Raw genomic sequence first — 56,669 nt, forward strand, 5'->3', positions numbered from 1 at the left:
TCACGCTTTCGAAGGCGGGTGCGTCACCAGCCTGGCCTGCGGTGACGGTGAAGGCCAGAGGTCGTGCCCCGCCGTCCGCGGCCAGGTGCACCTTGATGCTCAGCCCACCACGGGAGCGTCCGAGCGCGTGATCGGCGGGCTCACCAGAACAAGCCGCCCCTTTTTGCGTGCCCCGGCGGCGTGCTGGTGAGCCCGGACGACCGTGGAGTCCACCGACACCGTCCAGTCGATCTCGTCGTCGGCGTCCGCCGCCGCCAGAACAGCGGCGAGGATCATCTCTCAGGTGCCGTCGACAGCCCACCTGATCAGCCGTTTGTGAGCGGTCTGGAACGGTCCGAGCTCCTCGGGCAGGTCACGCCAGGGCGAGTTGGTGCGGTACTTCCACGCGATGGCCTCCAGCGTTCGGCGATGGTCGGCCCACCGTCGTCCACGGACTGGATCGGCCGGCATCAGCGGCTCGATCCGGTCCCACATCGCATCAGTGATCACTAATCGGACAGACACATCCGATCAACTGACTTACCCACCAAAGAGACACGCTCTAGCTGCACCATGCTCAAGGCACCGCCAGGGCCGGGACGACGATCTGACGAGGAGCAGGACGTGGGAAGTCTGTTGAGGAGCGTCTCCGGAATCCGCTGGGGAGAACTGCACGACGCGACAGGCGCCGCGGCCGGCGGTATCCCACCTCTGCTGTCCCGAATCGCATATGGGGATGAGGACACGGCCCGCATCGCCATCGATGACCTGGGCGACGCCATCTGTGCGCTGGGCTTCGTCGTCGGCGAGGCGACAGCTCCCACGGTGCCGTTCCTTCTTGAACTGGTCGGGTCCCCGCACGTTGCTTGCAAGGCCGAGTTGTTAGACCTTCTGGGAAGCATCTGCCGGACCGACCAGTGGCACTCTGCCGCTGCGGCAGCGCATGACCGCAAGCACAACGCGAGCTACCGGCAGCAACCCGGCTGGGAGGCAGCCTCAAGGACAGCCGTGTACGCGGGCCGGTCCGTCATCGAGGGCGTTGCCTCCTCCATACGGTCAGAGGAAGCGACGCCTGCTCAGAAGTTGCTGCAGGAGATGGATGACACCCCGCCGTTCCCGGAGCTATGAGCGGTCATTGCGGGACAGCCCCTAGGCCGTTTCGTTTGGATCATCTGATCGTTGGTCCGGGTGTGCCGTTGACTGACGCGCAATGGGCGCGGATCGAGCCGTTGCTCCCGGACCGAACGCCGAGGCGGGGTGGCCGGTGGCGTGACCACCGAGAGGTGATCGATGCGATCGCCTTCAAGTTCCAGACCGGGACCCAGTGGGTCCACCTGCCGGAGAAGTACGGCAACTGGCGAGGTGGCTACAACCGGCTACGGATGTGGGCCGTCGACGGCACCTGGGAGCGGGTGTTCACCGCGTTGTTGGCCCAGGCCGACGCTGACGAGGACCTCAACTGGGCTGTCTCGGTGGACTCCGCCATCGTGCGCGCTCACCAGCACGCGGCCGGGGCCCCTTTTTGGAGGTCGTCGACCACCTCGGCGCCGACGGCAAGACCGGGATCATCGACGGCACCGAGATCCGGGTCCGGCGTCCGGCCGCCGGGCGCAAGGACCGGGACAAGTTCATCTCCGGCAAGAGCAAGCAGAACGCCGTCAAGACCATGGTCGTCACGGACGGCGACGGCCGCGTGCTGTTCTGCAGCCCGATCAAGCCGGGAAGCTGCGCGGACATCACCCACGCTCGCCAGTCAGGGCTGGTGAAGCTCTTGGCCGACGGCCCGGCCGTGGAGATTCTTGGCGATGCCGGCTACCAGGGCCTGGGTGCCCAGAGCGGCGGACGTGTGGTGACACCGCCGCACCGCAAGTTCAAGAAGAACCCTCCTGACTGGTACGAGGAAATGCACGAGCGGCAGCGAAAGGCACACTCCTCGCGACGCATCCGGGTCGAGCACGGCATCGCGCATTTGAAGAACTGGCGGGTGCTGGCCCGCCACCTCGGCCGCCGCGAACGCGTGAGCGACACCGTCCAAGCCATCGCCGCCCTGCTTTCCCACCAACAGAACGCCGACCTGACTCCGGCACGAACAATGTGAAACGCCAAGCCCCCGCCGAGGCCCACGACGCCTCACCACCGTGCACGAGCTCGTTAGGAGGTTTACGAGCGCCTCACCTCGACCACCGGTCACGGGGACAGTCGGTTACGACTGAGGCACCAATTCCGAAAAACGCGGCGGCAATGCTCGCCAGGCAAATCCGCTGCCCAGCGCGTAGTTGGTGGCCGCGAACAGCGTCTCGTCATGTGTGTTCTGTTTGCCGCCGCCGTGCGGCCGCATCCGACCTCAGCTGCCGCTGAACTTCAGGACAAGCTCAACTTGCTTGCGGTCCTCAGATCAACCACGTTAATTTAGACGCGAGTTGAAGCGTCGAATCGCTTCAAATCCCACTTTCATCCAACTCCTGGGACGTCAGCATGAGAGTAGCGAGAAGGATAGTCACTGCTGCAACCACGGCAGTCGCATCCATGGCGGCATTGCTCGCCTTTGGCGCACCGGCTCACGCCGCCACCACCAAGTTCTGTGGTCCACCGTACGCCTTCGCGCTGGGATGCTTCTATTCGACCGGAGACTACTTCACCGTCCAGGACATGCGCGCGGACGGGAAGCGAGCCGTCCTCGTGTGGACAACGGATTACGGGCGCAGCGGCGAATGCCACGACGCGAACGGAGCCAACAACCCTCCCACGAAGTGTGACTACGACTTGAAAGAGGGGCACACCTTGATGTTCTATACGGTGATCCGCGACGGCGCGCATGGTAAGGATGAAGGTAGGTCGGATATGATGACTGCGTGGATTTCTGGTCGATAAGACCGGATCCGGAGACCTATCGCGGCAGTGCGACTCAGCGTGAAGGGCTGGTGCGGGATTCTCGCACGGCCCTTTCGCTGAGTTGGGCCGGGCCGAAGACAGCTCGACCCAGCCATGGTTTCGGCGTAGTGACAGCTCGCTGCCACAATGCCTTGAATTGGCGACCCGTCATACGGTCGGCGATTCCATCGTTCGTGAGGTGTGGAAACAGGCTGATGTATCGTGGACGACGAACTGTGGTCGCTGATCGATCCGTTGTTCCCGGAGCCAGGGCCGAAGCAAGAGCCGGCTTCGTGGGAAACTCGCGCAACTGGGCGAAGCCACCCAGGAGCGAAATGGGTACTCCGTCATATCAACACGCGGTTTGGTCGCCTCCGTGCTGAGCGGCACTGTCCCAAACTCAGCCAGGCTCACGTGGCCAGCCGAGACGAGACGGACCCACCCTACGGCCTGATCGATGACGACCCCGGGATGACATCGGGGAGGCTGCGGTCGGCGTCGACAAGGTCCGCGTGTTCGCGGGCTCGCACCTTCCTATGCCCGGCGGAGAAGCGCCGAAGCGGCGGCAACTCGGTTGTGAGCTCTAACAGGTTGTCCGTCGGATTGTCGGTGCAGTCAATGCCGGGGGACGGCTCTCTACGAGGGGGTGGCACCGCAGCCTCTGCTCCGCCGTGGCGGCATCCTGCAGCGGGTAGGTGCATTCCTCGACGGGATCCCAGTCCGCCTACAGGCGAGGTCATCGAATGATGGGTCTCAGCCCTTGCCGTCCGTAGCGAGCACAGCCCGGGATCGCCCCGCCGGCCGAGTGCCGCTGGGCCCCGGCCGCCTGCGTCAACAGCTGCAGTGTCGGCACCAGAACGGGCGCGTGCCGGGCGGAAAGCCTCCGCGCACGGCTCACTGGCGCCGGGCGTGAGCAGCCGCGGGCTCCCGCGTTCCCGTCTCATCCTCGCCGTTTCAGGGCACGGGCCACGCGGGGGAGTTCCTCTTGCAGCAGCCGGCCGACCAGGGCACCGCCGAATACGACGACGCCTACACCGACCAGCCAGGACTGGATGACCAGGACGGTTCCGACGGGGCCGTAGGTGACGGTGTTGGACGCGATCAGGGGCGAGTAGACGAGCCGGGAGAAGACCCTGAGGCCGAGCAGCCCGACCACGGTAGCCACCGCGCCGGGCACCAGGGCGCGCCAGCGAACCCGGCCGCCCAGCAGTATGCGCTGCGACCACCAGAAGAACAGGACGGCACTCAGCGATGCGGCGAACGCGCCGGCCAGGGATTCAGGTCGCAGCGTGGTGGCGGAAGCGAAGAGGTAGCCGATGAGTACGCCGAGCCACACCACATGGCGCCACCTGGCCCACCAGCGGGCCGGGGGCAAATCCCAGACCTTTTCATAGCCGGACTGCACCGCTGCTCCGAAGGCCAGGCCGAAAGCGGCGAGGACGGCGATTCCGAACGCGGTCGTGGTCCGCAGAGCCTGACCGGGACGAATGAACAACTGTTCCACCCGTTCCCTGGAGGTCGTCGACACGCCGAGTCCTTCTCCCAGCCACTGCGCGAATCCCCGCCCGTGCTTGGGATCGGCCGAGGAAACAATGATCAGCAGCGGCACCAGCGTGAGGAACCCCAGCGCCGCGAAGCCCAGTGAACGCTGTCCCAAGCCCAGGTCGCTGCTGCGCCGCCAGCCGCGTCCGACTGGTGAACGGCTGATCACGCGGCCCAGCCTTTCGAACAGAGAGGAACGGCCTGGGGCACCCGGCATCTTCATCGGCATGCCTGTCGACTATCACGGTCGACACCGGCGGCTCGTGAGGGCGCGACGCGGTTTCCCGAACGGCTCAGGACGAGACCATGATCCCGAAAGCCCATGACGCGACGCGGGAAGGTCGGCAATTCGCAAGCGGCGATCTGCTCGGGAGTGACCGTGACCCACTCGAACTGCACCCTCGACGCCTTCGGCCTCGCCGAAAGCGATCACGTCCTCGGCAAGTGAGCTGACCATGTGCTCACCGCTCTGGTCGTGGCCGCCCAGGAGCATAATCAGGGTTTCGGCCCTCCTGCCATCACGCGGACGGCTGCGTTGGGCTTGCCGATCAGACCCGTCGAACCCGCCGCCGAGAAGCATAGGAGGCCGAACTCTGCTTCGTCGCGAACCAGTTGGGGGACCTCCACGACGCGGACGGCGAACTGCTGATCCGCAGCACGGACAGCGGCGAGCGCATCCTCTACGCCGGCGCTACCGAACTGCACCTGCCCTCGGGCGGGGGCGCGGCGTGGGCGCAGCGCACCTACGCGGCCGGTGACACGGCCGTCGCCATCCGCTCCAACGAAGGAGGCACCAACCAGCTCTTCTTCCTGGCCGGTGACCAGCACGGCACACAGTGCGTTCTTCGTCGGCGATCCACCGGCGGGTGCGCTCCAGGTCGCGGACCTGCACGCGCTCCAGGAAGCGGAGCAGTGTCAGGCGCGTTGGAGCTGGATCGGTCGCATGTTCGATTCTAGGATGGCGGGCAACCCGTACAACGACCGGCCAGGGATGTCAGGGCTGTGCCCACCACGGACGGACACGGCGGCCGCAACACTGCGCCCCGGCCGCTATCACCTCGCCATGAGCGCGGACGGGCGTCCCGTTATCCACGGCTGGTGGGACAGCCGGGCGATCGCCCGCGGTGGCTTTGTCCACGAGAGAACGGGAGTCGTTTATCGATGAGCGCGGGAGGCCACCTCAATGCCGGCCAAGTTGATGTTCACGAGTTCGGGAGGCACCCGCGGTGCCGCCCTGTTGGGCACAGCGCGGCCAGGGGCGTCTGACGGCGCCGGTGGAGGATGACAGCAGCACCCTCCACCGGTTTCGCTACGCCATGAGCTTGTGCAGGGCGAGCACCGTCGTGCCTGCGGCACCGAGCCCGGACAGCGGGCCTGCCAGGCTCAGGACCAGGGCGCCCGCCAGGACGCCGGCGAGCAGGATGATCGCCCAGCGCTGGGGCAGGGGCTGGGGGTTATGGGACTCTGCCACGTACTGTTCTCCTTGAAGAGATTTTCGAGCAGGCGGCCCCGGATGGACCCCGGGGCCGTTCGCGTCTGTGCGAACGACGTGGCCGCCGAGCCCGCGTTGAGCGGGCCTCAATCCATGGTGAGGGGCCTGGAAGAGCCTTCGTCAGGACGTGATCAACGTTTTGATCCGGGTAAAGGCTCTTCGAGAGAAGCCTTTACCCGGATCAAAACGGCGGGATCAAAACGCTAACCTTCCTTCGTGGCTGATGCACGGGAGACGAACGAGCGCAGACTGCGCCGACTGCAGCAGATGCGGAAGACCGGCTCGGTCACGCAAGCGTCTGAGGCCCTGGGAGGAATCTGGAAGGCAGGGAAGGAGCCGGATTCCATCGTCCTGCGCACCGCTTTGCTGCGGGCCGACGGGGAACGGTCGAGGCTCACCAAGCTAGTCCTTCCGCGAGGGATAGCCCTGCGCTTCTACCTGCTGGCCCTCTTCGAGGCGCAGTGCCGACTGGACCCAGGGGACCCCTGGCAGAACGTCCGCCCGCTGAAGGGTGCCGAATCGTGGTCACCTCTCGTTGCCATCGACGGTGCGTACGACACCGCATCGGGTGCGTACGACGCCGCGTTGAAGAACATGCCTCCAGAGCTCCGCGGCAGTGCGCGCGCGGAGGAGCGGTGGCGCACGAGGAAGCTTGAGGACCTGCGGCTTCGGCAAGTCAAGGGAGCCCTGAGAACTCTGGAAGAACTCGGCCATGAAGACGCGTTGGTCTCCATGCCCCGGGGCGCGCGCGGACAGCGGTTGTACGAGGACTTCTCCCTCATGGAGGAAGGCGGGCGGGGCGATAGGCCGACCCCGGACTTCTACACCGTCCCCGTCCGTAGCTGGACAGCCGCCAGGGCGATCACGCTCCCCAAGGACTTCTTCCTGAAGGGCTGGATCCAGGTGCTCAATCCTTCCGAGGTCGCCACCTGGCTCATCCTGAGATGGATGAGCCAGTGGGCGCCCAGGAAACACCGCACGTCGGGCGTCTTCCTCACCACGCGGCCCCGCATGCAGGCCTTCGGCCTGCGTGACGATGCCTGGGAGGACGGGTGTCAGCGCCTTCTCGACTTCGGTCTCATCCGGCACGCCGAACCTCCCGAGGGGCTAAAGGCTGCCCTGGACGCGATCGCCGACCCCGTCATAACGGCGCTCTTCTCCCAGCCGACTCGCGTCCGCCAGCCTTACCAGCCGCACTTTTGGCAGATGACCGACGATGGTCTCGCCAAGAACGCCGTGCAGACTCTTGACCGGGAACTCACCCATCGGCGAGAGGCACTCGCCGATGCCGCCATGAAGCGCGTGCAGCACGATCCCGAGCGCCTCGCCGGCCATGCGCGGGCCGACGAGTGAGGCGCGCATCGCACGCCACTGTCCTGAGCCCGGCCCGCTTTGCCGAGGGGGCCCCGACACCGCCGACCCGGCCGTCAGCGACTCCCGAACTCATCGACATTGATCAAGCAGCGGGGTCTCGCCGTGACTCCGGGAGACGTTGATAAACGACTCCCGTCCTCGTGTACGGAGCCTCCCGCGGCAAGTTCACCCAGCTCGTCGGTGAGCAGGGCAGGCCGGGCGTCTGCATCACCCTCACCGACGAACAGACCGGCACCTCGTTGACGACCTGGCCGGACGACGCCTGACCTCTGCCAAGCTGGGGATCATGGCTCACCGTCCGTACCCCCTGCGCGAGCGCGCCCGCCGGCAGATCGACCGCCACTTCGGCCCTGCCCCGAGCTGGTCGACACAGCGGCCGCGACCCTCTTGGTGGCCAAAGCCGTCAAACTCAGCGAACGCATCCGCGACGCTGACAAGCGCCCCCAACGACTCCACAACAAGGACGCCGGGGACGTGTACCGCATCATGACCACAGTCCCCGCCGCCGACCTCGCCGTGACCTTCACGCAGTTGTGCGACGACCCGCGCGTCGGAGGGACCGCACGCAAAGGCCTCGCCCTCCTGCACGACCTTTTCGGCGCAGCCAGAACACCCGGCACCAACCTCGCCGTTGAGGCCCTCGCCGGAGACGTTCCCGAGGCGCGCATCCGCGCCCTGGCTCCGGCATTCGTCGGCGTGCTCACCAAATAGGCGCGAACCGTCACCACGATTCCCCGCACCGTCCGGGGCGGGGAATCGTCATGCGCGGGAAGGTCATGCGCAATGTAGGCAGGTCTGCGGGTCCTGCCCGCCCGGCACGATCCGCAACAGGCTCCCTGGGGCGCCGCATGCCCGGTAGGCGGGGCCGCTGTCGGTGCGTGCGCCCCCGACCAGCTCGCCCTTGCGCAGGTAGTGGTGGACCGGCGTGCGCGTCGTGGCGACCGGACCGTCGTACGGGCCGGCCGGCGCACCGCCACGCGCTCCACGGCGCGCCAGGTCGTCGCGCACGGCCTGGCCGACGCGGCGGGCGCAGTGGTGGGGGCTGCCTCGGCGGCCGGGACGATCGGGGCAGCGAGCACTCCGGCCGTGAGAGTGGCTGTCATCGGCGGGTCATGCCTTTGGTGCAGTGTCGGCGTCACTCCTCGGTGGGCAGCCAGGTGCCGTGCAGGCCGAGGGGGACCCGGACGGGGATGCGCACGCGGGCGACCGGACCCTGAGCGGGATCCTCCGCCGGCAGGACGAGCAGCCAGCTCGTGTTGTCGGTCCGGTCAGTGGCGAATGTCAGCCAATAGCCGCGCTCGCTGCCGCGCGTGGCCGGCACCGGCGCGAAGACGGGTTCACCGACGGACAGGTCCCCGGCGTTCCAGACCTGCGCGGCGCTGCCGTTCGCACGGACGTCGTACCAGCGCAGGGCGTCGTACTCGCCGGGCAGCAGGCCGTCGACCCGGCCGCTGTCCGCAGCGACGGCGAGCCGCTGGTGGGGGGTGGTCAGAGCGCGGTCGTCGATGCGGGGCAGCTCCACCCTGGCATCGTCCAGTCGGGTGCGCTGTACGGTGCCGGCGGCCGGGTCCACGACGGCCCGCGTGAGTCCGTGGTGCCCGCTCTGCCGGGACCGTCCCTCGGGGGAGCCCGGGCCGAGGGAGAGAGCCGGCCACTGGACGTAGTCCAGGACCACGCGCCCGTCGTCGGGGTCGTCGTAGGCGTTGACCGTGTGCCACAGCCAGAACGCCTCGTCGTCGGCCCAGCGGACGGGGCCGCCGTCACGCGGGATCAGCGCGATGCGGGTGCCCCGCTCAGGGCGCCACGCAACGAACGAACCGCCGCTCATGGCCGCCTCGATGTCGAAGAACGCCGGCGCCAGCACCAGGACCACATACCGGCGGGTGAGCGCCATGTCGTGGATCATCTGCGGTTCCCCGACGCCGTCCACGGAGGTGGGGCCGCGCCGGACAGCGCCGTCCGGGCCGATCACCGACCAGGTCAGGTACGGGGGTTCGAGGCCGTAACAGAAGACGACCATCTCGCCGGTCACCGGATCGATCTTGGGGTGGGCGGTGATGCCGGCCGGCAGCCGCCCGTCGAAGGTCTCCTTGCCGAGGGTGTCGAGCTCAGGGCTCATCCGGAACGGGCAGTCGGACTCGGCGAGGGCGAGCAGGCGGCCGCCGTGCTGGACGACGTTGATGTCAGGCAGCGGCTTGAAGGTGTTCGCGAGTACGTCCCCGACCTCGTCCACCCCGGGAAGAATCATGGACTCCAGGCCACCCCACAGGGCTCGCCCGGCCTTCTCCTCGGCGATCATAGCGGGGGTGCGCACGAAGCGGTTGCGGTACCGGGCCCGCCCGGCCGACAGCCAGACCCCGTGGATCATGCCGTCACCGTCGAGCGGATACAGGTAACTGCCGATCGGAGCGAAGCGCGGATTGGGGCCGTTGCGCAGATAAACGCCGTCCAGATCGTCCGGCAGTTCCCCGGTGACCTCCAGGTCCACCACGTCGACTTCCTCGGTGACCGGGGCGAACCGTCCGGTGAGGTGCGCGATGCGTGTCGGATCGAAAGCGGCGGGCGCGGTCATGGAAACCCTCCCTGGACTAAGTACATGTATCCGACCAGTCAAATGCCGGACGTGGTCTCCTGCCACTTGGGCCCCGCCCGGGCGGCCCGTCCGGTCACCGCTCCTCGTTGACCATCCGCGTCATCGCGTCGCCGCCGGGCAGAGCGGTGAACACGCAGTCCCAGCGTGCGCCCAGCTCCCGCAGCGCACGGGCGGGCGGATTGCCGCCGGTCGCCCCGTTCAGCTCGGCCATCTCCGCGAAGAAGCCGTCCAGCGCCGGCGAGGTGATGAACAGGAACCGCACCTCGACCAGGCCCGCGTTGCAGGGCCGGTGCACCACCCCGCGCGGCACGACCGCGTACTCGCCCGCGCCCAGCGTGAGCGTCCGGTCGTCGACGTCAACGCTCAGTTCGCCCTCCAGGACGCGGAACGCCTCCTCGTGCCGCTCGTGCACATGCGGAGGCGGTCCCGGCGGCCCCAGCGGCGTGCGAGTACTCGATCACTGAGTACGCCCCGCCCGTCACCGCCCCGTCGATCTTCACTGTCATCGGGGCGCCCGTCGGACCGCGGAACTGCCGTCCCTGCCCCGCCGCGATTATCGACGGATCACTCACGCCACCTCCGCTCCCGCACGCCGTGCTCGCCTGTTCGACCATCGTCACGCCGCGCCGCGACGGCCGCACGTCCGCGCCGACTTCTTCCCGTCGCGCGGGAGGCGGTCCGCCACGTCGGTGAATCGCTCACGCAGAAAGAGCGATTCCGCTGCCGACAGCAAGCGATCCCTCCGTCACCGCAGCGGCACTCGGACCGTGAACCCTCCGTCCGGATTGGCCCGCGCCTCGGTCGTGCAATCATGCGCGCGGGCTACCGCGGCCGTGATGGACCTGATGACTGGCGAGCGGAAGATCGAGCACGTTCGCAACCTCGGCAAGCTGTCGCCGGACGCCGCAAAACGCGAAGGCGGACGAGCGGCCCAACGCCACGCGGCAGAAAACGGAAACTCGGCATCAGGCAGAGACGGGCACGCTCCGGGGTCCTTTGGCGTGTCCCGATCTTCCTTGGACAGCCCATTACATGGCGCGCCGTCAAAAATGCATCCTTAATCATTTTATCTGCCTTATGGTGCGGTAGTTCCCATCATTCAGAAGGAACGCGCAACGCGCCCGTCCAGGGCGCGGGTTGGGATGCCCATGAGTGACCTCAGTCGCAGAAACGCAGCCCGTCTCGGCCTGGGCGCCGGCCTCTCCGCCGCCGCGACGCTCACCGGATGCGGGCACGAGGAACATCACAACCGGACCCCGGCAGCACCCGGCCGCCACCCCGACCAGGCCGCAGGAGGCGGCGCCCAGGCTCTGCCCCGGCTGATCGGAGACGGCTCCACCGCGTACACCGGCCGGCAGCCCAGACAACCCGCCGCACCTGCGCCTCTCGAGGCGGGTCAGCAACCACCCCAATTCGTGGTCTTCTCCTGGGACGGTGCCGGCGAGGTCGGGACCGGCCTCTTCCCACGCTTCCTCGAACTGGCACGACAGCACGACGCGCACATGACGTTCTTCCTCTCCGGCCTGTATCTGCTTCCCGAAGAGCGAAAGCGGCTCTACAACCCGCCGAACAATCCCCAGGGCGCCTCGGACATCGGCTACCTGACCAACGCTCACCTCAAGGAAACGCTCACCTACGTCCACCAGGCATGGACCGACGGCCACGAGATCGGCACACACTTCAACGGCCACTTCTGCTCCGGCACCGGCTCCGTCGCCAACTGGACGCCCACCCAGTGGCGCAGCGAAATCGAACAGGCTCGCACATTCGTGAAGACCTGGCGCACCAACACGGGTTGGCACGCCCAACCACCGCTGCCCTTCGACTACGACAAGGAGCTCATCGGCGGCCGCACTCCCTGCCTGCTCGGCCAGGAGAACCTGCTGCCGGTCGCCCGCGAGCTCGGCTGGCGCTACGACGCCTCCTCCCCAGGCGGCGTCCAACGCTGGCCCTCGAAGAAGCACGGCGTGTGGGACCTGCCGCTGCAGGGCATCCCGTTCCCCGGACACAGCTTCGAGGTCCTGTCAATGGACTACAACATCCTCGCCAACCAGTCGCACAACTCCACCCGCGCGCCCTCCTACAACTATGCGTCCTGGCGCACGCAGGCCACCCAGGCCTACCTGGCCGGCTTCCAACGCGCCTACGAGACCAACCGCGCGCCGATGTACATCGGCAACCACTTCGAGGAATGGAACGGCGGCATCTACATGGACGCCGTCGAATCAACTCTGAAACACATCGCCGGAAAGAAGGACGTACGCCTGGTGTCGTTCCGGCAGTTCGTCGACTGGCTCGACGCCCAGAACCCCGCCATCCTCGCCAAACTCCGCGCCCTGGAAGTCGGCCAGACCCCACCCGGCGGCTGGACCACCTACCTACGGCCGACCGCCAAGATCAAAAAAAGCACGCCAGAACCCGTCTAGAGCGACGCGCCGACCACCGACCCGGACTGCGCGCCGACGACAGCCACACGCCGCAGCAGCCCGGCCGAGACCCGAACGGCCCTGGCTCGCCACGACCAAACAGTCCTGAGCCGACCGGCACGCGTGACGTGACTCTCGTGGAGCCGGGCCTGGTCGCCGAGATCACGGTCGACACCGCCCAGGAACGCGACGTATGGCGCCTCCATCCGCTTCGTCCGGCTGCGCCTGGACGAGACCGTCCTAGACGTGCCCGTGTTCGGTGAGCGCGCATGACCGGCTGCCGGGGGAGCGTGCCGCGCACTGCCCGGCGCCGTGCTGAGCTGACTAGGGACTTTCGTTTGGATCACCGTGCGGACCACAGAAAGATGCCTGCGATGTGGAGTCCGGCCAGGTAGATCGTGGCTGTCTTCTCGTAGCGGGTGGCGATGCCGCGCCACTGCTTGAGGCGGTTGATGCACCGCTCGACGGTGTTGCGGTGCTTGTAGGCCTCGCGGTCGAAGGCAGGCGGCCTGCCGCCCCGGCTGCCGCGTCGAAGGCGGTGTGCCTGCTGATCGGCCGGGACGGGAATGACCGCACGGATTCCGCGCCGGCGCAGGTGCTTGCGGATGGCACGCGAGGAGTACGCCTTGTCGGCCAGGACGACGTCCGGAGTAGTGCGAGGCCGACCACGCTGCCGGGGCACTCGCAGGCGGGCCATGACCTGCTCGAAGGCAGGCGCGTCACCGGCCTGTCCTGCGGTCAGGACGAACGCCAGGGGGAGGCAGCGGCCGTCGGCCACCAGGTGGATCTTCGTGGTCAGTCCGCCGCGGGACCGGCCGATGGCGTGATCGTCCGGTTCGCCGGCCGGGGCCCCTTTTTGCGAGCCCCGGCCGCGTGCTGGTGAGCGCGCACGATGGTGGAGTCCACCGAGACAGCCCAGTTGAGGTCCTCGTCAGCGTCGGCCTGGGCCAACAACGCGGTGAACACCCGCTCCCAGGTGCCGTCGACGGCCCACATCCGTAGCCGGTTGTAGCCACCTCGCCAGTTGCCGTACTTCTCCGGCAGGTGGACCCACTGGGTCCCGGTCTGGAACTTGAAGGCGATCGCATCGATCACCTCTCGGTGGTCACGCCACCGGCCACCCCGCCTCGGCGTTCGGTCCGGGAGCAACGGCTCGATCCGCGCCCATTGCGCGTCAGTCAACGGCACACCCGGACCAACGATCAGATGATCCAAACGAAACGGCCTAGCAGTCACGGCTGGATCGTTCCAAACACCACCCTTGCCGTCGGACCGTGTTGTGTGGGTCGAGGCGCCAGCGCGGTGGCCACCTGAGCCAAGCGATCACGGAGAATCCAGCGGCGCCTCCCCTCGCCATCAGGACGCGCCTGCTCAGCCCCCGGGCGCGTGGGCGGCTCAGTCGGTGCGAGTGGTGGAGCGGACCGTCGAGGCGAGGGCGTCGCCGATAACCTTGGAGCCGTTCGCGTTGGGGTGCAGTGGGGTGGCGACGTGGGCGGGGGTGAGGCCCTCGATATACCGGCCGACGGGTGCCGCGCACACGTCGTGGCCGATACCGAGGGAGTAGGTGTCCACGAACTTCGCGCCCTGTTGCCGCGCCGTGGTCCTGAGCGTGGCGCTGAGGTGGTCGGTGGCGCCCTGGATATAGGTCGCGTCGACGTCCCAGATGGGCTGGGTGGGGAAGCAGCCGCCGGGGCGGATGTAGTTGCCATACCCGATGACGAACACCTCGGCGTGCGGCGCTCGTTGCCGGATCTGCTGGAGGGCGGTGGCGAACTTCGGCGCCCAGGCGTCGATGCCAGCCTTTACGAGGTCGACGCCGTCCTTGATGTTCTTGGCGGCGCAGCTGGTGCCGACAGGCTTCGGCAGCAGGTTGACGCACTCCAGGGCTGCGGCGACCAGCCCGGTGTCATTGCCGCCAATGGTGATGCTGACGACGTCGGTCTCCTCGGAGAGGGCGTCGAATTGGGGCTTGGTCGCCAGGTGCTGAGAGGTGGTGAGGTGGTCGGCGGTGGCGCCGGAGCAGCTGACGTCGGTGAGTCTGGCGCCCAGCGCCTTGGCCGCTATGTGTGGATAGTCGGCCAAGGAGCGCAGGCACAGCAGGTTCGAGGGGTCGATCGGCGGTACGAGAGGGGCAGCGGCGAACGAGTCACCCAGGGCCACATACTCAAGGGGTTCGGTGCTCTCGGCAGCAACAGACGGTGTGACGAGGGTCGTCGTCAGGGCTGTTGCGGCCACGGCGGCTGCCAGCGCGGTTCGCAGGCTGAGGTTCACGTGCGGCTCCTTCAACTCATCAGGGCGCGCGAGCGCACCCGGACGGGGGGTGCGGGGGCGCGTGAGGTCAGGTCCGGGCGGAGGCGATGTAGCCCGTCACCCAGTTCGAAAACTCGCATGCCAGGTGCCACTGGTGCTCGGCGAACATCCACGGCGGCAGCGTCGCCGGGAACGCCACTGTGAGCTTTGCGCTGAATCCGCCGCCGGGGATGTCGCGAAACTGGTGACGGACCGCTCCAATCTTGGTGCCGTCGAGGGTTCGCGCCCAGCCGGAGGTCCGAACCGGGTAGAGGGGGTCCTCCTCGATCGGGACGCCGGCGGTGTCCGTGTAGTCGATGAGGAACTGGGCGGCCAGCATGGCGCCCCCGGTCACCTCAATCACTTCCTGGGCCCCGGGCCGGGAGCTGCTGATGAGGTAGTGGTCGGGGTTGGCGACGAGCATGGCGCGTTCGTCGTTCTGCTCGATCCGTCCGTTGAACCAGTCCAGGAAGCCCTGGGCGGTGCCGAGCGAGCTGTCGACCCGGGTCCGGCTGACCGACCACTCGCCCGCGGCGGCCGCGAGCACGCTCACCGGTTCCGTGATCGCGAGGTCAGGGGCCAGGTGGTCGCGGATCGCCTCCTGTCCCATACGCAGCTTCACGTCCGCCAGCTGTTCTCGGTCTCGAGCCATGTTCTCCACGCTGGGAGCGGAGTCGTCGAGGAGGTTGCTCAGTTCGGCCGAGAGCGCGATGGGCAGGCAGTGACTCAGTCGCTCGGCCGCCACATTCAGGCGGCGCGCCTCCCACTGGAGGACCGGTGTGCGGTCGAATTTTTGGCCGTTGATGTAAGTCGTGAGTTCGAGAACGGGGGTCGCTGCGCTTGCTCCGGGCAGGGCCCACGGGGTGAGCCCTGCGCCCGTCGCCAGCGCCGTCATCGTCAGGAATCTTCTCCTGGTCGGCATCCACATACCTCCTGCTGTCCATCCGCTATGGCAACTACAGTTGCTTTAGAGTGGGAGTGGGGTTCGCGGGAGTCAATAGTCTGGATGCATGTACGTGGCCGGTTACGGAGCGTGTCGGTCTCGTGGTGTGATGCTCCGGCGGGTGATGAGCTAGCGCGTCGCCTCAGTGTGGGGCGCCTGCCCGGAGCGCGTGGACGTCAGCGGACGTCGTCGCGCGGCAGCCCGTGGGCTCGCTGCGCTGCGCGCTGGGCGAACAGCGCGATGTCTGTGTCGGTGACGGCCTCGCCGGTAATCAGCAGGCGGTAGTACACGGGACTGCACGCGTCCTCTACGAGGAGGCGGGCGTCGGTGCCCCGGGGAAGCTCGCCGCGTTCGGCGGCACGCTCGACGATCGCGGCACTCCGGCGGAACCGCTCGGCCCAGAATGCCTCGCGCGCACCGCGTGTCTCTTCGTCCAGTGCGCCGCCGATCAGGACGCTGAGCACGGCCCGCGCGGCCGGGTCGTTCAGGTTACTCACGACGTCTTGGAGCAGGGCCGTCAGATCACCGAGAAGGCTTCCGGTGTCCCGGCCCACGTCCTGCTGCGCCGTGCGGGCCAGGAACAGGTCGGTAACCAGATCCACCTTGTTCGGCCAGCGGCGGTAGACGGTCGTCTTGTTCACCTGTGCGCGGGCCGCTACCTCGGTGAGGACCAGCCCTTCGTATCCCACTTCCTCCAGCAGTTCCTCGGTCGCCCGTCGTACCGCAGCGACCACCAGGGCCGCACGACCACCCGGTCGTCGGGGCCGCTTCTGGGCTTGCACCCGTACCGTCACATCCCGCCCCCTTCCGACTGGCACACGCAGTCATCGTAGGGGGAACCCTGCGGTGCCCTCGGGGCGTACGCACGCCTCGATGACCGCGGCGACCTGCTGCACAGCGGGTGTGTTGCGGTGGGCTCGCCGGCCCAGGACGAGGTCGACGACTTCGGTCTCGGCCAGGGGCACGTAGGTCACGCCGTCGAGCCGGAGGCTCTGTACCGACTCGGGCACCAGGGCCACGCCGTGTCCGGCGGCCACGAGGACGACGAGAGTGGCTGTCTCGCCGACCTCGACGAGGGAGGGCGGCTGGAAGCCGGCGCGTGCGCAGGCCGTGAGCACTCTGTCGTGCATGGCGGATCGGGGCTGTGCGGGGTGGATAACGAAGGGTTCGCCGGCCAGTGCTTTCAGGGAGACGTGTGGTTCACCGGCCAGCGGGTGGTTCGCGGGGAGGACGGCCACCAGCGGCTCGGTGCGCAGGGGGGTGACGACCACTCCCTCGGGGTGGGTGCCGGGCCGGAGGACCGCCAGGTCGTAGGCGCCGGTGAGCAGGCCGTCCACGAGCTGCGGGCTGAGGAGTTCGCCGCGCAGCTCCAGGGTGATGTGGGGCTGTTCGGCCCGTACGGTGCGGGCGATGCGCGGGAGGACGTCGTAGGTGGCGGTGCCGATGAAGCCGAGGGAGACGCGGCCCGCCCGGCCGGTGGCGAGCTCCGTCATGTGGACGCGGGCGCGTTCGACCTCGGTGATCAGGGTGCGGGCGTAACCGGTGAGGTGCCGGCCCGCCTCGGTGAGTTCGACGCGGCGGGTGGAGCGGTGGAAGAGCGGGATGCCCAGCTCGCGCTCCAGCTGTTTAATCTGCTGGGACAGCGCGGGCTGGGCGACGTGCAGACGGGCGGCTGCGCGTCCGAAGTGGCACTCCTCCGCGAGCGCGAGGAAGTAGCGGGCTTGTCGGAGCTCCATCCGACTATTTTATGCGTCTGGCTTATCAATGGAGAAGGACTGGGTCTTGGACGTAATGAACTGCCCGGTCCTACCGTGAGGAAATGACCGAGAGTTATGTGTACGCGGCGGTGAGAACGCCCTTCGGGCGGTTCTCGGGAGCCCTGTCCGGTGTGCGGCCGGACGATCTGGCCGCCATGGCGGTGAACGGCATCCTGGCCAAGGTGCCGGCCTTGGACCCGGGCGGGATCGACGACGTGGTCTGGGGTAATGCCAACGGCGCCGGTGAGGACAACCGCAATGTCGGACGGATGGCCGTACTCCTGGCGGGGCTCCCCACATCGGTGCCCGCCACGACCGTCAACCGCCTGTGCGGTTCCTCCCTGGACGCGGCGATCATCGCCTCCCGGGCCATCGAGACCGGAGACGCGGACATCGTTCTGACCGGCGGCGTGGAGTCGATGACCCGGGCCCCGTGGGTGCTGCCCAAGCCCGACCGGGCCCACCCCGCGACGGACGTGACCGCCGTCTCCACCACCCTCGGCTGGCGTCTCGTCAACAAACGGATGCCGAAGGAGTGGACCGTCTCCCTGGGGGAGGCCAACGAGCAGCTCGCCGACCGGTTCGACATCGGTCGGGAGCGGCAGGATGCATTCGCCGTACGGTCCCATGCCCTCGCCGACGAGGCGTGGACGGCCGGCTTCTACGACGACATCGTCCTGCCGGTGGTGGCGGATCGGAAGGGCACGACGCTGGAGCGGGACGAGGGCATCAGGGCCGGATCCACGGTCGACAAGCTCGCCGCGCTCAAGCCGTCGTTCCGCCTCGACGGCGCGATCACGGCGGGCAACGCCTCGCCGCTGAGTGACGGCGCGTCCGCCGTGCTCCTCGGCTCTGAGGCGGCCAGGGCCCGCGTCGGCAGCGATCCACTGGCCCGCGTCGCCGGGCGCGGGGTGTTCGCGCTCGACCCGCAGGCTTTCGGTTTCGCGCCGGTGGAGGCGGCGAACCGAGCCCTGAAGAGCGCGGGCATCACGTGGTCCGACGTCTCGGCGGTCGAGCTCAACGAGGCGTTCGCCGTGCAGGCCCTGGCCTGTGTGGACGCCTGGGGGATCGACCCGGAGATCGTCAACGCCAAGGGCGGTGCCATCGCCCTCGGCCACCCGCTGGGCGCCTCCGGTGGCCGGCTGATCGGCACCCTCGCCCACCGGCTGGAGCGGTCCGGCGGGCGGTGGGGCGTCGCCGCGATCTGTATCGGGGTCGGACAGGCGCTCGCCGTGGTCCTGGAGAACGTGACGGGAGCGAGCCGGTGACCGTCCAGCTGTGTGACACCGCGGACGAGGCGGTCGCCGGCATCGAGGACGGATCCACCGTGCTCGTCGGCGGCTTCGGTATGGCCGGCATGCCGGTCGCGCTTATCGACGCGCTCATCCGCCAGGGCGCCAAGGACCTGACCGTCGTGTCCAACAACGCGGGCAATGGCGACACCGGCCTGGCGGCGCTCCTGGCCAAGGGCCGGGTCCGCAAGGTCGTCTGTTCCTTCCCCCGGCAGACCGACTCCTACGTCTTCGACGAGCTCTACCGGGCGGGCAGGGTCGAGCTCGAGGTGGTGCCGCAGGGCAACCTCGCCGAGCGGATCCGGGCCGCCGGAGCCGGCATCGGCGCCTTCTTCTGCCCCACCGGCGCGGGGACCCTGCTCGCCGAGGGCAAGGAGACCCGGGTCATCGACGGCAGGACCTACGTCCTGGAATACCCGATCAAGGGTGACGTCGCGCTGATCGGCGCATACCGGTCCGACCGTATGGGCAACCTCGTCTACCGCAAGACCGCCCGCAATTTCGGCCCCGTCATGGCCACCGCCGCCACCACCGTGATCGCACAGGTCCGCGACCTCGTCGACACCGGCGGCATCGACCCTGAGACCGTGGTGACACCGAGCATCCATGTCGACCGCGTGGTAGAGGAGGCGAGCGCGTGAACGAGCACATCAGCGGGGCGGGTGCCGGCGGCCGACCGCTGGGCAAGCACGAGATAGCCGCCCTGATCGCCCGGGACGTTCCCCACGGCTCGTACGTCAACCTCGGCATCGGCCAGCCGACCCTCGTCGCCGATCACCTGCCCGCGGATGCCGGAGTCGTGCTGCACACCGAGAACGGCATGCTCCACATGGGCCCCGCCGCCCACGGCGATCAGGTCGACCCCGACCTCACCAACGCCGGCAAGGTCCCCGTGACCGAACGGCCGGGAGCCGCGTACTTCCACCACGCCGACTCCTTCGCCATGATGCGGGGCGGGCACCTCGACCTGTGCGTCCTGGGGGCCTTCCAGGTGTCCGCGGCCGGTGATCTCGCCAACTGGCACACCGGCGCACCGGACGCCATTCCGGCGGTCGGCGGAGCCATGGATCTGGCGATCGGGGCCAAGAAGGTCTACGTGATGATGACGCTGTTCACCAAGACCGGGGCCCCCAAGCTGGTGCCCCGGTGCACCTACCCGCTGACCGGGCTCGGCTGCGTCGACCGCGTGTACAGCGACCTTGCGGTCCTCGACATCACGCCGCAGGGCGTTATGGTCCGGGAGACCTTCGGCATCAGCGTCGACGAACTCTCGGGCCGCCTCGGCCTCCCCCTGCTGACGACGCGGGCCTGACCCCGGTCCGGAGTGCGACGACTGCCGGGCCGTGCTCGGCCCCGGCGGTCAGCCGCCGGACACGAAACCCTTCACGCCGAGGCGCCGGATCGCGTCGCCGGCGTCGAGCGGGCTCGGGGCCTTGCCGGCGGCGATCTGGGAGAGGAGGTCCGAGAGTCGTTCGCGGGTATGTTCGGCGGTGTGGGGGCCGATGACGTACCACAGGCCGCGGGCCGTTGCGCGGCCGTGGTTGACGTACAGGTGCGGGCGCGTCGAGTCGAAGCAGAACGAGTCACCGGCACCGAGTTCGTACCGGTCGAACTCCAGCGTCAGCGTCAACGATCCCTCCATCAGATAGGCGAACTCGAAGCCTCCATGCCGCATGAGGGTTCCTTCCGCCGAGCTGCTCGCGCCGGGCGGGTAGGTCACGAGGAGGGCCTCCACCATGCCGTCGTCGAAAGACGCCAGGCGTTCCCAGCGCACGCCGCTGTCCATGTTCAGGACGGGACTGTCAGCCGCCCTCTGGAGGGTGAACCCCGGGCGGCTGACACCGGTGGGTCCGGCGGCACCACTGGGGGCAACTTCGGCGGGCGTTTCCCTTACGTCGAGGCCGAGCAGGTCGTCGAGCGAGATGCCCAGTCTGCTGACGAGTACGTAGAGCGTGCTCACGGAGGGCTGGGACTTGCCGTTCTCCACCTGTGACAGAAGACTCGCCGAGACTCCTGTGTCCGCGGCGAGGGCCCGAAGGGTGATACCACGGGCCTTTCTCGCCTCGCGGAGAGCCGGCCCGATGCGTTCCTCCATGGACTGTCCCCTCCTCCCTGGAACCGGCACTCTCACCGGTTGCTGCCATTACGGAACGCTACACGCGTTCGGTGTGAGTGAACAGTCGATGGAGTCGGGGTGCCTGACGAAGGCCGAGAGAACGACATTTTCTCGTAACGACCCGTTGACACCACCCACACCGGTGTTCAGTATGGACGCACAAGTTCAGTGAGACTGAACAAGGGTATTTCTTCAGGTGCGCGAGCCGCCCCCTCGGGAGATCGGCCGTCGGCCGTTTCCAGAGCCGCAGACCTGACGCGGAGGGGACCGCCGACGACGCTTCGCCGGTGCACCAAAACTGGGAGTTGATCATGGCTGGGACGATGCGTGCTGCGGTGTACCACGGTGTGCGTGACATCCGCGTCGAGGATGTGCCGGTACCTACCCCGCGAGACGGAGAGGCCCTGATCGCGGTGCGACGCAACGGCATCTGCGGCACCGACGCCACGGAGTGGGCCAAGGGCCCGGTGATGGTTCCGCTCGCGGAACGGCACCCGGCGAGCGGCCATGTGGGACCCATGATCCCGGGCCACGAGTTCGTAGGTGAGGTGGTGGACGTCCGCGGAGACGTGACCCTGCGCGTGGGAGACGTCGTCGCCTCGGGCGCCGGCGTGTGGTGCGGCGCTTGTGACCGCTGCGCACAGGGGCGGACCAATGTCTGCCGCCGCTACTACACATTGGGGCTCAACGCCCACGGCGGTCTCGCCGAGTATGTCGCGGCCCCTGCGCACACGCTGCGCGTGGTTCCCGAGGGGGTGTCCCTCGATCACGCCGGCATGGCGCAGCCGCTGGCGGTGGGACTTCACGCCGCCCGTCGTGCGGGCGTGCATGACAGGGACCGCGTCGTGGTGATCGGCGCCGGCGCGATCGGAACGTTCGTCCTCGCCGGCCTGCAGCACCTGCACACGGCGGATGTGACGGTCATCGACCTGCCGGGCCCAAAACTGGCACGGGCGCTGACACTCGGCGCAACACGCACCCTCTCCGCCCACGACGACGTCGTCGCGATGGTGCTGGAGGCGACGGCTGGTGTGGGCGCCGATGTCGTGATCGAGGCCAGCGGAGTCCCGGGGCAGTACGAGAATGCCCTTGCGATGGTCGCCACCGGGGGGCGAATCCTGGCCGTCGGTCTGCCCAGGGAGAAACCGGCCCTGGACATGTTCACCCTGACTCTCCGCGAGATCACCATCGACTCAACGGTCGCCCACGTCTGCGACGAAGACCTGCGGCCGGCGCTAGAGATTCTCGCCACCGGACCGCTGGGAAGTCTCCTCCTCGAGGAGGTGATCCCCCTCGACAGGCTGGTGGATTCCGGCCTGGCGCGCCTGGCGAACGGATCGGTCGACGGAAAGATCCTGGTGGAGCCCACAGCGCACAGCTGATGGGCTGATACGCCTGCCCCGCCGCGGGTCTCGTGTCTCCTCCGCGCCCCGGACCGAGCGGACCAGCGGTGCCTCCTTGCCGATCAGGCCGGATGGCTTGTGGAAATCGGCGCCCTTCCGGATCGCCGCATGCAGCGATCGATGGCTCATCAACAGAAAGGCTGCACGGGATGTTTGAGTACTTCCCCGGAAACTACGTATGGAATCTGTCCCTCAATCTGGCCCTGAGTACGGGGGCCGTCGTCGACGAGGTGGACGAGGCATGTCGGCCCCTGCTCACCGCCGACTCCGAAGAAGCGTCGACGGAGCAGTTCTTCGAGTCGTGGTGCGGTGTGGCTCAGCGTCTGGCCGGCCTCGCCGATGCCGACGCGGCCGCGGGGCGCGGTTACTCGGCGGCCGCACGGTACCGACGCGCTGCGGTGTACTTCCTGACCGCCGAGCGCATGCAGAAGCACGGCTACGCCCCCCGCGCCCAGGCATACAAGTCGGGCCTGGACTGCTTCCGCAAGGCGGTCACCCTGGGCGAGGAGAACTGCGAGTTCGTCGAGGTGCCCTACAAGGACGATCAGGGTGATCGCTCGTTGCCGGGCCTGCTCGTGAAGGCGCGGACGGGCGGCAGGAGCCCCTTCATCGTCTTCTTCAACGGACTCGACTCGACCAAGGAAATGGTCTACGGGACCGGCATCGCCCAGGAGCTGGCCCGGCGCGGAGTGTCGACCCTCATCATCGACCAGCCGGGCTCCGGTGAATCCCTCCGCCTGCGGAGCATGACCGGATTCGCGGAGAGCGAGCGTTACGGCACGGCCTGTGTGGACTACCTCGAGACCCGCGCCGACTGCGACCCGGCGCGCATCGGCGTCGCAGCCTGGTCCCTCGGCGGATACTACGCACCCCGCGCGGCCGCCTTCGAGCCCCGCTTCAGCCTGTGCGTCGCCTGGGGAGCCATCTACGACTGGGCGGAACTGCAGCGCCGGCGCCTGCAGCAGGACAACACGCACGCTGCCGAGAAGTCGGTTCCGCACTTCGTCGAACACCTGCTGTGGGTGTTCGGCAAGGACTCGGCGGACGACTTTCTGAAGTTCGCTGACACGATGAGCCTGGTGGAGGTCAGCGACCGCATCCGCGTGCCGTTCCTCGTCGTTCACGGGGTGAACGATCGCCAGATCCCCGTCGACATGGCGCGCAAGCAGTACGACGCCGCCGTCAACAGCCCGCGGCGAGAGCTGAAGATCATGACCGAGATGGACGGCGGCGTCGAGCACGTCGCGGCGGACAACATTTCGCCGACCACCAGCTACATCGCGGACTGGATCGCCGACGTGTACGGGACCGTCCCGGCGCAGCGCTGATGCCCTCGGCCACCTGACGGCTTCCGAACCTCCTCGCGCTCGAGTAGCAGACGTCGCGCTGTCCGTATGCCCCTTGCGGTGAGGAAGCAGTGCCTCTCCCTACCTCCACGCTCACCCTTCCCCCCTGCAACCAACGGAGCTGCGATGACGAGCAGCCAACCGGCCCGGAGGTCCCCGAACACGCAACCTGAGCGGGATACCTGCAACATGCGCGGGTGTGCAAGAGGGCGGACATCGCTGCTCGAACCTCGACCTCGCTCCCCTCATCACCGACCGGGAGGTTCGGTGCCCGACATGCAACGCAATGGAGAAACTCCGTGCTGATCGGAATCGCAGGTCTCGGGCGGATGGGCCGCCCGATGGCCACTCATTTGGCACAGGCCGGATACACGGTCCTCGGCCATGATCCGGGCCTGGACCAGGCCCCGGAAGGCGTCGAGCTCGTGAGGTCGACGGCCGAGCTCGCCAAGACGCCGCTGACAATCAGCATGCTGCCGGACGGGGCGACGACCCGGGACCTGGTCCTGAACGGTCTGACCAACGCCGCACCGGACCACCTGCACGTGGTGATGGGGACCGTCGGACCCGAACTGGTACGGGAGTTGGCCGAAACCGCGGCGGTGCACGTCCTCGACGCCCCGGTGTCGGGGAGCGTGTCCATGGCGGAGACCGCGACGCTGACCACGATGGTCGGCGGTAGCCCGGAGCAGTTCGAGCGGGTCCGCCCCTTCCTCGCGGCGATGACTGCGGCACAGTTCCACTGCGGGCCCGTCGGCGCCGGCTCGGCGGCGAAACTCGCCGTCAACGCCGTGCTCGCCGCACTGAGCCAGGGCGTCGCCGAAGGGCTGCTCATCGCGGAGGCAGGCGGCCTCGACCTCACGTCCTTCTACGGCGTGCTGCGCAACAGCGCGGCCGGCGCGCCGTACGTCGGCTACAAGGAGGAGGCGTTCCTCTCGCCGGACACCGCGGGCGTAGCAGCCCCGGTGTCCCTGATCCGCAAGGACCTCGGCCTGGCGCTCGACCTGGCCCGGACGCGCCGGCTCAGCCTGCCTGCCTCCGAAGCTGCCTTCGCCGTCCTCGACTACGCGGTGGAGACCGGGCTCGGCCAGGAGGACATGGCCCGGGTCCTCACCGCTCTGCGGCTGCGCAACGGTTCGCGCGGCGCGTGAAAGAAAGTTAGGAAAGAGAAGATTCCGTGACTGCCGACAGCACCTCCACGACCGAGGCTGAGGCCACGATCCGCGACCTCGAAGACGCCCGCTACGCCGCAGTGATAGCGGGCGACGTCGACGCCTTCGCCGATCTCGCCCATCCAGACCTCGCGTATACCCACTCCAACGCGCAGGTGGACTCGCTCGACTCGTACCGGGACAAGCTCCGGTCGGGCTTCTACGTGTACCACCACATTGACCACCCTGTGGACCGGATCATCGTGCATGGAGACGTCGCCGTGGTCATCGGCGAGATGCACGCCGACATCACCGCGGGCGGGGTGCGCAAGACGCTGGCGAATCGGTGCATGGCCGTCTGGGTGCGCGAGAAGGGCACCTGGCTGCTCCTGGGGTACCAGCCCACCGTCCTTCCGGAGGAAGTCCGATGACCACCTTCACCTATGACGCCCTGCCCGCACGCGTGGTCTTCGGCCGCGGGATCGCGAGCACCCAGTTGCTCGCTGAGGTCGACGCGTTCGGCGCGCAGCGAATCCTGCTGATCGCCGGTGAGTCCGAGACCGCACTCGCCCGCGAGCTGTGTGTCCCGTTTGCCGACCGCGTCACGGCTACCTTCTCCGGCATCCGCCCGCACGTCCCGGTCGAGGTCGCCGAGAGCGCCCGTGAGGCGGCAGCCGATGCCGACCTGGTGCTGTGCGTGGGCGGCGGGTCGACGACGGGCATGGCCAAGGCCGTAGCGCTGACCACGGGACTGCCGATCGTGGCTGTACCCACCACCTACGCGGGATCCGAGGTCACCCCGGTGTGGGGCCTGACGCAGGGGAGCCGCAAAACCACCGGCACGGACCCGAAGGTGCTCCCGCGCACCGTTGTGTACGACCCCGACCTCACCCTGACCCTGCCGGCCGCGCTTTCGGTGGCCAGCGGCCTCAACGCCATGGCTCACTGCGTCGAGGCTTTCTGGGCACCTCGGCGCAACCCTGTGTCGAGCGCCGTCGCCGAGGACGGCATCCGCCACCTCGCGGCGGGGCTGCCGGCCGTCGCCACAGATCCGGAGGACGGCGGGGCGCGCGCCGATCTGCTGCTCGGCGCCTACCTCGCCGGATCGGCGTTCGCCGTTGCCGGGTCCGGGCTGCATCACAAGATCTGCCACGTCCTCGGCGGGGCTTTCGACCTGCCTCACGCCGAGACCCATGCGATCGTGCTGCCTTACGTCCTGGCCTTCAACGTCCCGAACGCACCCCGGGCTGCCACCCGCATCGCGGCCGCGCTCGGCAAGGACGACGCCGTCCAGGGGCTTCACGAGCTCGGCCACAAGCTCGGCATCCCCGCCGGTCTGCGCGAGCTCGGACTGGCCAGGAGCGACGTGGACGCCGTCCTCGACGACATCCTCGCGCTCGCGCCCGCCGACAATCCGAGCCCTGTCACAGCCGGGGACCTGAGAACGCTGCTGCAAGCCGCGTGGGCCGGGACGGCTCCCACCGGGGAGGACGCATGAGCACCGAGCACACAGCGGTCGCCGCGCGGGAACAGGCCGTGACCGACGAGGTTCTCGCCAGCTTCGACAAAGCGGCGGATCCGCGGCTCCGAGAGGTGATGCAGAGCCTGGTCCGGCACCTGCACGCCTTCGCGCGGGAGGTCCGGCTCAGCGAGCCGGAGTGGGAACGGGCGATCGATTTCCTTACCCGCGCGGGGCACATCACCGACGACTGTCGCCAGGAGTTCATTCTCCTGTCCGACGTCCTGGGTCTGTCCATGCTCACGGTCGCGATCAACGAGCCGAAGGCGCCCGGGGCGACGGAGGCGACCGTTTTCGGGCCGTTCTACGTCGACGACGCTCCGGAGGTCCCGCTCGGGGGTGACATCGCGCGCGGAGCGGTGGGCACACCGTGCTACGTCTCGGGTCAGGTGCGGTCAGTGGACGGCAGCCCGCTCGGCGGTGCACTGCTGCACGTCTGGGGAGCCGACGAGGACGGCTTCTACGACGTGCAGTACGGCGCCGACCACTCCGCGGGCCGCGGCTGGCTGCGGGTGGCCGCGGACGGCTCGTACCGGTTCTGGACGGTCCTGCCGACGCCGTACCCGATCCCGCATGACGGCCCCGTCGGTGATCTCCTCAAGGCCGCGGGTCGTGGGCCCATGCGCCCGGCGCACCTCCACTTCAAGGTCGTTGCGCCGGGCCGCCGGACCCTGATCACCCACATTTTCGTGGCCGGAGATCCTCACCTCGGTGACGACGCCGTGTTCGGAGTGAAGGACAGCCTTGTCGTCGAGGCCGAGCACCACGCAGCCGGCCCGGCCCCCGACGGAGCGCACCAGCAGGGGCCGTGGACGAGCATGAAGTTCGATCTTGTTCTCGTCCCCGACGAGGACCACTGATCGGCTGGGGTCTCTCGAGCCGTAACCGAAGTGTCGAGGACGCTCCGCTGCGCGTAGACGGCTGAGTCAAGCGGAGCGTCCTCAGCGTCACGATCGTGTGCCGATGGCCGGTCTGACGACCAGGCCCGAACAGAGCTCCTGTCCGCGAGCCCAGAGGGCTTCCGATCGATTGCTGCACCGCGCGCCCACCGACTTCGAGCGCGCCAGGAACGGGTGTTGCCGGGTCCCCGGCCCCCGATGCGTCCCGGCAGGGACTTCTCACTCTCACGCGACACGCAGATCAGTGCTGCCCGGATGCGCCGGCAGCCCGACCCGGAGGTGCAAGCATGCGACGTACTCGTTGGATAGTGCTCGGCGGGTGTTTCCTCGCCTATTTGTTCGATGCCCTGGAGATCGTCCTCCTGTCCCTGACGCTCCCGGAGATCCGGCAGGACATGAACCTGACCGCCACCCAGGGAGGACTCCTCGCCACCGCCACCCTGCTGGGCATCGGAGTCAGCAGCGTTCTCGGCGGTTATGTGGCGGACAACTTCGGCCGCAAGAAAGCGCTGGTCGGGTCCCTCGTCACGTTCGGCGCGTTCACGGCCGCCCTCGCCGTCGTGCCAAACTTCACCGTCTTCCTGATCCTGCGGTTCCTCGCCGGCACAGGTCTCGGCTCCGTGTGGAGCGTCGTGTCGGCCTACGTCGTCGAGACATGGCCCGTCAAGAGCCGCGGCCGCGCCGCGGCCTTCGTGATCAGTGCGTTTCCGGCAGGCGGCATCATCGCGTCTGTTCTCTCGAAGATGCTCCTGCCGGACTGGCGACTGCTGTTCCTCGTCGCCGGTGCCGCCGTGATCGTCCCCGCCGCGATCGTCCTGGTCTGGTTCCGGGAATCCGCCGACTGGGCGGAGAAGGCTGATCAGGCCACCGCGTCCGTCTGGGCGGGCGACGTACTGAGAGGACCGCTGCGCCGCACGACACTGCTCGGCACTCTGATGGCGGCGCTGGTCCTCACCGGCTACTGGGGGGCGATGACCTGGCTGCCGACCTACCTGACCACCGAGCGCGGTCTGCCGTTGGAGTCCATGACCTGGTTCGTGACGATACTGAACGTCGGCATCTTCATCGGCTACAACGTCTTCGGCCTGCTCGCGGACCGGATCGGCCGACGTGCGACCATCATCCTCACTCTCATCGGCACGGTCGCGACCCTGCCCGTCTATGCCCTCACCACCCACGACACGACCCTGCTGTGGCTCGGCCCGCTGTTCGGCGCCTTCACGGCGTTCTTCGCGGTCTTCGGCTCCTACCTCGGCGAACTGTTTCCGACCCGGGCCCGCGCCACCGGCGCGGGGTTCTGCTTCAACATCGGCCGTGGCGTATCCGCGTTCGCCCCCTTCGCGCTGGCAGGTCTTGCGGGCTCGATCGGCTTCAGCGGCGGCCTGATGGTCTGCGCCGGATTCTTCGCCCTGGGTGCCGTGGTTGCGCTGCTGCTGCCGCGCACCGGTGACCACGCGGCAGAGCCGACCCTCGAGCCCGAGGCCATGGCAACGGTCCGGCCGAGCGCCTGACCGCCTCTCCGGTACGCCGTACGGGCGGCAGGACACCGTCGCACCGTGTCAGGCCCTGCGGGACCGCCGCAGGGCCTCCGCCCTGACTCCGCCACCCCCTGCCCTATAAGGGAGCGTTTACCCAGGTTCGCCGGGCCGTTCGGAGCTATTGTGGGAGAGCCGCGTCGCCCGGCAGGAGGTGAGATGGCCACGGCCAACAGCCACCCGGCAAGTGACGTCGCGATGTCGCGAGCCGCACGGCTGCGCCTACTGGAGGCCCACGGAACCGCAGGACCAGCGCCGCTGACGCTCGCCGCTCAGCAGGCGATGGCGGGCCTGGGCGGCCTGGGCGGACTCGTCCACTTGTGCGATGTCGTTCACGGCGAGCTGCGTCTGACCGCGGCCGGCGGCCTGGGGCCGGGCCTCACCACGGCCTGGGCGACGCTACGGGGCGACGAGGAGGCGCCACCCGCCCGCGCCACTCGTTCAGGCTCAGTCGTCTGGTCCCCCGACTCCATGGGAACCGGCGCCACTGGCACGGCCTCGGTCCCCCTACTAGGCCCCGACGGACCGATCGGCGCGCTGTCGGTGCTCACAACCGGGAACGGCTCACCGGATCCGGAACAGTGGTCGTTCCTCGCTGCGGTGGCCGCCTGGGCCGCCCAACAGGCCCCGCACCCCAGTAATGCGACCGACCCGTGGTCGCGAGCGGCCGTCGGCGCCCGGGGTGGGGAGGACGCCGAGCTACGGATGGGCGAACTCACCGTGACGCTCGCTGAAGCCGTCACCTCCCTGGACGTGGTGCGGGCGGTACAGGAACATCTCCTGCCGCCTTTCGGCGCCGACGGGATGCTGGTCGAGGTCATCGACCGCAACCGTTTGCACATCCTTGGCTCTACCGGCTACTCGCAAGACTTCCTGGCCGAGATCGAGGGGGTCCCCCTCACCACCCACACCGCGGCGACTACCGTCCTGCGCACGCGGACGCCCGCATTCGCAGAGTCGCCAGCCGAATTCCTCCGGCTCTTCCCTCCACTGGACAGCCTCGTGGCCGCATCGGCCAAGCGAGCCTGGGCGGTGCTGCCCCTCATCGCCTCCGGCCGCGCCATCGGATGCTGCGTTATCTCGTTCGCCAGGGAGCGCTCTTTCAGCGACGAGCAGCGCACGCTGCTGACCGCTCTCAGCGGCCTGGTCGCACAAGCACTGGAGCGGGCCCGTCTCTACGATGCGGAACACGCCCGCGCCCAGGAACTCCAGCGCGGCCTTCTGCCCCGTGCGCTGCCCACCCTGCCCTCCATCTCGGCCGGCGTCCGCTACCTCCCCGCTGGGCAGAGCGACGAGGTGGGCGGTGACTGGTACGACATCATCCACTTGTCCAGCGACCGGGTGGCTCTGGTCGTCGGCGACGTCATGGGACACGGCGTCACCGAAGCGGTCACCATGGCCCGTCTGCGCACCGCGGTCCGCACCCTCGCCGATCTCGATATCCCGCCGGACGAGCTCTTCGCTCACCTCGGCGACCTCGTCCGCGGTCTCGGCGACGACTCGTACGCCACCTGTCTTTACGCCGAGTACGACCCCGTCACACGAATCTGTACCTTCTCATCGGCCGGGCACCCCCCGCCGATCGTCCTCCACCCCGACGGCACTATCGTGCGCCCCGAAGCGACCGTCGACCCACCACTGGGTGCCGCCGAACCGCCGTTCGCCACTCACGAACTGCATCTGCCCGACGGTAGCCTGCTCGTGCTCTGCACCGACGGCCTCGTCGAATCCGCCACAAGAGACATCGACCAGGGCCTGAACCTGCTGGAGCGGTCCGCGTCCCGCGCCGTGGCCCAGGCTCTTCCCTCCGAGGCGCGCCGGGAAGGCGAGCTCGGACCCGCTCTGGACCAGCTGTGCGACGTCGTCGTGTCGGACCTGCTGCCTGATCGTGAGCGCACCGACGACGACGCGGTCCTGCTCGTCGTCCACACCTGCGGCATCCCCGACGGTGACGTCGTCTCCTTCGCCCTTCCCGACGATCCCCGGGCCGCTGGAGATGCACGGCGGCACGTCCGGGAGCAACTGGGCCTGTGGGGGCTGACCGATCTGGAGATGACCACGGAGCTCGTGGTCAGTGAGCTGATCGGCAACGTGATCCGGCATGCGAGCGGCCCCGTCCGGCTGCGTATGCTGCGCGGAACCTCCCTGATCTGCGAGGTGTACGACAGCAGTGCCACCACCCCGCGCATCCGGCGTGCGGCCTCCACCGACGAGGGCGGACGAGGTCTGCAGCTCGTGGCGGCCGTGTCCCGGCGCTGGGGCACGCGCTTCCTGCCCGAGGGCAAGTGCATCTGGTCCGAACAGCCGCTCACCGCCTGACGGGGAGTCAGCGCCCGGCGCTGAAGGCGAATTCCACCCAGTTGGAGAATTCAATGGCCAGGTGCCGACGGTGTTCGGAGAGGATGCGCGGGAGGGTCGTACGGGGAAACTCGACGCACAGGTGGGCGTGGAAGCCTCCTGATACGTCCCGAAACTCGTGGCGCACGCCGCCGATGTGCAGGCCCTTTCCGCTGATGGCGATGCCCGCCGTCTCGGCGTCGGTGGTGGGGTCGGAGTGCGTGGTGAGCGTGGAGAGGTCGGTGTAGTCGATGAGGAAGCGGGTCGGCAGGGGGCTGCCACCGGTGGTCTCAATCACTTCCTGCCGCCCGTCGGGCAGGGCCTGGATGAGGAAGTGGTCGGGGTGCGCCGCGGTCATGGAGCGGATGTAGTCGTCCCGGGAGGTGTCCTCGAACCACTGGACGAGCCCGGCCGCGCTGCCTCCAGTCACCTGGAGCTCGCACACGGATGTGGCACGCCCGCCGCGGGAGATCCGGGCGGTGGTGTTCGCTACGACGTCGCCGACGCGAAGGTCGCGACGCAGGCGGCGTTTGATCTCGTCGGCGCCCAGGGCGAGCTTGCCGTCGGCGAACGCCGCACGCTGCCGAGCGAGGTCCCCGGACGGCACTGGGAGGCCGATCTTCGAGGCCGCCGCGGGCAGGCGTTCGGCCTCCCACGCCAGCACCTGGTCGCGGCTGAATCGGCGGCCGCCGATGATCACCTGCATGGTGGGCGATGCACTGCTCATGGTGTTGCTCCGTTCCTGTGAGGTGAGCTTCGATGGTGGTGCGTTGCCGTGCCGTTTCAGTCGTCGGCCGTCGACGACGCGGCACGGCCGGGCATCGAGGCGGCCCGGATGCCCTGACGGCTCAGCGCGAGCTCGACGGAGCGGTCGACGAGACGGTCGTCGAGCGGCCGGCCCGTGACGAGGAGCCGGAAGTACGCGGGTGCGGCGAGATCCTCGATCAGCTCGTACGGGTCGGTGTCCGGGGCGAGTTCACCGCGCTCGACAGCACGGGCCACGATCGCGGCGGCGCCGGCGAACCGCGCCTCCCAAAAGGTCTCCTTGGCCGCCACCACGTCGTCGTCGTCCGCCGCGAGTGACACGACGGTAAGGATCACCCGCCGGACCTCGGGCCGTTCGACAAGCGCGACGACCTGGCCGAGCAGTGCACGCAGGTCCCCTTCGAGCGTGCCGGTATCCGGTATCGGGTTCCCGGTCCTCGCAAGCTCGGACAACGCGTCGGCAGCCAGGTGCGCCTTGCTCGGCCAGCGGCGGTAGACAGTGGTCTCCGCGACCCGGGCCGCTGCGGCCACACGGGCAATCGTGAGGTGCTCGTAACCCTCGTGGAGCAGCACCTCCGCGGTGGCGCGGAGCACGTTCTCACGGTTGCGGGCAGTGCGCCCGCCGGGGCGGCGCTGCACGGACTTCTCGGTCATGGATTCCTTCGCGCCACGGTGAACGGCCGACGGTCGAATGCCGCCCCGGGCTTCTTAGTGCAGCACTTCTTGCATTAGAGTACGGCATGCAAGCTCACCCAGCAGCAGGGCGACAGGCACGGAACTGACTCCTCCGCGCCGCGAAGCCCTTCCCGGCGGTCCAGTTGACAGCGGCGTGGGATCCGCAATTCGGCGACGGCTCTGGTGGAGCCCATCGCCGCCGGGCCCCCTTCGCACGTCACCGCCTGTCCCGGGCCGTCAGTCGACGGCCGACGGTCCGCTCACCTCGCGTACACACCACGCCAGGGTGACTGACGCGGGCGACCTGTCCCCACCCGGTGACAGCGCCACGTACGGATCCTCGACGCGGACTGAAGCACAAGAGGCCGCACCCGCACCTCGGCGGAGTGCGCGCACAGATCCTCTGACCCGCACATGCCCCCCGTACGCGTCGCCGGCGGAGCACCGGTTCTCGCTCCCTCCCCGTGCGGCCACCCTCAACGGCCGGAGACCTCCGTGCACCCACCCTTCGTATCGACTGTCCACGGCGGCCAGCCGCCGTCACCCGCCCTGCGGCGGGCCGTCCATCGCGTCCAATGCGTATTCCTCGTCGTCAACGCGGTTCCCCTCGCGGCCGGCCTCCTCCTCTTCCCCTTCACGACGGTCGCTTCGGTGCGCGTGACCGGAGACCTCACCCTGTGCATGGTCTGGGGCATCGCGCAATGCGGCCTCTTCGCCGCCAGCGCTTGGTGGTACGAGAACCGGTCGGCGCGCGTGTGCGACCCCCTGGAGGATGCCCCGGCATCCGACGTCCCTCGGGCCGGGACAGCCTGGCCCTCCGCCGCCCGCGACAGGCAGGGGTGGTGACGTGGTGTCTCTTGGACTTCTCAGCTCGGGTGCGGTCGATTCCTTCGGCGCCTCGGTGCGACAACCGGTGATCATCTCCCTCCTCGTCTTCATCGGCTGCGCTCTGCTGTGGCTCGTCGTGCTCATCTCCGACCGGGATAGCCCGGACGAGGTCTACGTCGCGGACCGATCGCTCTCACCCGTCGTCAATGGGTTCGCGATGGCGGGCGAGTTCATCACGGCTGTCAGCCTGCTGGCGGTCCCCGGTGCCATCGCGTTGTTCGGCTACGACGGATTCGCCGCCGCCGTCGACGCGCTGCTCGGCCTGGGGGTCGCGCTCCTACTCGCCCAGAGGATCCGCAACAGCGGCTGCTACACCCTGGGCGGCCTCTTCGGGCTCCGCGCACGAGGGCCGGCTCCCCGAACGGCAGCTGCCCTGGTGACGCTGGCCATCACCCTTCCCCTGCTCCTGATCCAGCTCAGGGCTGCCGGCATCACCGTGTCTCTGGTGATCGGGGCCTCCACTGAACACGTCCAGGTCATCTGCACGATCATGATCGGGTGTCTCATAGCGTGCTTTGCCGCGGTGGCGGAGCTGAGAGGCACCACGTTCATGCAGGTCGTCAAGGTGCCCCTCACCCTGGTCACGCTGACGATGATCGCTCTGCTTGCGCTCAGGAAGTTCGGCTGGGATCCCGGAAACCTGCTCTCGGCCGCGGCGAACGCAAGCCTGGCGCCGGACGACTACCTCAGCCCGGGGATGTGGCCGTACGAGACGAGCTTCGGAGCGCTCAACGACGTGGGCGCGCACCTGGTCGTGATCCTCGGCACGGCCATGGCGCCGCACCTAATCCTGCGGATCAGCGCATCCCGGAGCGGGCGGTCGGCACGACGGTCCATGGGCATAGCCGCGGTTCTGTCCACCGCTTTCGTCGCACTCCTGCTCACGGCAGGACTCGCCTCGACGGCCGTGGTGGGCAGCAGGACGATCGGAGCGGTCGACGGCAATGGGCAGTCGGCCCTGGTGCTGCTGGCTTCGGAACTGCTTCACGACGCCTCGACGGCGCGCGTCGTGCTCGTCACCGCCATCTCGTGCGTCGCCTTCCTCGCCGTGCTCACCGCGGTGAGCAGCGTGACGTTCGCCGCCGCCGTCTCCCTGGCCCACGACGTTTTCGCCCGGTACCGGCGCCGTCGTACCGACGAGGGCGAAGTCCGCGTCCTGCGCCTGGCTGTTGTCGGCCTGTGCTTTCTCGGTCTTTCGCTGTCCGCCGCCACGTACCGGTACCAGGTGGAGTTCCTGATCACCTTCGCCATGAGCGTGGCCGCCTCATGCGTCTTCCCGGTCCTGATCTGCACCTTCTTCTGGCGCAGATTCAACCGGCGCGGGCTGCTGTGGACCGTCTACGGGGGACTACTGCTCTGCCTCGTGCTGATGTTCTTCTCGTCCAGCGTCTCCGGGAGCGCGTACGCGCTGTGGCCGGAAGAGAACTTCGACTGGTATCCGTTCCAGACTCCCGGCCTGGTCGCCGTGCCGGTCGCCTTCCTGCTCGGATGGGTCGGTAGTGTCACCTCTCCGCGGGACTCCGGAAACGTCACGGCGGGCGACCACTCCTTCCTGACGGAAAGGCAGCCCGGGCCGACTGCTGCGGCTCCCGGGCAGTAGCCGCCGTGCGCTCGCAACGCCCAGAAAGGGACGACCACATGGTCCGTTCCCCCAACACTCCGGAGGACTTTCGCACGGATGAGGAACTGCTGCACTATCGGGTCCGTTGAAACCGCGATGAAACCCTCGCGCGGATCGAGCTGGCGAGCCCCGGCACGCGCAACGCACCGGACGGCGACATGGCCCTCGGCCTCCGCGCGGAGGCCGCCCGGCTCGTTGTGGGCGCCGCCGACGGCAGCCTCCGCGTAGCCGTACTGACCGCTCAGGGGACGGTGTTCAGCGTAGGCGGTGACCTGCGCTGGTTCGCCGACACCCCCGACCCCTCGGAGCGGAGCCGAGATGGCGGCTCTCCTGCACGAGACCCTGCACACGCTCACCTGGCTTCCGCTGCCCGTTGTGAGCGTGGTGCCCGGGACCGTCGCCGGCGGAGGTCTCGGCATCGCGCTCGGCGCGGACATCGTGCTGGCCGGCAGTGCCGCCAAGCTGCGAGCACGTACACCGCGGCGGGCCTGTCCCCGAACTGCGGGGTCTCCTGGCTGCTGGGCCACCGCATCGGGCTGGCTCGGGCGCTGGACTTGGCCCTCACCACCGCGTCGTCACGGCCGCGGAACTCCGGGAGTGAGGCCTGGTCAGCCGCGTGGTGGAGCAGGAGTTCCTGACCGACGAGGCAGTGGAAGCGCGGTACATGTACTCGCGAGCAGCTCCGTGCGGGCGCTCGCCGCGACCAGACGACTGCTGCGCTAGGCCGGAGAACCGTCGACGGCCTTCGCGGTCCGTCTCGGGACGAACGCGCGGCACCCTTTGACGCCGAGGTGGTGCGGGCGCTGGGCCCGGCGGACGTGGCGGCGCTGCGGGCACTGGACGCGCGGCTCGCGGAGGAATTTCGCTGCCTCGGCCAATCTGCCCGCCCTCACTGCGCACCAGCGCGCTCGCCACAAAGCCTGCGCGAGCCCGGAGCCGGTGCGGGCTCTTCGAAGCGCCGCCGCGTTCCACGGGGGTCTGCAGCGGCTCGCGGCGACCCCGCCTGACACCACACCGCGCGCTATCGCCGGCGCCGGTTCGCTGGAGTCGGTCCGTCGGCGTCGGTTATGCCTATGTCGGGCCCCGAATCCTCAGACGTATTGCAGCCTGGTCTGCAGCCTCCTGTGTTTCCTGCGCTCCTGATTCGCCGACGCCGCTGGGGAGGTCGGACGGCCTCATCGCGGTCGCGGTGGCGGCTGCCGGGCCGTAGACCGGAAGTATGCTGCGGCCGCCGGTGGAACCGATGCTGGCGCAGGCCCGTGACACGGTGCCTGCGCCCGGCGCGCTGCCCGGCCGTCTGGTGTTCCAGCCGAAGTTCGACGGTTCTCCAGACGCTTCGTATGTGTCTCAGAAGACCTGCGAGGCAGGTCGAGGCGTACGGGTAGCTCCGAGACCGTCGTTAGAACGGTGGTACGACGTCTGGCCCGGTCGCTACGTCTGATCGGTGATTTCCTCACTGCGAACCGTAGTACAGCCGGAGGAACTCCTCCATCGCCGCGTCGACGCCGGCACGGTCACCGGTGGCGAGCAGGTCGAGCAGCAGACCGCGGACGGTGGCGAGTCCCAGCCTGGCCCGGTTCCGGGCCAGGGCAGGGTCCGCTCCCGCCGCGACCTCGGCGGTTACGAGCGGCTCCAGCCAGTCCGTCACGAGCCCTTCGAGGACCGGGGCGGCCTCGGGGCGGCCGCGCAGTGCGTGCCCGCAGATTTCGAAGAAGAGCCGCTCCTGACCGGCCAGCTGAGGGGCCGTGAGCTGCCGCCACAGCAGCCGCGCGACATCGGCGGGCGAGAGACCGGGCTCCAGGCGGAGCCGGGACAGCGCGTCGCGCTGGCGTCGCTCCGACGTCCGGACGATCTCAACGAGCAGCTGTTCCTTGGAGCCGAAGTAGTGGATCAGCATGCGGTGGCTGACGCCGATCGCCGCGCCCAGCCTGCGCAGGCTCAGGTCCGCGATGCCGTGTGCCGCGACGTGGTCGACAGCCGCCTCCACCAGTTGTGCGCGCCGATCCCCGTGCGCGCCTTGCTCGGCCTCGCCCTCGGGATGCGGGTCATCGATGGTCACCACGTCACGACTGTACCAATCGGTACATGGCGCATGTACCGTGTGGTACATGAAGTCTGTCACCGTGTCGATCGACGTACCTCAGACTCCCGAGCAGGTCTACGGCTTCCTCGACGTCATGGCGAACCACGAGCGGTTCACCGACCACTACCTGACCAACTGGCGCTACACGGGCCCCGCCAGGGGCATCGGATCGTGCGCCACGGTCACCGCCGCGCTGGGCGGCACGAAGACCGATGTCACTATCAAGGTCATCGAGGCCGTTGCGCCGCGGCGCATCGTCGAACGCAACGTCAGCGCGGCCGGTCGGCGACTGGCTCACGGCACCTACGCCATCGAACCGCTGCGAACCGGTGGGACACACATCTCGTTCACGTACACGTGGGTGCACGCCCCTCTCGCCGACCGGCTGCTGGCCCCCGTCGTGCGGACCCTGATGCGGCGCGCCAACCGCACGGTCATGCGACGCCTGTCCACCGAGTTGGCTCGCCACGCGTCCGCCGCCGAATCCTGACGGCGGTACATGCCGCCCCTTCTCCCCGGCGCAGGCCTGACATCACGGGGCCTGCCCTCGGGCACGGACCCTGCAGCGACGCGAGCGGATCGGCAGCACTGGCTGAGGCCACAACAGAGGCCGGGCACGTCGATTCCTAATGCGGTTCGTCAAGCGGCGAGAGCGGTGAAGCGTGCGCGTCAAGTCGACCCCCTTGGGGGTTACCTGAGCTCAGGTGTTCGGTCAGACTCGGCTCATGGGAGATGGCGCCCGATGGTCGCTGGACGATGCCTGGGAATGGCAGATGCAATGCGCGCGAGCCCATGATGCGTGGGTGCGTAGAACGCTCGCCTCGTGGGTGCCTCCTGTTGAGGAGGAGCTGGTGCTGGCCGCCCGGGCGACCCCGTTGTGCCAGTGGTATCCATCCACCAGTCACAACTACCTCCGGTTCTCGGACGGTCCTCCACCCTGGGCGCCCAGTGGGCGCGACGATGTGAGATATCTGCCGGGATGTATCTCCTTCGCGAAGGAGGGGGCGGTTCGCCGCGACGGCGCGGGCCCGGGGCGGACCGGCCGTCACAGCCCCCGGGGGCCCGCTGTATGGAGTTGCTCGTTCAACGACCAGGCGGCCGCCGTCTGCCGCCCTCCTCACGACTTCAAGATCAGCGGGCAGGGCCCGGCAGCGTGCGCGGCGGCGATGACGAGGCTGTAGTCCACGGTCGCGGTCGCGGCTCGCCAGCTATCCGTTGACCGCCAGGATCGCGGTGATGAGGTCGCCGCCGCTCTCTCTCAAGGCCCTGACCGCCTTCCCTCTTGACGCACCGGTCTGCCCCATGACCAATTCGATGTCCTTGGGGTCAACCCCGGTCTCGTCGACGGTGTCCTCGATGGTGTCGTCGTCAGGCTCAGGAACGTCATCGAAATCTTCTGGCATGAAGTCCTCCAAGGAGCGAAGAAGTACCGCTCAGCCCTTCCACTGCTCAGGCACCGTGAAACAGGTGCCCCACGCCGTCACGGTGGCGTTCGCCAGCCACTCTGCGTGAGAGCTTCCAGTCGGCCGCCGTGGGCCGTGGGACATCGGTACCGGCCCCGTCGTCCTCGCCCAGTTCCGGCGCGCCCAGGACGGCCACGGGATGATCTTGGTTACTGGGCGAGGTTGCTGACGCGGTTCACGTACTCGCGGCGGGCCTTGCGCTGGGCAGGGACGGCAGGGACACCGCAGGCTACGAATGATCACCCGCAGGTGTGGGGCGCTGCACTGCAGAAGGAGCCGTGTATTCGCCCTGAGGGACGCTCGCGGCCCGGGCAGATCGCCTGCCGAGCAGTGCTCAGGGCCTCGACTCGGACGACCATGTCGGTCACCTCGACCGACTCCACCAACACGTTCTCCAGCGAGGAGAACAGTGACTCTTCGAGTTGCGGCCGTGCTTTGTTCACGGGGCAGCACTGTTGACCATGCCGCATCCTGGCCGGGAGATTTTCGGGCGAACCCAACCGCCGTCACAAGAAGATCGACAGTCACACTGCGTACGCGACCACACGAAGTGGAGAACACCGCCGCGTCTCGCCGTGTGTATGACGCGATCGCTCCCACCATCGACCGGATCAAGGCCGTCAGCGGCCCGAAGTACCCCAGTTCAGATGCGACGCAGGAGGCGAGACCCCGACGAGGGCAAGCGGAACACCGATCAGGACCAACGCGGCGAGCAGCCTCCGGCCACGCCCCGGTTCCGTCCCATATGTCGTGCGCGTTGCCATACGGATCCCCACCCCTGGCTGGAAAAGGTCAAAACCTCGCCAGGGTAGAGGACCCGAGATCATCCGGCCCACCCATATCCTGGGGCGGCGACAAGGGCCACAGTTCCTGTTCCGCTGACGCTCGCGCGGGAGCCCGCCGTCGGCGGGTCACGGCTGACGGGTGAGGGAGGCCAGTGTTGTGGGGCGGACGGCGTCGGCTGCGGCAGAGCCGCGTAGCAGTGCGTTCAGGTCGTGGGGCTGCGCCGGCTCGGTGGTCGTGGCCGCCGCCGTGATGCGGTCGAGCCGGAAACCCCGTCCGGCCCGGCGCGTGCGGCACCAGGCGATGAGGTACCACCGGCCGTCGGCGGTGAGCAGCCCGGCCGGTTCCACCACACGCTCGCTGTGGCGTCCGGCCGCGTCGGCGTAGGACAGCCGCAGGACCGTGCCCGCGGTCAGAGCCTGTTCCACCGCGGTCCGGACGGCGGTGTCGGCCGGCGACGGCAGCGTGACGATCCGATCGGCGAGATGCCGAGCCGCCGTCGCGGCAGGGCCGGTCATCGAGGCCGCGATCTTCTGCGCCGCCGTGCGGGCTGCACCGGCGTACGGCGCGCGGGCGTCGGCCGCGGCGAGCGCGGCGGCCAGCGCCGCGGCCTCGTCGGCGGTGAGGTGGACCGGGGGCAGGGTCATCCGCGGGTCGATCGACCAGCCGCCGCCCCTACCGGGCGTGGTGCGTACTGGCACCCCGGACTCCATGAGCGCCTGCAGGTCGCGCTGCACCGTGCGCGCGCTCACCTCGAACCGCGCGGCGAGCGCGGAGACCGTCACCGGTCTCGGTGCTGCCGCGCGCAACTCCTCGACCAGGGCGTAGAGCCGGGCGGTGCGGTTCATACGGCTGACGCTACCGCCCCGCAGCAACCAGGAAGTCGTGCTGGCGGCGCTGTTCGCGCTCGGTGACGGTCAGCGGGAACAGGGTGAAGCCGTGCATCGCCCCAGCGACGACACCCAGCCGTACCGGAGCGCCCGCCGCCCGCCACCGCTCGGCCAGGAACAGCGAGTCGTCCAGCAGCGGGTCCTCGGTCCCGACGACGATCCGGGCGGGCGGCATACCCGTGAGGTCGGCGAACAGCGGGGAGATCTCAGGGTTCCGGCGCTGTTCCGCGGTCAGGCCCGGGGTGAAGAGCTCATAGGTCCATCGCAGCGAGTCGGTGTTGCTCAGCAGCCGCCTGGAACCGAAGGATCGCTGACTCGGCGTCATGGACAGGTCGTAGGGGCCGAACAGCAGGTGGGCTGCCCGGAAGGCGCCGGTGATGCCGTGCCGGTCGCGCAGGCGCAGCAGCGTCAGGACGCTGAGGTGGGCACCGGCCGACTCGCCGCCGATCAGCAGCCGTTCCGTGCCGAACTCGTCCGTGGCATGCCGCACCAGCCAGCGGGCGGCGGCTGCGCAGTCGTCGGGGGCGGCGGGGAAGGGGTGTTCCGGCGCGAGCCGGTAGTCCACGCTCACCACGGCCAGCCGTGCCCGCCGGGCGAGCAGCCACAGCCTCTCGTCCTGCCCGTCCGCGGACCCGAACATCCAGCCGCCGCCGTGGAAGTGCAAGTACACCCCGTCGACGTGGTCCGGGACGAAGACCCGGACCTTCACCCCGTCGTCCACGGACCGGTCCCGGCCGTACGGCAGTCTCAGCGGTGGCGTGTCACCACCGAGCCGGTTGCGCCGCAGGGCGGCCAACATCGCGGCCTCCGGTACTCCTTCGCGGGCCGGCCGGCTCGCGGCACCCGCCTCGAACTGCTCGTTGAACGCCAGTGTCTCGGTGCGGCAGTCCTCGTCCGTGATCATCATGCCGCCAGGCTCGCAGCCGCCCGCGACAACGTCCTGTCACCGTTTTCCGGAGAGCTGCGTCACACTGTGGTCGCTCCCCGGGAATTCCGGCCGCGCACCGTGCGACGCCCCCTCCCGCAGGCCGACGTCGCGCCACTCGCTGGGTGCGCCGCGTCGCTGCCGCCGCCCGGTTCGTTGCTGATCTCGCAGCCGGACGCTGACCAGTTGGTGCTGGAGGCCCGCGTGATGGCCGCACTGGCCTGGCGCCGGATTACCACTGTGCACCCGTAGGGAATCGAATACGTGGACCCGCGCACCGACCGCATCCTGATCCGCTTCGAGGCCGACCCGGTCGAGCGGCGCGACCCGGACGAGACCCAGGCCCTGGATGACCTGGCCCGGGGCGCGCTGCGGGCCGCTATGGAGGCGGCCCGGAAGAACGGCAACGGCCAGAAGACGACAAAAGAAGCCGCGGGCCGTCACGATGGTGCGGCGCGACGGGCGCGAGCCCATGGGCCTCGGAGCGACGATCGGCGCGCTGGTTACGGAGCGTTCCTGGGAAGGGCTCCCGGCCGTCGGCGCGACGCTGCGAGAGCCTCTCTGCACCTTACGATGGCCCATCCAACCCACCAACAGAGTAGGCCTGCTGACAGACGATCAAGGCTAGTGATCACTGTGCTGTCTGTCAGCCGAATCGCACCTCATCCCACTGTGCAGGCGACGACCTGCTTGATGGGGCCGGGTGTCGGGGACGAGAGCATCTTCGAGGCTGAGCACGCGGACGAGCCCGAGGTGGAGACCATCCTAGGTTTCAGGCCGACCCATGCCGTCAATGTCAGCGCCGGCTGCAAGCGCGAGATCGACCACGTGGCCACGGCCCTGCTGACCGCCGCTGTCATGGACGTCATCGGGGGCGTGGTCAAAGCCGAACTCCTGGCGCTCGGCGGCCAGGACGTCGCAGTGGCGGGCGTTGACGTTGCGCCAGCGGAGGCAACACCGTCGCCGGATTCCTCTACCTGCCCCTCGTCGCCTGGGGCCACTCCTGGGCGCCGTCACCATCGACTACCACCGTCGGCGTCGTGCAGCAGGAGCGTGACCGGGCCCGTACCGCCCGCTCCGGCCACGGTCGATGCCGCCACACTGGGCGTACGGCGCGCTGTGCACGTCCGCGTGTACGTGGCTGTGCAAATAAGCCTGTACCTCGACACGGGCTACGGTGCCCTCGTGACAAGCGTGACGAGGCGCCCTCTCCTCTTCCTGGACGTGGACGGTCCGCTCATACCGTTCGGATCGTCGTCCGATCACCCGCAGCCCCCTGCGGTCTCCTCCACAGCGTTCCCCGATCAAGGGAATCCGCTGCTGACGCGGCTCGATCCCGGGATCGGATCGCGTCTCATGGCCCTGGGCTGCGATCTCGTGTGGGCAACGACCTGGCTGGAAGAGGCCAACGAGGTGGTCTCCCCACGCATCGGACTGCCAAGGCTGCCGGTGGTGGACTGGCCGGCCCCCTGCTCAGACCAAGGACCGCGCGGCCTGCACTGGAAGACCCGCCCTCTTGTCGAGTGGGCTGGTGGCCGGCCGTTCATCTGGGTCGACGACGAGATCAACGCCATGGACCGTCTGTGGGTCGACGCTAGCCACCCTGGACCATCACTGCTTCACCGAGTCGACCCAGTCAAGGGCCTCGTGGAAGCCGACCTCTCCGTGGTCGCCGACTGGATCCGTGCCGTCACGCCAGGCTGAGCACCGCTGAACAAGTTCGTTCTCGCCCTGGTCCGGCGGGGGCTCGCCTCGTGCACCGCTCCCGCACCCGACCGCCGGTTGCCGTCGCTGTCCGCTGCCGTTGATGTCACTCGTGGATGTCAGCCGCAGCGCGGTGACCTCGCCAGTCAGGCGCCTGAGTGGCCCCAACCCTCAGCCACACGGGAAGCTGAGGACACCGAGAACGGGACCGCACCCTGAGCCTTCACAGGCGCCACCCGTCGCTCACGACAGATAAACCTGTGCTCCTACCCGGCGGCATCACTGCGGCGGAGATCCGGGCCAGGCACCTCAGGCGCTGGGGTGGGAGCCGTAGGCAGACGCTCCGATCCGAAGGTTGGCTATTGGGCTTGCTCGCCGGCGTGAGTGAAAGATCAGCAAGCCGTACACCGAGGAACCGCCCGAGGACGTGGAAGACCTCGTTGACACGCTCGCCTGACTTCGATGCCGTTCCGTCGCGTCAGCACAAGGTGCAGGTCGACCGCCTTTACCGACGAACACGGGACTGCCGGGACTCAACCTGATGGTTATGGGTCTGCGCGTGCCCAAGCATGCGCGCCCGCGAGTCGCGAGTTTGCACGGACAGTGCTGAACGAAACGACTCCCACGTTGAGTCCCGTCAGTCCCTTGCTTACTGCGCCAGCGCCGGATGACCTGCAGCTTCTCAGCAGGACCACCAGCCAGACGGAACGAGATCCGGGGTCGAGCCCGCCGCAATTCAGGGCCCGCCGGGCCGGGACACCGAGGGACCGACGGGACTGATACTTCAAAGCTCTCGGCGGGCCGGCCGCACCACCGCAGGCTCATGATGCCGCTGTCGTCGGCCCAAGTAGTGAAAGCCCGCGCCTTGCGTTCCTGCAGGCCGGCGAGGAGCTCCAAGGCAGGCTCGGCGCGCTGAAACGGCGGGCCCGGCGTGGTGGCGCCTGGGCGGTGGCCCACGCCGTGAATGCAGTGTCTGGCGCTGTTCACCAGATTCGATTCTGGCTCACCTTCCGTGGAGGGCCACGCTGAGTGACGAAGAGACTCCCTACCTGTTCGCCAGCCCCTCCCCAGACCGCGCCCTCGGCCACGGCTCGACTCGGAAGGCCCGGGCCGACAGTGACCGGGTCTAGAAGAAGCCAGCGCGACTGTGCTGTGTGAGGCCGTCGACGATCTCGCGCAGCCACGGGCTACGGACGGCCGGGAGCCGAACCAGGGTGCGCCGGAACGTTCCCGGGTCGGCCCGGAACAGGTGATGGGGGAGCGGCGCGGGTGGGTCGAAGTCGTCGCGGAGGACGCCGTCGGGTAGGCCGCCCGACCCGGGGACGGGCAGGTCCGGCTCGGGGAGGACCAGCCACAGCCACGAACGGCAACGGCACCAGGTACGCCGCTGTGCCGGCTGGAGCCCAGACCTCCCCCGTCTGCGGATGGGACGGCACGAGGAGGATGTCGGCGTCCCCGTCGGGAGCCGGCCGTCCCGGTCCGGCCAGGACCGCGCGCCGCCCCGGCGGACCCGCAGGCAGCAGGGCGTCGAGCGCATGTTGGAACACCTCCCCGACGAAGCCGTCCGGGACAGTCACCGGCTAGCCCTCCGAGGCCACGAGCAGGTGGGCGAGCGCCCGGCCGACCGCCGCCTCCCACTGCGGACTCCACGACCACAGGTGGTTCGACCGGTGGCCCGCCCTCATCCGCGACCCCCACGTGGCGATCGGCTCGAACGGAGGCGTGCCCTTTCCTTCCGCCATCAGCTCCGCCCAGGAAAGCGGTGCCGCGTCGGCGCCGTCGGACAGGGCCTAGACCGGCGCGTAGACGCCGCGGGCGGCTGCCTCGTCCGGATGGACCTCCTCCCACGTCCGCCACGGCGGCCCCCAGGGCTCCGAGTCCACGGCGAAGGTGCCCGACTCCATGAGCACCGGGAGCTGAATCTCGTTGCCGTACTTCTGATGAGCGTGGACCGGCAGGGCGACCTGCGACAGCGGAATGGTCAGCTCAGCGCCGCACCCCGCACAAACGAAAACGAACAAACGTCCTCCGTCTGGGGAAACGGAGGCATCATTCCAGCTCGGCAGCGACCAGCCAACCGGTTTCCAGGACAGCATGAGGCACTGCACCCGGCACGGTGAAGTAACGATGTGGCAGTGCGGTCGGCGTCGGGGGAGTTGCCTAAAATTCGCCGGTGGTCGATTCGTGGTGGCCGACAGTGCGGGACCGTGGACGATCCGGTGCCCTGGTTGGAAGGGCTGCTGTTTCCGTCGGTCGCGGGTGTCGCGGTGGTGTCAATCGGCCTGGATGTCGAGTCGGTGAACCTGAGCGTCAAGTCATCGGCGGCCAGGCAAAGTTGTTCGGATTGCGAGGGCTGGTCGACCCGAGTCCACAGCTCCTATCTGCGGTTTCCCGTTGACGAGCCGGTCGGGGGCAGGCGGGTACGGTTGAGCCGGGTGCGACGCTTCGTGTGCGGCAACCCGCCGTGCGCGCGGCGGACGTTCGTCAAGCAAATCGCGGAGCTGACCCGACGCCTCGGCCGGTGGACCGAGCGGCTGCGGTCGACGCTCACCGCGGTCGGTCTGGCGCTGGCAGGACGGGCCGGTGCTCGGTTGGCCGGCCGGCGCAGGGAACCCGTGCCTTCGGTGGCCGGAAGGCATCGAGACCGTACTCCCAGGACGGGCGCACCGCCGCTGCCACTGTGCATCCACGCCCAAAGTGCCTGATGGCAAAGCGGTTCGGGGCCCTCTTGGGGGAGTAGGGTTGAAGGACCGGGAGCATTTCGAACACCAGCTGCCACGCAGGTGCCGTTCCCGGCGATCAACAAACACCGGGCTGCCGACGGGCAGCCCGGGGGCAGGGTCTGCGCCATGACCACGATCCTCGACCGCACCACGCCGCGCGACCTCCCCCCAGGACCTTCGGCGCGGCTGTCGCTCACGCCGAAGACCACACTCGCAGGCCAGCTGGACGGGGCCTGGTGGCCCTACAGCCGCGACCTGACCGCGGAGCTTCCACCGCTCGCGGCCGCCCTCGACGCCCTGTGGGGCCGCATCACCCGCATCACCGTGAACCCCAGCCGCTGGCCCGTCATCCCCCGCCAGGTTCCTGTGGGCGGCCACAGCGTGCATGTCGGTTGGTTCACCGAACAGGACGCCGAGAAGCTGATCCTGCTCTCCTTCACCGTCGGCCGCTGGGACCTCTTGGTGATCCCGCCGCAGACCGAGCCCGCTGCGGCGGCCCGGCTGATGGCCGCCGCAGCGATCCCCGGGAGCGTTCTCAAGGCGGGTGTCCTTTTGGCCCACGAGGCCGCCATCGGGCGTGGCATACGGGACACCCGGGACTCGGAAGACGCGTGGGACACCGAGGGCGGGGCGTGTATGTCGCCCTACGGGTACATCAGGCCGCCGGTCGTGCCCGAGCCCGCGCCCGAGCACAGTCAGGGGTGACAGGCATGGAGACCATCGTCCTCATCGCGGCCTTCCTCATCGCCGTCGCCGTGGGTGTGTGCCTGATCCATCTGCTCAACGCCCAGCACCGCGAACGCATCGCCGCCCACCGTTACAGTGACGCCCTGCCCGGCGTCGGCAGGCGCCGCCGCAAGCAGCAGAGGCCGGCACCACGCGCACCGCGCCGGCCGACAAGACGGGCACGCGATGACACAGACCTTCTCTGCTGGCTTGGTGCCCCCAGCGGACTCGAACACCCACATGGAGAGGAACGCCGGCCGGCTGACGGATGACATGCCGCTGTCGGCCTAATGGGCTCGTTGGGTCGGTTGGCCGGGTGAGGCTGTCCGGGGTGATCACGGCCGTGTCGGGAGTCCCTACGTACAGATCGCGGTGAGCGAACCGTCGAGCAGACCCGCGTGGCTACCGGAACCGAACACCGTGCCGGTGACACTCCTGGCGGCAGACAAGGACGACACGGGTTATGGCGGACGGTGAACGGCCCGACACCAACGCGGTGGACCGGTCGGAAGGCTTCGGTGAACGACTGCTGGGTGCGCTGCTCGACCGGGCGCACGAGATGCCTCCGCAGCTGTTCGGCCCACTGATCGCGGAGGCGGCCGGCAAAGTCGGTGGCCGGGACGTCTCGCTCCTCCTGCAGGACTACGGACAGCTGTATCTGGTGCCCCTGCCCGGCACGCGGCTGCTCGTCGGCGAGCCCGAGCCGATCGGTGACTCCCACGCCGGCACCGCCTTCCTCAGGGCAACCCCGGTCGAAGTGCCGCAGGCCGACGGCATCCGGATGTTCCTGCCGATGCTGGACGGCAGCGACCAGGTCGGGGTGATGGCGCTGACCCTCGACTCCATCGACGACGACGACCGGCGCCTGCTGCGCAGACTCGCCGGCCTCGTCGCTGACATGCTGGTCACCAAGAACAGCTACACCGACCAGTTCTTCCTCACCCGCCGCCTCGAACCGATGAGCGTGGCCGCCGAGATCCAGTGGTCCCTGATGCCGCCGCTGGCGATGTCCGTCCCGCAGGTCGCGGTGGCCGGCATTCTCGAGCCGGCCTACAACGTCGCCGGGGACAGCTTCGACTACGCGCTCAACGGCGACATCCTCCACCTCGCCATGGTCGACGCGATGGGCCACGGCCTGGACGCCGCCACCATGGCGACCGTCGCCATTGGCGCCTACCGCCACGCCCGACGTGCCAACATCAGCCTGTCCGACAAGTATGCGTTCATGGACCGGGCCATCGCCGAGCAGTTCGGTCCCGACCACTTCGTTACCGCGCAGATGATGCACCTCAACATCACCACCGGTCAGCTGCGATGGGTCAACGCAGGCCATCCCGCGCCGCTGCTCATCCGCAACCACGAGGTCATCCGGCAACTCCACGGCCCCACCACCCTGCCGGTCGGATTCGGCGGTGAACAGCCCAAGATCAGCGAGGTCACACTGCAGCCCGACGACCGCGTGCTGTGCTTCACCGACGGGGTGGTCGAGGAACACGATGCCGGCGGCGAGCAGTTCGGCGAGGCACAACTCATCGCGTGCGTCAACCGCGCTCAACAGGCCGAAGAAGGAGTACGGGCGATGGTGCGCTCCCTGTCCCACACCCTGAAACAGCAACGCGGCGGGAGCACCAGCGACGACGCGACGCTCTTCCTGATCGAGTGGCGCGGCGGCGCCGCCGACCACCTCACCACCATGGATTGACCCGCCACCGCCACCGACGGGACGCAGCCGATCCTGTTCGGAAACGGTCACCGACCGGATGAGACACCTGTCCTCCTCCCACAGATGGGTGAGGTCGCAGGCACGGGTCACGAGCCGTCGGAGGTGCGGCCTCAGGGTTCCAAGATGCACGTCCTGCCGATGCGAACGGACTGCCCCTCCTCGTCGGCGTCTCGGCCGCCAACACCCGCGACAGCGAAGCACTATGGCCCATGGTCGAGGGTCACCAAACGAGACACGACCCCTACCGCAGCCGCCACTTCAAGCCCCAACGCCTGCACGCGGACAAGGCGTATGACATCGCCCATCTGCGGAAATGGTTACGCGGCAAGCGCATCGGCATGCGCAACGCCCGTAAGGCATCGAGTCCAGCGAACGGTTGGGGGCCGCCGAAGGTGCGTGATCGAGCGGACGATCTCCCGGCTGTCCGGCTATCGCCGACTCAACCCCCGCTACGAACGCGCAACTACTGGCCTTTCTTGGCCTGGCTGCAGCACTGAGCTGTTACAGGCGACTGTTCCGCCTCACCACATAGGACACCGTCTAAGAACCAAACACTCAAAAAAAAGCCAAACCCTACAACAAAGTTCATTCTGAAACGATCAGTACGGACGGTAGAGGCTCCAGAGACGTACGGTCTTGTCAAGGCTGCAGCTGATGACGATGGGCTGCCCGTCGATCTCGCCGAGAGCCACCGCACTCACCGGTTGAGTGTGGCCGGTCAGTGGGTCACCGAGCTGGCGACGATGGGCGAGGTCCCAGACGCGCACGGTCTTGTCCGCGCTGCCGGTGACGGCGACGGGCACTCCATCGAGCTTACCGAGGGCCAACGCGCCCACGCTTCCCGAATGGCCGGTCAGGAGGGAACCGATCTGCTCATGGTCGGCGAGGTCCCATACACATACAGCTCGGTCCGCGGCGGTGACGGCTACGGGCCGCCGGTTGATTTCACCGACAGCAACACAGCATTGCTTTCCCCAGCCGGTGCGGGCCCAGAAGGGTTGGCCCAGCTGCTGGTACTCGGTGAGGTTCCAGACACGCACAGCGGCGTCGGTGCTGGTGGTGACGGCAATCGGCTGGCCGTTGAGAACACCGATCGCGAGAGCAATGACGCCTGTGCGGTTACCGGTGAGTGGATTGCCGACCTGGCGGAAGGCGGTGAGATCCCACACGCGTACGGTCCTGTCCTCGCTCGCGGTGACAGCCATCGGCCGGCCCTTGATTCGGCACAGGGCCACCGCCCAGATGTTGTCTGTGTGGCCGGTGAGGGGCTCACCCAGTCGCTGCCGAGTGGTCAGGTCGTACACGTCCACATTCTTCTTGCTGGCGATGACGGCGGCAGGGCGGCCGTTGAGCTGTTCGATCGCAACGCTCGCCCCTGGCCAAGGGGCCGGGAGCGGGCTGCCGAGCTGCTGGCAGGTGGTGAGATTCCAGACCCGTGCCGTTCCGTCGTAGCCAGCCGTGATGGCGATGGGCTGGTGGTCGAGATGACCGAAAGCGACGGAGAGGATGCTGTCGGTATGGCCGGTGAGGGCGGGGCCGATTTGGGTGCCGAACGGGCGGATTTCGGAGGATGGTCCAGGAGACGGGGGTGAGGAGCTGGTCTGCACTTCGCTGGGCTCGGCCACGACGAGGCTGGGCGGTGGCGTGACGTGCGTAGACGGAGGGGCGAGGAACGTCGCCGTCCCCTCTGCTGCCGACTGCCCGTCACCGGCCTGGATCAGCGGCGGCAGGCGGGGCTCTTCCATCCGGGCACGAGCCGTTGCGACGTCAATGGGCCGTCTCTCGGGGTGCTTGGCGAGCAGATCGAGGATGAGGTCCCGCAGGGGGCCAGGTACGTCGGGACGTCGCAGTCGACCAGGGTCGGGCTTTTGGTTGAGGTGCTGATACATCATCGACCAAGGGCCGCCCGAAGTATCCAACCAAGGCCTTCCGGCACACAATTCATACAGGACGCACCCCAGTGCGTACAGGTCGGTGCGCTCGTCGACAGCGCTGCCCTGGAACTGCTCGGGTGCCATGTACAGCGGGGTTCCCAGGATCGCGCCCGCCGTGGTGATCCTCGTCGCGCCGACGAGCCGGGCGATCCCGAAGTCACAGATTTTCAATCTGCCGTCCATCAGGAGGAACAAGTTGGCGGGTTTGAGATCGCGATGGATCACTCCCCGTGCGTGCGCCGCCGCGAGAGCGTCCAGCGCCTGGCGCGCCAGATCGACGACTTGAGTGGTTGGCAGTCCTTGCGGGTGTTCGGCCACGATCTCGCGCAGATCGCGGCCGGTGAGCATTTCCATCACCATGAACCACAACCTCTGATCGCCGGTGTCATGCACATCGATGTCGAAGACCGTGGTGATCCCTGGATGGGACAGCGCTGCGCCGATCTCGGCCTCGCGGCGGAACCGGGTGATCTGCCCGTCGCTGACCGCGACAGCCCCGGGAATGATCTTCACCGCCACCCTGCGCCGCAACCGCAGGTCCACTCCGCCCCAGACCTCTCCCATCCCGCCATGCCCCAGCAGTTCGTCCAGTCGATAGCGACCGGCCAGTTCCGCGCCCTGCCGCATCATGTCCCTGCCCCATTCGTGTGGACCGCTCCAGCCGGCTCATTCCAGCAGTACGACGATGGGTGGTCCAGTGATCTGCAACCAGGGGCTGTGCCGTGACTCGATGACACACCGCCTTGCTGATCTCCACCGACTATGCCTGTCGCGCGGATCGCCTTGTCCCCCTGGTACGAGGAAGACTCCATGGCCCACATCGGCCCGCAGAGGAAGGCCGAGGAAGGGGCCATCACGAGACGCGCGCCGTCGCCACCTACGCTGAGAGGAAGGCAGTCTGCCATGCAGATGCCTCTCAGCTTCGACGTCCCCGCCGGCCTCTTCCAGGACGTCGAGGACCTCAAGTCAGCAACTTTCCCTCGGCGGTCGGGCTCACGCGGCGCCGCCGACCAGGTGACGGTGCACGGTCCGAACCGGGGCGTATGCGCTCCGCAGGGCGTTCGCGTCGTCAGTGGGCAGCTGGAGCTGGGCGCGGTTGAGGTCCTGCCAGTAGCGGGACAGCTGCTCGGCCCTTGTGCCGTCGGCGTCGCGCAGTGCGGCAGTTGCTTTCGCGACCGCCGATCGCAGGTCGGAGAGCGCCGCTTTCATGGGGCTGGTCGCCATACAGGCCGCCAGGGCCCGGCTCGACGTGGGCGAGGATCGGGTCGGTGGGGGAGTGGTTGTCGTTCACACCCGGTCTCCTCGTCGGTGGAGTCCAGTGCTGTCGGGTGAACGTGTCATCACAGGAAGCTAGACGCGGCCGGTGGCTGGCGCGGCTCCAGGGTGACATCGAGGCGTCCGGGACCAGCGGCAGCCTGCTCGGGCACCTCGTCCTCGATCCCGACGACACGTCGGACCGAAGCGTAGAGAAGCTCGAAGATGCGAAGGAGTTGTACAACATCGACGAGGATCTCTTCTCCGCTGACGTGGTGGGGCGGCCCGGGTCTCGGCGAGCCTTGCGGGCGGATTCGTCGTGGGGTGCCGTGTGTGAAGCGGCCGGGCCTGCGTCCGGGTTCGTCTCCACGGCCGGCTGCTTTGTGGCGGGCGCCAACACATCCGCCGCTTCGAGTCGTGGCTTTCGAGACGCGCGGGCAGAAAGGTACGGTGATGATGAACCGAGATAGTGGCGAGAGCGTCTCCAGTCGCCCTCGCGGCCTGTTGATGATTGCGGGCGTAGCCCTGGCCGTGTATGTACTGTTCGGCGTGATCGGGTGTTTGAGCGGATCATCGCCGAAGGAGGCCTGGCTCTATCCCCTTCCTGTGATCCTCGCAGTCAGTGCGGGCATGGCAATTGTTCGATACCGGCGAGGCTGACGCTCGACCCCGCAGCAGCAACTGTGGGCTTCGTTCTGGGCGGCCCCGGCGGTGCCACCTGGCGGGTGGGTCCGACCCGGTACCACGGGTGGTGTGCTCGCGCAGCAGGGAGCGCTGTGTTCGGTCGCGCTGCTGACGGGCGTACGTTCCCTGCATCGGCGTTCGGCGGTTGTGCGGAGTCGGCATGGGGCGGTGAACGTCAGCGCTAGCGGCGCAGCAGGGCTCCATAGGCGTCCCTACTCAGGAAGAGTCCCGTGTCCTTTACTTCGGTCACGAGTGGCACCATGGTGTTCTGGATCGGCATGTCAGTGCTGCAGGATGCCCATCTCATGGGGGAAGACCACCGGGTCCGCTGTCGAAGCCGCGGACCATCTCGCGCATCTCCCACCGCCCGGCACCGTCGCGGCGGAACTCGGTGACGGTCGCGGCGGTGGAGTCGGCGACGTCCGAGAAGTCGTCCACGAGCAACTCCTGATATCCCTGCGCGACGGTCACTCCGGCGTTGGAGATGTCCGCGAACGTGCGGGGCCGGGGCGGAGTATCAAACACCGCGGCGGGCCAGGACTGCGGAGAGGAGACCGGTGCCCGTGCCGAGGTCGAATGCTGTACCGCCTGCGGGACGGTATCGGATCGCCGGCGGGAGTGAAGTGTGGGCGACCAGGTCGACGTACTCGGCTCTGACGGGTGCGAACACGCCGTCGTGGGGGTGGGCACCGGGTGCCGAGCGCCGGCACGTCGACCCCTTTCGCCAGGGGTAGGCGATACGGCGCTGAGACCCACCGCCACCCTCGGCCTGGGCTACCGGGGCTCCGCGGCCCTGTGGTCGCGGCCGGCCGGGACGCGGTGGTGGCGCCGGGCCGGGACTGCGCGCCGTACGCGGCTCGGAACGCCGCGCCGGGTCGGACAGGGGGTCGGATGCCACGTGCTCGTCGACGCACGGACTGAAGTCGGGTTCCTGGGGCCGTGAGGCGCCAATTCCAACGTCAGGTTCAACCAGCCGATGACCGACCGCCGATGTACCGGTTGTGGGTGGCGGGTGACGGTCGCGTAACTGGGTCTGTTCGTCGGCTGGTTACATTTGGCTCGAAGCAGGTCCTGGGCATCGACCATCCGGCTGACGGCGGGTTGGTGTATCCGGGGCCGGGGCAGGAAGCGGCCATGCATCCCTTCCTCAGCCGGCTCGGATTATTCCTGGCGGCCCCGGTCGTCGCCCTCGCCCTCGTCGCCGCTGGCTTCTCAATCGGCGCCACTCCTGCGTCCGCCGAAGTGTTCTGCGGCTCCCATTCCGTGGACGGCGCCATCTGGACCGAGTACACCCAGACCCCCGGCGTCCAGCGGTCACTGGGCTGCCCCACTACCGATGAACTCGGCACCCCCGACGGCGTCGGCCGCTTCCAGGTCTTCGACAACGGCTCGATCTACTGGACCCCCGACACCGGCGCACACGCCGTGTGGGGCGAGATCCGCCAGCACTGGGCCGACCTGGGCTGGGAGCGCGGCTATCTGGGCTACCCCCTCACCGACGAGATCACGAATCCCGACGGCTACGGCGTGCGCCAGCAGTTCCAGGGCGGCACCGTCTACTGGAGTCAGTACAGCGGTGCCCACGCTGTCCACGGCCTCATCGGCTGGTGGTGGGGACAGAACGGGTACGAGAGCGGGTTCTACGGCTACCCGACGTCCGACGAATACAAAGAGGACTACGTCGGAGGCAACGAAGACAACAACACGGGTGTACGGCAGAACTTCCAGTCCGGCCGCTACATCCTGTACAGCGGCGGCCAGTCCAACGCCTTCGAGAGCTGCCACACTGCGTGCATCGGCTACGGCGGCATCACCAACACGAAGTGGGTGAAGAAGACCGAGGTCTACATGAACCTGGCGGACCAGAACAAACGCTCCACGCATGTCACCCCGACCGCCGCCGCGTTCGCGAGCACCTCGCGCTCGGACACCGCTTCCAGCGACTCGGCGGACAACTGGAAGCAAGTCTGGTCCAACGCGCTCATGTTCCCGCACGCCACGCAGGGCGAGATGCACTCGACCTACGAGCAGCTGTACTGCCACGCCTCGTACTCCTACCCCAACGGCAGCGGCGGCCACTGGGGCGGTACGACCTGGGACCTGGAAGCCTGGCACTACGACATGGTCCCCTACGACGCGGGCAAGGCACTCCAGACCGGATGCAACTGGGGAGAGTAACCCCCACCTGACCCACGTCGTCCATGTCCGAGCCGGGGGCCACGTAGCGCGTCCCGGCTCGCGGAGGAGTCGCCCGCCCACCTGATCGTGTTCGACAGCCTCCAGTTGGGCGGCGAGGAGCTGCTGCGGACGCCCGCAGGCCGAGCGCCGCGCCGACCTGGAACAGCCCTTCAACGACCGCGATCTGCGCGGCCCCCTGAACGCTGCGCCCCGAGACGAACGACCCGGCGACGGCGCTGGATGGCTCACGTCCTGGACCCAGGTCCCCGGCGGAAGGCCTGATCGGCGAGGCGGAGCAGACGCGTTGGCCCGAGCAATGCCTCACAGCCGCAGGCACCGCCGCAGCAGGACGGTGCCCGCAACCGGTGCTGGTGTGCCCGCTTCGCGAGTGCGGCGACCGAGTTCCGCGTGCCAGGCGCCCAGGCGCCGCCAGCAGGTCATGCCCCGAAGCCCAGATCCTGGGCGAGATACTCCTACTGGATTCCGGTGCAGCACGGACAGGAGGCTGCACGGGAATTGCCGGTCCGGGCACCCGCCGCGGCCGACCAGAGACGAGCTTCGGGCCTGACGCGGGCAACAGCGGCTCGATCAACGATCACAGCGCATCCGAGAGGATCCACGGCCTCGGCTGGCGCTTTCCCACGGCTAGACCAACGTGCAACCGAACGGACAGTCACATGATCAACGGCTTATGCGACGTGGGAGTGGATAGCGCTGCTGCTGCCCGGAGTTGACGTACGGGGTCGTCCGTGGCGGGATCACCGGCAGGTGATCAAAGGGGTGTTGTGGCGGTTGCGGACGGGTGCTCCTTGGCGTGACCTGCCCGAACGTTTCGGGCCGTGGCAGACGGTCTATGAGCGATTCGCCCGCTGGGAGGCAGACGGGACCTGGGCCCGCCCGGTCGAGGAGGCTCAGGTCCGCGACGACTCCGTCAGGGCAGTGGAGTGGACCGTGTCGGTCGACTCCACGATCAACCGTGCCCACCAGCACGCCGTCGGCGCCCGCAATAAGGGGCGGTGGAGGGCGAGCTAGAAGATTCGACACTCGCGGCAGATCGTCAGGGGCTCGGCCGGTCCCGCGGCGGTTTGACGACCAAGGTCCACCTCGCCTGTGACGGCCGGGGTCTGCCCCTGGCCGTCCTCGTCACGCGGGGCGATGTCAACGACTCCACCGTCTTCGATGCGGCCTTGAACGCGGTGCGACTGCCCCGGACCGGTGTTGGGCGGCCGCGCCGCAGGCTCGACGTGGTTATCGCCGACAAAGCGCATTCATCGCACGCGATCCGTCAGATCCTGCGGCGCCGGGGCATCCGGGCGGTGATCCCGGAAAGAGCAGACCAGAAGACCGGGATGACTCCGGTGTCCAGGACCTCGAGGGCGCCGACGGTGAGTCGGGCGGGTCGGCGGGTGCCGGCGGCTGGACCAGGGTGCCGGTGACGCGCAGCAGGTCGCCGGACTGTATGCCGTTCAGCAGCTTGGGGGTGATCCGGGGGACGCGGCTGGTGCAGGTGACGACCGTGTCGGGGGCGTCGTCCAGCGCGTCGATGTCGCCGGGTCGGACGATCAGGTCGAAGGTGGTGGCCCCGGTGCGCGGGCCGGGGGCGGGTATCGCGTCGACCCAGCCGTCGACGGCGCAGTGCTTGGCGTCCATCAGCTGGCCTCCGCCAGGGTCTCGGTGGGGCGAGGGGAGCGGGGTCGGGTGGTGCGCTGGGCGATGTCCAGCAGCTCGCGGTTGCGGCCCTGCTGTTCGGGGGTGAGCGGGCGGGCCTTCGCGCCGTGGCGGTGCCACAGGGGGGAGGCCGTCGGCTCGGGGTAGGCGAGGGCGTGGTCGACGTCGCGTTGGGTGCTGCCCAAGGGAGCCTCCGTCGGGAGGGTCAGGCGTGGTCGTCGTCGTGTCGGCGTTTGGACGGGATGTCGGAGGCGAACCGGCCGAGGCGGGCCTCAACCGGGTTCGCAGCGATCCAGTTTTTCGCACGCCTTGTGGACCGGCTCCCCGTCGTGGGAGCGCATCGGCGTGGGCTGGTCGCACAGCACGCAGGGACGGTCCTGCCAGCGGTCGAAGTGCTGGCCGTCCCGCTAGACGAGAAACTCGCCGGGAGCCGGAATCAGGGTCGACGCGAACGGCGACTTCTGCTTCGTGCGTCCCTGGCGGGTCACGGCCGGAAGGCGGGCAGATGCTGGAACACGCGGTCCAGCAGGTCCTCGGTCGGCTTCCAGGGCCCGAGCTGCCCGGCGGCGGAGACCGGCAGCGGACAGTTCCTCGACGCCCTGGAGGACCAGGTGCCAGGTGCCGGCCTGCACCGGCGGCGTGCAGGGCTCGGAGCCCTCGGGGTCCTGGTGGCAGTCGACCAGGCGGCCCACGCCGATCACGGCTCCGGCCGTCAGCACCCGGCTGCGGATCGTGCGGGCGATCAGCGGGACGCGCAGGGCAGGCTGGTCGCGCCTCTGGCAGGGGCGCGGTGCGCATGCTGCCCGCCCGCATACGGCCGTTCCCGGGCGCCCGGCGCGGCGTCCGTTGCGGGACGGCACCGTGTGTGCGCGGGCGAGGCGACGGCGGCGCGGCCCGAGTGCTCGCCGTAGTACAGGGCCGCGCCGGCGGCCCGCTGCAGCACGGTCAGTCGCGGGAGCCGACCGTGCGTGGGGTCGCGGTGCTGACGAGGCGGACCACGTCGACGGTGCGGCCATCCTCGAGCACGACGGGGGCGTGCAGCATGTGGACCAGCTGCGTGAGGCGCTGCTCCAGGCGTGCGGCGGGCAGCTCCAGGACGACGGCGAACTCATCACCTA

General features: G+C 68.6%; 51 protein-coding genes and 8 pseudogenes (1 of these 59 running past the window's edge). 34 read left to right on the forward strand and 25 right to left on the reverse strand.

The window, feature by feature from the left end; translation table 11 throughout:
* Positions 1–504: pseudogene (locus ACZ67Q_RS36960) on the reverse strand (IS5 family transposase); the annotation flags it as partial.
* Positions 505–603: 99 nt separating this feature from the next.
* On the opposite strand from ACZ67Q_RS36960, the gene ACZ67Q_RS36965 reads away from it, so the two are divergent.
* The 4 genes and pseudogenes from ACZ67Q_RS36965 (at position 604) to ACZ67Q_RS36980 (ending at position 2,850) form a co-directional block, all read left to right on the forward strand.
* Entirely contained in the window at positions 604–1,107 is a 504-nt protein-coding gene (locus tag ACZ67Q_RS36965) for a hypothetical protein (protein WP_093872115.1), read from the forward strand.
* Positions 1,104–1,484: pseudogene (locus tag ACZ67Q_RS36970) on the forward strand (transposase); the annotation flags it as partial. The gene ACZ67Q_RS36965 and the pseudogene ACZ67Q_RS36970, both read left to right, overlap by 4 nt.
* 17 nt (positions 1,485–1,501) lie before the next feature.
* Positions 1,502–2,077, forward strand: a complete 576-nt coding sequence (locus tag ACZ67Q_RS36975) for a transposase family protein (protein ID WP_471191231.1) — start codon at positions 1,502–1,504, stop codon at positions 2,075–2,077.
* 428 nt (positions 2,078–2,505) lie between these two features.
* Entirely contained in the window at positions 2,506–2,850 is a 345-nt protein-coding gene (locus tag ACZ67Q_RS36980; protein WP_471191234.1) for a hypothetical protein, read from the forward strand.
* Between the two features lie 940 nt (positions 2,851–3,790).
* Here ACZ67Q_RS36980 and ACZ67Q_RS36985 read toward each other — a convergent pair.
* Complete coding sequence (locus ACZ67Q_RS36985) at positions 3,791–4,621, reverse strand: YhjD/YihY/BrkB family envelope integrity protein (protein ID WP_471191237.1); 831 nt, start codon at positions 4,619–4,621, stop codon at positions 3,791–3,793.
* Between the two features lie 93 nt (positions 4,622–4,714).
* Between ACZ67Q_RS36985 and ACZ67Q_RS36990 the strand changes: the two genes are divergently transcribed.
* A complete protein-coding gene (locus ACZ67Q_RS36990) occupies positions 4,715–4,840 on the forward strand; it encodes a hypothetical protein (protein WP_471191240.1) in 126 nt (41 codons plus the stop codon).
* A 47-nt stretch (positions 4,841–4,887) separates the two neighbouring features.
* Here the strand turns inward: ACZ67Q_RS36990 and ACZ67Q_RS36995 are convergent, their stop codons facing one another.
* Positions 4,888–5,220 (reverse strand): hypothetical protein, encoded by a 333-nt coding sequence (locus ACZ67Q_RS36995; RefSeq protein WP_471191243.1) that lies wholly within the window; start codon positions 5,218–5,220, stop codon positions 4,888–4,890.
* 481 nt (positions 5,221–5,701) lie between these two features.
* Positions 5,702–5,863 (reverse strand): hypothetical protein, encoded by a 162-nt coding sequence (locus ACZ67Q_RS37000; RefSeq protein WP_471191246.1) that lies wholly within the window; start codon positions 5,861–5,863, stop codon positions 5,702–5,704.
* 237 nt (positions 5,864–6,100) lie between these two features.
* Between ACZ67Q_RS37000 and ACZ67Q_RS37005 the strand changes: the two genes are divergently transcribed.
* From ACZ67Q_RS37005 to ACZ67Q_RS37015, 3 genes are all read left to right on the forward strand, one after another.
* On the forward strand, positions 6,101–7,237 hold the full coding sequence (locus ACZ67Q_RS37005; protein ID WP_471191249.1) for a hypothetical protein: 1,137 nt from the start codon (positions 6,101–6,103) through the stop codon (positions 7,235–7,237).
* 161 nt (positions 7,238–7,398) lie between these two features.
* Positions 7,399–7,524, forward strand: coding sequence for a hypothetical protein (locus ACZ67Q_RS37010; RefSeq protein ID WP_471191252.1), 126 nt, complete (start codon positions 7,399–7,401; stop codon positions 7,522–7,524).
* A gap of 124 nt (positions 7,525–7,648) precedes the next feature.
* On the forward strand, positions 7,649–7,969 hold the full coding sequence (locus tag ACZ67Q_RS37015) for a hypothetical protein (protein ID WP_471191255.1): 321 nt from the start codon (positions 7,649–7,651) through the stop codon (positions 7,967–7,969).
* Positions 7,970–8,393: 424 nt separating this feature from the next.
* On the opposite strand, the gene ACZ67Q_RS37020 is transcribed toward ACZ67Q_RS37015, so the two are convergent.
* Both ACZ67Q_RS37020 and ACZ67Q_RS37025 read right to left on the reverse strand, forming a co-directional pair.
* On the reverse strand, positions 8,394–9,830 hold the full coding sequence (locus tag ACZ67Q_RS37020) for a carotenoid oxygenase family protein (protein WP_471191258.1): 1,437 nt from the start codon (positions 9,828–9,830) through the stop codon (positions 8,394–8,396).
* A gap of 94 nt (positions 9,831–9,924) precedes the next feature.
* Positions 9,925–10,290 carry a cupin domain-containing protein gene (locus ACZ67Q_RS37025; RefSeq protein WP_471191449.1) on the reverse strand — a complete coding sequence of 122 codons (366 nt, stop codon included), beginning with the start codon at positions 10,288–10,290 and terminating at the stop codon, positions 9,925–9,927.
* Between the two features lie 709 nt (positions 10,291–10,999).
* On the opposite strand from ACZ67Q_RS37025, the gene ACZ67Q_RS37030 reads away from it, so the two are divergent.
* The gene (locus tag ACZ67Q_RS37030; RefSeq protein WP_471191261.1) at positions 11,000–12,277 is read left to right on the forward strand and encodes a polysaccharide deacetylase family protein; all 1,278 of its coding nucleotides are present in this window, start codon (positions 11,000–11,002) and stop codon (positions 12,275–12,277) included.
* Between the two features lie 343 nt (positions 12,278–12,620).
* Here the strand turns inward: ACZ67Q_RS37030 and ACZ67Q_RS37035 are convergent.
* The 5 genes from ACZ67Q_RS37035 to ACZ67Q_RS37055 all read right to left on the reverse strand — a co-directional run bounded on the left by ACZ67Q_RS37035 (position 12,621) and on the right by ACZ67Q_RS37055 (position 17,245).
* Positions 12,621–13,480 (reverse strand): IS5 family transposase gene (locus tag ACZ67Q_RS37035; protein ID WP_471191452.1). Its coding sequence is split into 2 segments (ribosomal slippage): positions 12,621–13,126 and positions 13,126–13,480, totalling 861 coding nucleotides; the frame shifts between segments, so codons are not numbered across the junction.
* A 192-nt stretch (positions 13,481–13,672) separates the two neighbouring features.
* Positions 13,673–14,548, reverse strand: a complete 876-nt coding sequence (locus ACZ67Q_RS37040) for an SGNH/GDSL hydrolase family protein (protein WP_471191264.1) — start codon at positions 14,546–14,548, stop codon at positions 13,673–13,675.
* A gap of 67 nt (positions 14,549–14,615) precedes the next feature.
* Positions 14,616–15,488 carry a hypothetical protein gene (locus tag ACZ67Q_RS37045; protein ID WP_471191267.1) on the reverse strand — a complete coding sequence of 291 codons (873 nt, stop codon included), beginning with the start codon at positions 15,486–15,488 and terminating at the stop codon, positions 14,616–14,618.
* 197 nt (positions 15,489–15,685) lie between these two features.
* Entirely contained in the window at positions 15,686–16,303 is a 618-nt protein-coding gene (locus ACZ67Q_RS37050; RefSeq protein WP_471191270.1) for a TetR/AcrR family transcriptional regulator, read from the reverse strand.
* Between the two features lie 30 nt (positions 16,304–16,333).
* On the reverse strand, positions 16,334–17,245 hold the full coding sequence (locus tag ACZ67Q_RS37055; protein WP_471191273.1) for a LysR family transcriptional regulator: 912 nt from the start codon (positions 17,243–17,245) through the stop codon (positions 16,334–16,336).
* 83 nt (positions 17,246–17,328) lie between these two features.
* Between ACZ67Q_RS37055 and ACZ67Q_RS37060 the strand changes: the two genes are divergently transcribed.
* Genes ACZ67Q_RS37060 through ACZ67Q_RS37070 form a run of 3 tightly spaced genes read left to right on the forward strand, consistent with a single transcriptional unit; the run spans position 17,329 to position 19,870 of the window.
* Positions 17,329–18,534, forward strand: a complete 1,206-nt coding sequence (locus ACZ67Q_RS37060) for a thiolase family protein (RefSeq protein WP_471191276.1) — start codon at positions 17,329–17,331, stop codon at positions 18,532–18,534.
* Entirely contained in the window at positions 18,531–19,199 is a 669-nt protein-coding gene (locus ACZ67Q_RS37065) for a 3-oxoacid CoA-transferase subunit A (protein WP_471191279.1), read from the forward strand. The genes ACZ67Q_RS37060 and ACZ67Q_RS37065 overlap by 4 nt, the downstream gene beginning before the upstream one ends.
* A complete protein-coding gene (locus ACZ67Q_RS37070; protein ID WP_471191282.1) occupies positions 19,196–19,870 on the forward strand; it encodes a 3-oxoacid CoA-transferase subunit B in 675 nt (224 codons plus the stop codon). The genes ACZ67Q_RS37065 and ACZ67Q_RS37070 overlap by 4 nt, the downstream gene beginning before the upstream one ends.
* A 48-nt stretch (positions 19,871–19,918) precedes the next feature.
* Here the strand turns inward: ACZ67Q_RS37070 and ACZ67Q_RS37075 are convergent, their stop codons facing one another.
* Positions 19,919–20,653, reverse strand: coding sequence for a helix-turn-helix domain-containing protein (locus ACZ67Q_RS37075; RefSeq protein ID WP_471191285.1), 735 nt, complete (start codon positions 20,651–20,653; stop codon positions 19,919–19,921).
* Positions 20,654–20,985: 332 nt separating this feature from the next.
* On the opposite strand from ACZ67Q_RS37075, the gene ACZ67Q_RS37080 reads away from it, so the two are divergent.
* The 8 genes from ACZ67Q_RS37080 (at position 20,986) to ACZ67Q_RS37115 (ending at position 30,846) form a co-directional block, all read left to right on the forward strand.
* Positions 20,986–22,056, forward strand: coding sequence for a zinc-dependent alcohol dehydrogenase (locus tag ACZ67Q_RS37080; protein WP_471191288.1), 1,071 nt, complete (start codon positions 20,986–20,988; stop codon positions 22,054–22,056).
* Positions 22,057–22,226: 170 nt separating this feature from the next.
* Positions 22,227–23,405: an alpha/beta hydrolase family protein gene (locus tag ACZ67Q_RS37085; protein ID WP_471191291.1), complete on the forward strand. Its 1,179-nt coding sequence runs from the start codon at positions 22,227–22,229 to the stop codon at positions 23,403–23,405.
* A 317-nt stretch (positions 23,406–23,722) separates the two neighbouring features.
* The gene (locus ACZ67Q_RS37090) at positions 23,723–24,574 is read left to right on the forward strand and encodes an NAD(P)-dependent oxidoreductase (RefSeq protein ID WP_471191294.1); all 852 of its coding nucleotides are present in this window, start codon (positions 23,723–23,725) and stop codon (positions 24,572–24,574) included.
* Positions 24,575–24,600: 26 nt separating this feature from the next.
* Positions 24,601–25,005, forward strand: a complete 405-nt coding sequence (locus ACZ67Q_RS37095) for a nuclear transport factor 2 family protein (RefSeq protein WP_471191297.1) — start codon at positions 24,601–24,603, stop codon at positions 25,003–25,005.
* Positions 25,002–26,072, forward strand: a complete 1,071-nt coding sequence (locus ACZ67Q_RS37100; protein WP_471191300.1) for a maleylacetate reductase — start codon at positions 25,002–25,004, stop codon at positions 26,070–26,072. The genes ACZ67Q_RS37095 and ACZ67Q_RS37100 overlap by 4 nt, the downstream gene beginning before the upstream one ends.
* Complete coding sequence (locus ACZ67Q_RS37105; protein ID WP_471191303.1) at positions 26,069–26,953, forward strand: dioxygenase family protein; 885 nt, start codon at positions 26,069–26,071, stop codon at positions 26,951–26,953. Before ACZ67Q_RS37100 ends, ACZ67Q_RS37105 begins: the two co-directional genes overlap by 4 nt.
* 326 nt (positions 26,954–27,279) lie before the next feature.
* Positions 27,280–28,503: an MFS transporter gene (locus tag ACZ67Q_RS37110; protein WP_471191306.1), complete on the forward strand. Its 1,224-nt coding sequence runs from the start codon at positions 27,280–27,282 to the stop codon at positions 28,501–28,503.
* 183 nt (positions 28,504–28,686) lie between these two features.
* On the forward strand, positions 28,687–30,846 hold the full coding sequence (locus ACZ67Q_RS37115; protein ID WP_471191309.1) for an ATP-binding SpoIIE family protein phosphatase: 2,160 nt from the start codon (positions 28,687–28,689) through the stop codon (positions 30,844–30,846).
* A 7-nt stretch (positions 30,847–30,853) separates the two neighbouring features.
* Here ACZ67Q_RS37115 and ACZ67Q_RS37120 read toward each other — a convergent pair whose 3' ends face one another.
* Together ACZ67Q_RS37120 and ACZ67Q_RS37125 are read right to left on the reverse strand one after the other, a co-directional pair.
* Positions 30,854–31,591, reverse strand: a complete 738-nt coding sequence (locus ACZ67Q_RS37120; protein WP_471191312.1) for a hypothetical protein — start codon at positions 31,589–31,591, stop codon at positions 30,854–30,856.
* 56 nt (positions 31,592–31,647) lie between these two features.
* Positions 31,648–32,283 carry a TetR-like C-terminal domain-containing protein gene (locus ACZ67Q_RS37125; protein WP_471191315.1) on the reverse strand — a complete coding sequence of 212 codons (636 nt, stop codon included), beginning with the start codon at positions 32,281–32,283 and terminating at the stop codon, positions 31,648–31,650.
* Positions 32,284–33,154: 871 nt separating this feature from the next.
* Here ACZ67Q_RS37125 and ACZ67Q_RS37130 point away from each other — a divergent pair.
* The 3 genes and pseudogenes from ACZ67Q_RS37130 to ACZ67Q_RS37140 all read left to right on the forward strand — a co-directional run.
* A complete protein-coding gene (locus ACZ67Q_RS37130) occupies positions 33,155–34,792 on the forward strand; it encodes a sodium:solute symporter family transporter (RefSeq protein ID WP_471191318.1) in 1,638 nt (545 codons plus the stop codon).
* 339 nt (positions 34,793–35,131) lie between these two features.
* Positions 35,132–35,536, forward strand: coding sequence for a hypothetical protein (locus tag ACZ67Q_RS37135; protein WP_471191321.1), 405 nt, complete (start codon positions 35,132–35,134; stop codon positions 35,534–35,536).
* A 38-nt stretch (positions 35,537–35,574) separates the two neighbouring features.
* Positions 35,575–35,820, forward strand: a pseudogene (locus ACZ67Q_RS37140) (hypothetical protein); the annotation flags it as partial.
* Positions 35,821–36,266: 446 nt separating this feature from the next.
* On the opposite strand, the gene ACZ67Q_RS37145 reads toward ACZ67Q_RS37140, so the two are convergent.
* Complete coding sequence (locus tag ACZ67Q_RS37145) at positions 36,267–36,875, reverse strand: TetR/AcrR family transcriptional regulator (protein ID WP_471191324.1); 609 nt, start codon at positions 36,873–36,875, stop codon at positions 36,267–36,269.
* A 46-nt stretch (positions 36,876–36,921) separates the two neighbouring features.
* Between ACZ67Q_RS37145 and ACZ67Q_RS37150 the strand changes: the two genes are divergently transcribed.
* The gene (locus tag ACZ67Q_RS37150) at positions 36,922–37,386 is read left to right on the forward strand and encodes an SRPBCC family protein (RefSeq protein ID WP_471191327.1); all 465 of its coding nucleotides are present in this window, start codon (positions 36,922–36,924) and stop codon (positions 37,384–37,386) included.
* A 718-nt stretch (positions 37,387–38,104) separates the two neighbouring features.
* Here the strand turns inward: ACZ67Q_RS37150 and ACZ67Q_RS37155 are convergent.
* From ACZ67Q_RS37155 to ACZ67Q_RS37165, 3 genes are all read right to left on the reverse strand, one after another.
* On the reverse strand, positions 38,105–38,311 hold the full coding sequence (locus ACZ67Q_RS37155; RefSeq protein ID WP_471191330.1) for a UBA domain-containing protein: 207 nt from the start codon (positions 38,309–38,311) through the stop codon (positions 38,105–38,107).
* A gap of 959 nt (positions 38,312–39,270) precedes the next feature.
* On the reverse strand, positions 39,271–39,990 hold the full coding sequence (locus tag ACZ67Q_RS37160; RefSeq protein ID WP_471191333.1) for a helix-turn-helix transcriptional regulator: 720 nt from the start codon (positions 39,988–39,990) through the stop codon (positions 39,271–39,273).
* A gap of 10 nt (positions 39,991–40,000) precedes the next feature.
* Positions 40,001–40,939 carry an alpha/beta hydrolase gene (locus tag ACZ67Q_RS37165; RefSeq protein WP_471191336.1) on the reverse strand — a complete coding sequence of 313 codons (939 nt, stop codon included), beginning with the start codon at positions 40,937–40,939 and terminating at the stop codon, positions 40,001–40,003.
* A gap of 591 nt (positions 40,940–41,530) precedes the next feature.
* Between ACZ67Q_RS37165 and ACZ67Q_RS37170 the strand changes: the two are divergent.
* A pseudogene (locus ACZ67Q_RS37170) lies at positions 41,531–41,830 on the forward strand (DUF6368 family protein); the annotation flags it as partial.
* Between the two features lie 312 nt (positions 41,831–42,142).
* On the forward strand, positions 42,143–42,661 hold the full coding sequence (locus ACZ67Q_RS37175) for an HAD domain-containing protein (protein ID WP_471191455.1): 519 nt from the start codon (positions 42,143–42,145) through the stop codon (positions 42,659–42,661).
* Positions 42,662–43,787: 1,126 nt separating this feature from the next.
* On the opposite strand, the pseudogene ACZ67Q_RS37180 reads toward ACZ67Q_RS37175, so the two are convergent.
* Positions 43,788–44,682, reverse strand: a pseudogene (locus tag ACZ67Q_RS37180) (hypothetical protein).
* A 186-nt stretch (positions 44,683–44,868) separates the two neighbouring features.
* Here ACZ67Q_RS37180 and ACZ67Q_RS37185 point away from each other — a divergent pair.
* The 5 genes and pseudogenes from ACZ67Q_RS37185 to ACZ67Q_RS37205 all read left to right on the forward strand — a co-directional run.
* Positions 44,869–45,366, forward strand: coding sequence for a hypothetical protein (locus tag ACZ67Q_RS37185; RefSeq protein WP_471191339.1), 498 nt, complete (start codon positions 44,869–44,871; stop codon positions 45,364–45,366).
* A 144-nt stretch (positions 45,367–45,510) separates the two neighbouring features.
* Positions 45,511–46,089, forward strand: coding sequence for a DUF5994 family protein (locus tag ACZ67Q_RS37190; RefSeq protein ID WP_471191342.1), 579 nt, complete (start codon positions 45,511–45,513; stop codon positions 46,087–46,089).
* A gap of 5 nt (positions 46,090–46,094) precedes the next feature.
* Complete coding sequence (locus ACZ67Q_RS37195; RefSeq protein ID WP_471191345.1) at positions 46,095–46,382, forward strand: hypothetical protein; 288 nt, start codon at positions 46,095–46,097, stop codon at positions 46,380–46,382.
* Between the two features lie 191 nt (positions 46,383–46,573).
* On the forward strand, positions 46,574–47,812 hold the full coding sequence (locus ACZ67Q_RS37200; protein ID WP_471191348.1) for a PP2C family protein-serine/threonine phosphatase: 1,239 nt from the start codon (positions 46,574–46,576) through the stop codon (positions 47,810–47,812).
* Between the two features lie 132 nt (positions 47,813–47,944).
* Positions 47,945–48,365, forward strand: a pseudogene (locus tag ACZ67Q_RS37205) (transposase); the annotation flags it as partial.
* A gap of 67 nt (positions 48,366–48,432) precedes the next feature.
* Here ACZ67Q_RS37205 and ACZ67Q_RS37210 read toward each other — a convergent pair.
* A complete protein-coding gene (locus ACZ67Q_RS37210) occupies positions 48,433–50,397 on the reverse strand; it encodes a WD40 repeat domain-containing serine/threonine protein kinase (RefSeq protein ID WP_471191351.1) in 1,965 nt (654 codons plus the stop codon).
* A gap of 363 nt (positions 50,398–50,760) precedes the next feature.
* A complete protein-coding gene (locus ACZ67Q_RS37215; protein WP_471191354.1) occupies positions 50,761–50,991 on the reverse strand; it encodes a hypothetical protein in 231 nt (76 codons plus the stop codon).
* A 447-nt stretch (positions 50,992–51,438) separates the two neighbouring features.
* On the opposite strand from ACZ67Q_RS37215, the gene ACZ67Q_RS37220 reads away from it, so the two are divergent.
* Entirely contained in the window at positions 51,439–51,681 is a 243-nt protein-coding gene (locus tag ACZ67Q_RS37220) for a hypothetical protein (protein ID WP_471191357.1), read from the forward strand.
* A gap of 327 nt (positions 51,682–52,008) precedes the next feature.
* Here the strand turns inward: ACZ67Q_RS37220 and ACZ67Q_RS37225 are convergent, their stop codons facing one another.
* Entirely contained in the window at positions 52,009–52,143 is a 135-nt protein-coding gene (locus tag ACZ67Q_RS37225; protein ID WP_471191360.1) for a hypothetical protein, read from the reverse strand.
* A 696-nt stretch (positions 52,144–52,839) separates the two neighbouring features.
* Between ACZ67Q_RS37225 and ACZ67Q_RS37230 the strand changes: the two genes are divergently transcribed.
* Positions 52,840–53,883, forward strand: coding sequence for an LGFP repeat-containing protein (locus ACZ67Q_RS37230; RefSeq protein WP_471191363.1), 1,044 nt, complete (start codon positions 52,840–52,842; stop codon positions 53,881–53,883).
* A 708-nt stretch (positions 53,884–54,591) separates the two neighbouring features.
* A pseudogene (locus ACZ67Q_RS37235) lies at positions 54,592–55,298 on the forward strand (IS5 family transposase); the annotation flags it as partial.
* 234 nt (positions 55,299–55,532) lie between these two features.
* Here the strand turns inward: ACZ67Q_RS37235 and ACZ67Q_RS37240 are convergent.
* The 3 genes and pseudogenes from ACZ67Q_RS37240 to ACZ67Q_RS37250 all read right to left on the reverse strand — a co-directional run.
* Positions 55,533–55,736, reverse strand: a complete 204-nt coding sequence (locus ACZ67Q_RS37240) for a hypothetical protein (RefSeq protein ID WP_471191366.1) — start codon at positions 55,734–55,736, stop codon at positions 55,533–55,535.
* A 222-nt stretch (positions 55,737–55,958) separates the two neighbouring features.
* Positions 55,959–56,270, reverse strand: a complete 312-nt coding sequence (locus ACZ67Q_RS37245; protein WP_471191369.1) for a hypothetical protein — start codon at positions 56,268–56,270, stop codon at positions 55,959–55,961.
* Positions 56,271–56,667: 397 nt separating this feature from the next.
* Positions 56,668–56,669, reverse strand: a pseudogene (locus tag ACZ67Q_RS37250) (transposase); its annotated part runs 559 nt beyond the window's last position; the annotation flags it as partial.

The sequence above is a fragment of the Streptomyces sp. NPDC036813 genome, assembly GCF_055609245.1.

Bases quoted from the DNA above. Each gene is read 5' to 3' on its own strand.
- ACZ67Q_RS36980 (WP_471191234.1), top strand. From the start codon at position 2,506: ATGGCGGCATTGCTCGCCTTTGGCGCACCGGCTCACGCCGCCACCACC.
- ACZ67Q_RS36985 (WP_471191237.1), bottom strand. From the start codon at position 4,621: ATGCCGATGAAGATGCCGGGTGCCCCAGGCCGTTCCTCTCTGTTCGAA.
- ACZ67Q_RS36990 (WP_471191240.1), top strand. From the start codon at position 4,715: ATGACGCGACGCGGGAAGGTCGGCAATTCGCAAGCGGCGATCTGCTCG.
- ACZ67Q_RS37020 (WP_471191258.1), bottom strand. From the start codon at position 9,830: ATGACCGCGCCCGCCGCTTTCGATCCGACACGCATCGCGCACCTCACC.
- ACZ67Q_RS37030 (WP_471191261.1), top strand. From the start codon at position 11,000: ATGAGTGACCTCAGTCGCAGAAACGCAGCCCGTCTCGGCCTGGGCGCC.
- ACZ67Q_RS37045 (WP_471191267.1), bottom strand. From the start codon at position 15,488: ATGCCGACCAGGAGAAGATTCCTGACGATGACGGCGCTGGCGACGGGC.
- ACZ67Q_RS37055 (WP_471191273.1), bottom strand. From the start codon at position 17,245: ATGGAGCTCCGACAAGCCCGCTACTTCCTCGCGCTCGCGGAGGAGTGC.
- ACZ67Q_RS37060 (WP_471191276.1), top strand. From the start codon at position 17,329: ATGACCGAGAGTTATGTGTACGCGGCGGTGAGAACGCCCTTCGGGCGG.
- ACZ67Q_RS37075 (WP_471191285.1), bottom strand. From the start codon at position 20,653: ATGGAGGAACGCATCGGGCCGGCTCTCCGCGAGGCGAGAAAGGCCCGT.
- ACZ67Q_RS37080 (WP_471191288.1), top strand. From the start codon at position 20,986: ATGGCTGGGACGATGCGTGCTGCGGTGTACCACGGTGTGCGTGACATC.
- ACZ67Q_RS37085 (WP_471191291.1), top strand. From the start codon at position 22,227: ATGTTTGAGTACTTCCCCGGAAACTACGTATGGAATCTGTCCCTCAAT.
- ACZ67Q_RS37100 (WP_471191300.1), top strand. From the start codon at position 25,002: ATGACCACCTTCACCTATGACGCCCTGCCCGCACGCGTGGTCTTCGGC.
- ACZ67Q_RS37105 (WP_471191303.1), top strand. From the start codon at position 26,069: ATGAGCACCGAGCACACAGCGGTCGCCGCGCGGGAACAGGCCGTGACC.
- ACZ67Q_RS37110 (WP_471191306.1), top strand. From the start codon at position 27,280: ATGCGACGTACTCGTTGGATAGTGCTCGGCGGGTGTTTCCTCGCCTAT.
- ACZ67Q_RS37115 (WP_471191309.1), top strand. From the start codon at position 28,687: ATGGCCACGGCCAACAGCCACCCGGCAAGTGACGTCGCGATGTCGCGA.
- ACZ67Q_RS37120 (WP_471191312.1), bottom strand. From the start codon at position 31,591: ATGAGCAGTGCATCGCCCACCATGCAGGTGATCATCGGCGGCCGCCGA.
- ACZ67Q_RS37125 (WP_471191315.1), bottom strand. From the start codon at position 32,283: ATGACCGAGAAGTCCGTGCAGCGCCGCCCCGGCGGGCGCACTGCCCGC.
- ACZ67Q_RS37135 (WP_471191321.1), top strand. From the start codon at position 35,132: ATGGCGGCTCTCCTGCACGAGACCCTGCACACGCTCACCTGGCTTCCG.
- ACZ67Q_RS37150 (WP_471191327.1), top strand. From the start codon at position 36,922: ATGAAGTCTGTCACCGTGTCGATCGACGTACCTCAGACTCCCGAGCAG.
- ACZ67Q_RS37160 (WP_471191333.1), bottom strand. From the start codon at position 39,990: ATGAACCGCACCGCCCGGCTCTACGCCCTGGTCGAGGAGTTGCGCGCG.
- ACZ67Q_RS37165 (WP_471191336.1), bottom strand. From the start codon at position 40,939: ATGATGATCACGGACGAGGACTGCCGCACCGAGACACTGGCGTTCAAC.
- ACZ67Q_RS37190 (WP_471191342.1), top strand. From the start codon at position 45,511: ATGACCACGATCCTCGACCGCACCACGCCGCGCGACCTCCCCCCAGGA.
- ACZ67Q_RS37195 (WP_471191345.1), top strand. From the start codon at position 46,095: ATGGAGACCATCGTCCTCATCGCGGCCTTCCTCATCGCCGTCGCCGTG.
- ACZ67Q_RS37200 (WP_471191348.1), top strand. From the start codon at position 46,574: ATGGCGGACGGTGAACGGCCCGACACCAACGCGGTGGACCGGTCGGAA.
- ACZ67Q_RS37210 (WP_471191351.1), bottom strand. From the start codon at position 50,397: ATGATGCGGCAGGGCGCGGAACTGGCCGGTCGCTATCGACTGGACGAA.
- ACZ67Q_RS37215 (WP_471191354.1), bottom strand. From the start codon at position 50,991: ATGGCGACCAGCCCCATGAAAGCGGCGCTCTCCGACCTGCGATCGGCG.
- ACZ67Q_RS37230 (WP_471191363.1), top strand. From the start codon at position 52,840: ATGCATCCCTTCCTCAGCCGGCTCGGATTATTCCTGGCGGCCCCGGTC.